The following is a 57,671-nucleotide window of genomic DNA, read 5'->3' as shown; positions in this document are numbered from 1 at the left end:
GACCGGCACACCCAACATCACCATCCTCGTCACCGCGAAGACCGGCGACGTCGACAGCTCGGCCGTCGCCGCGGACGGGTTACGTCTGACCGAGTTCGTCGACACCTTCCCCGGCATCGACGACACATGGTCCTACTGGACCGAAGAGGTTCCGACCCTCGCCGCCGGGGACGGCAGCTCGGCGCTGATCCAGGCGTGGGCACCGGGCGACGCCACCGAAATCCGGCAACAGGTCCTTCCCGCTCTCGACGAGGCACTCAGCCGGTCGGCTACCTCGAACATCGACATCGCTCTCGGCGGCAGCGACGAGGTGTTCCGCTCCGTCGCAGAACAATCCAGGACCGACTTTCTCCGAGCAGAGCTGATCATCGCCCCGCTGGTGATCGCACTGTTGTGGGCCGTCCTACGGCGGCTCCGTCTCGCCGCAGTGGTCTTCGCAACCGGACTGTTCTCCGTCGTCGGCACCCTGGCCATCATGCGCGTGGTGGCAGCCTTCACCGAAGTATCGACCTTCGCGGCGAACATCGCGCTGGTGATGGGCATTGCACTCGGCGTCGATTACGGACTGTTCCTGATCTACCGCTTCCGAGAGGAAGCCCGCCGCACCGCTGACCTGACGTTGGCCGTGCAGCGAGCAGCGCAGGCAGCCGGACGCACCATCATGTTCTCCGGCGCCACCGTCGCCGCGTCACTGGCCGTTCTGCTGGTCTTCCCGTTCCCGTTCCTGGCCTCGTTCGCCTACGCCGGGATAGCCGTCGTCGCCACCGCCGTGCTCGCCGCTACGGTCGTACTCCCGGCCGCATTGGTGCTGCTCGGGCACCGCGCCTTACGGCGCAAGGAACCGGACACCGACGGAAGTACCGTGTGGCGGCGGATCACCGTGGCCACGACCGGCCGACCTGCAGTGTTCGCGATCGCCGGTGTGGTGATCTTGATACTGCTCGGAGCGCCGGTACTAGGCGTTCGGTTCGGCGCACCGGACGATCGCATCCTGCCGCAGTCGGTTCCGGTCCGCGCCCTGTACGACACCATCCGCGACGACTACGCCAGCGAGGATGCAGACGCAATTCTGCTCGTCGCACCGACCATCGCACCGGACGGCCTCGCTCGGTACGCCTCCGATCTCGCAGCACTGCCCCAGGTGCTACGAGTGGACAGCGCACTGGGCACCGTCGAACCCGACAGGGCGCTCACTGCTCCACCGAACGGCGCCGTCCGTTTCACTCCCGACACCGCAGGCAGCTACCTCTCGGTGGTACCGACTCGCGAATCACTGGACGACAGAGCCGGATTCGTCTCCGCGGTACGGTCGGTGGAGCCTCCCGGCCAGGTACTCGTCGGCGGCTCACCCGCGATGCTCGACGACTACACCGACGGCGTCACCGCCCGGCTCCCGCTCGTGGCCGTGCTCATTGCACTGATCACCTTCGCCATTCTGTTCGTGATGACCGGATCGATCATCGCCCCCATCAAAGCCACCATTCTGAATCTGCTGTCACTGACGGTCATGTTCGGTGTCCTGGTGTGGGGTTTTCAGAACGGCAATCTTGCTGGGCTGCTGGGTTTCACCCCTACCGGTGCCATCGAGCCGAGCATCCCCATCCTGATGTTCTGCATCGCCTACGGCCTGTCGATGGACTACGAAGTCTTCCTGCTCTCGCGCATCAAAGAAGAATTCGACCGTACCGGAGACAATCGCCAATCCATCATCGATGGCATCTCACGCTCCGCACCCGTCGTCACCGCAGCAGCTCTCATCCTGGCCGCATCCTTCGCCACCTACGCCACTTCCGGGGTGACCTTCCTTCAGCAACTCGGAATCGGCATGGCACTGGCGGTCCTGATCGACGCCACCGTCATCCGAGCGATCCTCGTCCCCTCCATCATGGCCCTGACCGGCCGCTGGAACTGGTGGGCACCGCGCCCACTGGCACGCCTGCACCAGCTCATCGGCATCACCGATGCTCCACGCGTCGATACACCTGGTACCGAAGTCGACCCTGGAAGACCCAAAACCCCTGTATGAGCACTGCACTCGCACGCTCCCAGCCACCACATCCCCGCCCCGATCGGAGTACCCCATGCTCGACAGCCGCCATCACCCCCTCTCACGGCTCCTCGCCGCGATTGCGATAACCGTCGCGTCGACCGCCATCTTTCTCGGTGGAACGGCCATCGCCTCCGCGCAGCCGACCCGATCGGACGTGATCGACGTACCGGTGTCCTTCACAGTCCGCAACACCAACGACACAGCCGTCCCGTGCACCGCCGACGGCGGAACCTACACCATCCGTGGCCATCTCACCGCTCCCGCAGAGGGTTTCGGCAACGCCATCACCCTCTACGAACACGGCATCGCAGCCGGCGAATGGTACTGGCGTCTTCCAGTCGAGGGATACCACCACACCTACGAAATGGCCGCTCGCGGACAGACCTCACTGACGATCGACAGACTCGGATACGACACGAGCGACGCTCCGGCAGGCGGGGCCATGTGCGTGGGGTCCCAAGCAACGATGGCCCATCAGATCGTCCAAGCGCTGCGTACCGGCACCTATCAATGGGATGCATCCGGAACGGCCCCCACCTTCGGGCACATCACCCTCGCCGGCCAGTCGAACGGCGGGCAGATCGTCCAGATCGAGGCCTACACCTTCGACGACGTCGACGCTCTCGTCGTCATGGACTGGGCCGATCGCGGACTGACACCCGAGGCCTACGTCAGATTCTTCGCCGCCACACCACGCTGCCTCACCGGAGGCTCGGCATCGGAAAACAATCCCGCCGCCAAGGGCTACACCTTTTACGACCAAGGAACCACTGAATTCGTGACAGGAAACTATGCCGATACCGAACAACAAGTAATCGATACAGCAGCGCCCTATCAGAACCAACACCCGTGCGGCGACATGCTTTCACAAGGCCCCGGAATTCTTCTCGACCTGGCCAAAATGTCGAGCATAGACATTCCAGTTCTCGGCCTCTACGGACAGGACGACGCACGCGTGCAATTCGGTGACGAACATATTGCATCGTTCACCGGAACATCGGACAGAAAGGCGATCACGATTCCTCACGCAGGCCATTACATGGGCCACGCACGGAACGCCGCCATCGTCTTCGACTCGCTCGACCAGTGGCTCGACGCCCGACAACCCCACTGACCGCATCAGATCGGCATCAAATAGCTGAACGCACTATTGCGAGCCTGTGCACTTAACCGTGTGCACAGGCTCACAATAGTGCTCGAATTACTGGCGGTATATCTGCGCTCGAACTGAAATTATATTGTTACGGGAATCACTTTCCGAACATTTGGAATTAACGTGAAAAGAATTGACTTATCGAAAACGTGGCGCTGTACTTGAAACCACGTACCGATCGGTGCGTTTCGCACAAAGCAGAAAATCTGCGACCACCTTCCTGGGGGAAGAAATGACTGTCACCACACCACCGTTCGATATCGCCAGTGAACTGACATTCGATCGCACTGTGCCGCGAAGCCTCGTCCACCGCGCAGCTGTCAGCGAGGTCTTCCTCACCGACGCTGCTGCGACGGGCGAGAACCGATTCGTCGTCGCCGCGCAGCTACCGCGAGGGCATGCCCTCTACAGCGACCGACTCGACGACCGGTACGACCCCATGATCCTCGTGGAGGCATGCAGGCAGGCCTCGATCCTGATCAGTCACCAGTTCTACGGAGTACCCAAGGACTGGGCGTTCGTCTTCCGCAAGGCCTCGGTGTCGGTGACCGACCTCGCTGCCCTCCAGGTCGGGGAAACACCGGGCCGGTTGGTCATCCGAGTCGAATTCGAGAAGCGGTTCCACGTCGAGGGGTACCTGACCGGGGCAGTCGGTAGGTACCAGACCGTTCTCGACGGCGTGCCTGTCGGCGAATTCGTCGGATCCCTGAGCTTCATGCCCAAGCAGATGTTCGCCGAGATGCGCGCGGCCGGGCGGGCAGCGAAGAACACCCCCGATCAGCCGTATACCTCTGCCGCCGTTCCGCTTCCGCCTGCACGCGTTGCCCGGCGGGACTCGAAGAACGTCGTCATCGCCTCCACCGGCACCGAACACCCCGACACGACGTACGAGGTCGTCGTCGACAACAACCACCCGTCGCTCTCCGATCACAAGGTCGACCACGTCTCGGGGATGCTCTTGACCGAAGCGTGCAGGCAGGCATCGGTGTGCGCCGTCCTCGACACCCACTCACTGCCGGAATCGTCGGTCGGTTCCCCGGTGCGCTACGACATCCAGTTCCTCGACTTCGCCGAACACGAGCTTCCTGTCTACTGCCGCTTGATCGACACCGCACCCACCGAGTCCGGGACTGGGATCGTCGCATCTTTCGAACTCGTCCAGGGTGACGTCGTCATCGTCCGCTCGCAGGTCGAGGTGGGATGACGATGTCCGACAACAGTATCGACACCGGTCCCCTCGTTCTCGTCGTCGACTACGGCGGCGTCCTGACCAACCCCATCGCCGACACCATCGCGGCGTTCACCGAGTACATGTCCGTGCAACCGGAGGACCTGATGGGTGCCCTGTTCACCGCGCACGATGACCCGGACGAAACGATCATGGCCCCGCTCGAACGCGGCGAAATCACCGAAGCGGCCTTCCTCGACCGAGTCGGATCGGCACTGGAAACCATGACCGGACGCGCTATCGACCTGTCACAGTTCCGGCCGGCATGGTTCTCCGGCCGGGTCCCCAACTCGGAACTTCTCGACTACTTGCACACGCTGAAATCCGAAGGACGAACTCTGGGACTGTTGACCAACAACGTCCGAGAATGGGAACCCGAGTGGCGAGGAATCGTCCCCACAGGCCTGTTCAGCGTCGAGGTCGTCTCCGCGAACGAAGGTGTCCGCAAACCCGAACCCGAAATCTACCGCCGGACGACCGAACGACTCGGCGTCCCTGCCGCTCGATGCCTGTTCGTCGACGACGACCTACGCAATTGCCAAGCCGCCCGAGCGCACGGAATGCAGATACATCACTTCACCGACACCGCGGGAGCCATCGAGGCAATCGACGCCTGGTTCGGACGCCAGCAGCCGGCCGCGCAACCCACCGCGGACGCGCTCCTCGAGGAGTCCGCATGAGCACCCCCGAACCGCTGCAGTCGGCCCCCGAACGCTGGTGGACGCTGACAGCGGTCTGCCTCGGAACATTCATGCTGTTCTTGGACCTCACCGTCGTCAACGTCGCACTGCCCGCGATACAACGAGACCTCTCGGCCAGCTTCGAGCAGTTGCAATGGGTGATCGACGCCTACGCCCTGGCACTGGCCGCGTTTCTGCTCACCGCCGGCTCGATCGCGGACAGACTGGGCCGCACCCGGATCTTCGCCGTCGGCGCGCTGGCCTTCACCCTCGCGTCCGTGGCTTGCGGTCTCGCTGGGTCAGCAACTCTGCTCAACGCAGCACGTGGAGTTCAAGGCCTCGGCGCGGCCATCATGTACGCCGTCGGCCCAGCGATGATCGCAGCGACGTTCCACGGCCGCCAACGAGGAACCGCCTTCGGCATCTTCGGGGCCACCTCGGGCATCGCCATCGCTGCGGGACCGTTGATCGGAGGCATCCTCACCGAAGTGGACTGGCGATGGGTGTTCTACCTCAATATCCCTGTGGGACTGATCATTCTGGCCGTCGTCGCTCTGAAAGTCCGGGACCACCAGACATCGACCGCGCGCCGCGGTCTCGACCCCCTCGGTCTGGCACTGTTCTCCGCAGGTCTGTTCGCGTTGATCTTTGCAATCATCCGGGCACCCGTCGTGGGATGGACCGACCCACGTACCGCGGTAGCGTTGGCGGTCGGTGTGCTCGCCCTCCTCGGCTTCGCTGTGGTCGAGCGCCGCGTCCGCAATCCCATGCTCGACATGGTCCTGTTCGGAAACCGTTCCTTCAACGGCCTGTCCGCGGCAACGTTTGCGATCAACTTCGCCGTCACGGCCACCATCTTGTTCTCGGTGCTGTGGATGCAAGGCGTGCTGGGCTACTCGGCTATCGAGACCGGATTGAGGTTCCTGCCGCTTACCGGCGTCCTGCTGATATCCGGTGCCGTGGGCGGAATACTGAGCGCCCGGATCTCGACATCGATTCTGATCGGAATCTCGCTGTTGTGCACAGGAATCGGGTTTCTGTTGTTTCGATTCGCGGACGTCGGTGACAGCTGGACGGCGTTGTTACCGGGGTTTGTGATCGCGGGACTCGGTATGGGACTACACAATCCACCCCGTGCGAGCGCGGCAGTGGCTCTCGTTCGGGCCGAAGACTCAGGGATGGGAGCTGGGATCAACGAGACATTCCAGCAGGTCGGTGCGGCATTGGGCGTGGCGGTACTCGGAGCTTTGGCTCATCGCACCATCGAATCCGAACTCGACACCGCGTACGGATCCGCCCTGACTCCGGCCCAGCTCGACGCCACCGTCGACGCCGTGGCCTCCGGGGCCGTCGCGGCGCTGCAAGAGACCGGGCAGGACGTTGGGGTGGCAGCAGAAATCGCGTTCATCTCGGCGCTGCATCAGGTCACGACGATCGCGGGAATCGTCACCCTCATCGGTGCGATCGCGGCATTCACCCTCATCAGACGCAAGGACTTCCTCGTCGACCCCGCGGCAGCAGACCCGCACGCAGCGGCCTCTCCCCTACCCCGCGACGCGCCGTCCACCGGATACGAGGACGTGATCTCGGCCGAACAATCCAGCCTCGCCCCGCCTCGCCCGTCAGGAGTCCGGACATGACCGAGCACACCGTCCTCATCGTCGGCGCGGGCCCCACAGGTCTGACGCTTGCTTGCGAGCTCGCCCGCAGGAACGTCGACCACATGATTATCGACGGCAAGTCGGGGCCCTCGACCGAACCGAAAGCCCTCGTACTCTGGAGTGCCGCCCAGGAGAGCCTGCGCATCCTCGGTGTCGATCCCGCGGTATTCGATGCCGGCGTCACTCTCGACCGAGCGTCGTACTGGTCGAAAGGGTCACAGATCGGCCACGTCGACTTCACCGGCCTCGACCAGCCCGGCCTGCACAAACCCCTGTCCCTTCCGCAGCCCCTCGTCGAGGCAGCTCTCCTCGAGCTCTACCAGGCGCTGGGAGGTACGGTCCGCTGGCGGCACAAGTTCCTCGGTGCCCTCGATCCGGACCCTGCCGGGCCCAGCGACGGGGCGAGGGCGTCATTGGTCGGTCCGAGCGGAATCCGCTTCACCACAACAGCAGAGTGGATCGTGGGCACCGACGGTGCACACAGCACCGTGCGGAAAACAGCGGCCATCGACTTCGACGGCGACAGCTACGACGACGCTTTTCTGCTGGTGGACGGCACCCTAGAAACCGATGGGTCGGTCGGGGAGGCTCAGTACCATCTCCACCCGGACGGGGTGACGGTCGTCGTCCCGCTCCCAGGTGGTGGACACCGGGTATTTCTCGGACACCGTCAGTCCGCTTCCCCTGCGCTCATACCGCCGACTCAGATCACCGATCGCGCCAACATCATGCTCGGCCAACGCGGCCTCGGCCGCTTCCGGGTCAGTAATGTGCTTTGGCAGAGCGACTTTCGAGTACACCGGAGACTGTCCTCGCGCTACGTGTCGGGCCGATTCATCCTTGCCGGCGACGCTGCACATATTCACAGTCCTGCGGGAGGTCAAGGTATGAACACCGGAATACAGGACGCGGCGAATCTCGCGTGGAAACTTGCAGCAGTAGCGGTCGACGGAGCCGATGCAGCACTACTCGAAACATATGAACTCGAACGACGACCCGTCGCAGAATCGGTCGCCGCGATGACCGATCTTCAGACGAAACTGTGGACAACTCGTGCTGCCGTTTCGCGGTGGATCCGCGACCGAATCCTCGGAATCCTCTCGGCGACAGGGCTCCTCACCCGGCGTGTCGTTCCTCAACTGGCGCAGATCGATACGGCCTACGGCCCGTCAGTGGCCCGCGGGGGCGGGCGCGGTCGAACCATCTCGCCGGGCAAGTTCCTGCCCCCGCATCCCGTCCAGTTCGACGGAGAGGTCGACAAGTTGCTGCCCGACCTCCTCGATGACCGACGAGTCCTGGCGCTGGCCACCATCACCAGTATCGACGAACTCCGGGCCTTACATGCCATCCTCGACTCGTGGGGGTCGCGGCTGCACGTCGTGGTCGTGGTCCACTCCCCCACCACACTTCTGAGCGCAACTCCCACCGTGATCGACACCCACGAGATCGTTTCGAGCGAGCTCGGACAGGGCGGTGTCGCTGTCGTGCGTCCCGACCGCATAGTGGGCATGACCGGCTCGCTGCAGAACCCTGCAGCCATACGGACCTACCTCACCGCAGTGGCCGGACCCGCGGACACACAGGCAGTCGAACGCGGTCGACCCGAAACGAGCGCCTCCAAGGAGACAGCATCATGACCGACTTCCCACACGTGAACCTCGGAACAGGCCTCGAAGTATCCGCACTCGGATTCGGCGGCATGGCATTGACCTCGATGTACGGCGAATCCGACCCCGACCAAGCACTGAAGACCCTGCATCACGCCGTCAACCTCGGCATCGACTTCATCGACACCGCAGATGTGTACGGCCTCGGGACCAACGAGGAACTGATCGGCAGACTCCTCGCCGACCGTCGCGACGAGGTCACCGTCGCCACCAAATTCGGTATCGATACCTCCGTAACCGAACCCGGCCGCAGAAGCCGCGGAGACAGGGCTTACGTCCGCCAGTGCATCGACAACAGCCTGCGTCGCCTCGACGTGGACGTCGTCGACCTCTACTACCTTCACCGGGTCGACCCACACATCCCGATCGACGACACCATCGGAGCGATGGCCGAGCTCATCGCCGACGGAAAAGTCCGGCACATCGGAGTATCGGAAGTAACCGCCCCCGAACTAGAACGAGCGCACCGGACCCATCCGCTCGCCGCGGTCCAGTCCGAATGGAGCTTGTTCAGCCGCGACGTCGAGAACGCCATCGTCCCGACCGCAGCTCGACTCGGCATCGGATTCGTTCCCTACTCCCCACTGGGACGCGGAATGCTCACCGGAAAAGTGAAACAGGAACAGCTCGGCGACAACGACTTTCGGCGGTATCTACCCCGCTTTCAACTCGACGCATTCGAAACGAACACCGACGCCCTCGCCCCATTGACAGACATCGCGTCACAGCACGGATCCACGCCCGCCCAGATCGCATTGGCGTGGCTACGGGTGAAAGGTACACAGTTCGCGCTGCCCGTCGTTCCGATACCCGGCACTCGGAATGCGGATCGGGTCACCGAAAACGCGGGCTCGGTGCACATCGAACTCACCGCGGACCAGCTCGCCGTCCTCGACACCCTCGCCGACGCCGTCACCGGAACCCGAGCACCCGACATGAGTTGGGTATCAGCCGGCCGCGAATGACACGGGCACAACTGCACGGCACAGCCGCATTCCCGCCCCGTCGATCAGATCGACGGGCGGGAATTGTGCCGCCGGGAACCGGAGCGTCACTGCGCCGAAATGCCCGAATTGCGATGACTCCAACTACGGCCACGACGAAAGCGCCAGTGGCCCAGGGGATCCACGCGGGGTTGGCTCCCAACACGCTTCCCGTGGTCAACAGAAGAGTGACCCACACGGTTGCGGCGACGATATTCAACACCGCGAACCTCGAGAACGACAACGAGGAACCCGCAGCGAGACGTGGCCCCAAGGTCCTCGCGCCTCCGACGAAATGCGTGGTCACTGTCCCGACGCGCGCATCCCCCGAAAACAACTGACGTGCCCGAGCAAGCACCCTGTTGATCAGGCGCGCAAAGCGGCCTGCGCCGGCGATATCAGCGCGACACGATCCACGCCTGATGGACCGAAAGGCCAGCTGAGCCCCTGCTGTCGACGAAGCGATCAGGACGATCGCCGTCACGACGGGATCAAGTTCGCCCAGCCCCACGAGAGCACCGACCGCCAGAACCGTGCCAGTACCCGGGAGGAGAAACCCGACGAGCAAGCCGGATTCCACCAAGAGGATTGCGGCAGCCACGAGCAGAACCATCGGAGCACACCAGGAAGCGATTGAGGCTATGACATCGATGAACAGATCCATCAGATCCCCACGTCCAACGGTGACGGCCGCTGCCATCAAATACGAGTATTAACTCGTAGAATACCATTCGTCTGGATTCGCCGCCTGCGATAGCGTGACTACCGAGACAGAACTGCGGGGCTCAGGTGTGGCCCAGCGCAATAAGCGGCTGCTTCAACACCTACTCGCCTCTGAGCGTTGCCGACACCGATTCCCGTCCGCTTCTGCGGTCGAACGCCGCGAAGCAATCGGCGACAGCGTGCGCCCGATCCAGCGCCGAAGGAAATTCCGCGAGCTGCACATTCCACAATTCGCAGCACACCTCCAGCCGCGGAATGTTGGTTGCGGGGATCCCATGGGCACCGGCGGTCAACGCCGCGATATCTGCGGGCAGGTGGTGCCAACGCGACCGGACACCATGCCGGTGAAAGACCTTGCTCAAAAATGCCGCATGGATCTCCGGATCTGCGCCGCCGAGCGTGTTTCCAGCCAACACATCACTGAGCGCCGCGAGCTCCGTTCCAATGGTCAACGCGTCATGCTGCGCCTTTTCCACCAGCCGTCGACGGTGGTATCCGCTGAGCTGCAGGAATGTTGAATCCGCCCGTTCGAGCTGTGCCGATGTCAAAGGCAGCGCGAGATCCCACACCCTCCCGGATGCACCGTCGATCGCGGCGAGCTCGAAGGCCTCGTGAGCCTCGAACGACGGCCCCGTGGTGTGGACGTCAACAACGACGAGCTGCCGGCCCCTCATCCCCGCAACTCCCCCTGCCACACCGAATCGATACACGGCACACCCACGCCGGCAGTATCGACGTCGAATTCGGTCATCACCGCGGCGAACCTGTCCACGACGTGTCCTACGGCGTCCCCGCTTCCGTCGACGTTCACATCTCCACCGCTCTTGTCTCGCATGATCATTCACCCCCACCGATAGGCCAAGGCCCCTGTTGGCTGTCTCTGTCGATGCACACTAGCGTCAGGACCGGACACCACGAACAGCTCGAATTCTCATCCGCAGGCCAACGGGTCTGCCGTTCAAACGGTTGTCAGCCCTAACTACCAGTGACATCGCCCCCCAACACGAGGACCATCAGAAGCGGCCTGGCCGCAACGACCAGCTCAGCGGGTTCGCGGTTGCACCTCAGGTATCTCCACCCGTCGATTTGAGTCAAGGACGACGAGTTACAGCGGGGGCATGTGCCTGCTGCGACGAACACTCGTGGAGGTTCAGATGGGCGAAATAAAATGCCGACCGTTAATCCTGATCAGGGGGTTCGGCGGCGTCGATGTCGCTGATGATCAGCGTAGTGCGTATCAGGGATACAACGACGGCACGGTCTACCCCACCAAGCGTGGTGACAACTACATCTACGAGGGCTTCCTGCTCCGCGCACTGAAAGCGAAGAGGTACCGCTACACAGACGCGACCAACGTTGTGGGCTACTACGCGCAGAATGTCGAAGGACCCGCCGACACGGGCGAATACGACCCCTCTGATGTAGGCGGCAGCGTTGTCATCGATCCGCGCACGGCCGCGCGCGTTCTCAACGAGGCCACTTCCGGGACGATATGGGTGTACCGATTTTACGACCTCTCGCCGCGGACCCTGGCCCGATACGCGGAAGGGCTGGTCCGCCTCATTTCCCTGATCGAACGGTCGTCAGAACAGCACAACCAGACATTCGACGGCGTCGACGTCATCGCCCGACTAGTAACTTGGGCTTCATCGCCGACCACGAATGGAGCGCTGCCCATAATCGCACTCTCTCGATCCTGCATCCGAACCACGCGCGCCGCACCCACAGTTGTCACGACCACGCAGACCCGTTATACGCTCACTTAGCTGTCTTCCATACATTTTTGCGAGAGGGTTTCTTCACTGTGGCCAAGCTAGAAACGATTCAATTGGTCGACGACATCGACGGATCGGTCATCGACGACTCCGGTGAAACGATCGAGTTCGCGGTCCAGGGCGTCGAGTACGTGATCGACTTGAAAGCAAAGAACGCCAGCGAGTTTCACAGAAAGCTCGACTACTACATCAAGCACGCCGCGCGGGTTGGCGGACGCAAACGTAAACCCTTCCCCGCAACCGCGTCGACGCCTTCGACAGCCGGGACACCGGCCAAGCGTGACCCGGCGCAGACTCGCGCAATTCGGCAGTGGGCGGCGGACAACGGTCACGAGATCGGCGATCGAGGCCGCATCCCCACCGACATCGAAGAGGCGTACAACGCCGCACACTGACAGCCCAGGAAACTCACCTGGCACGTCATCGAACGCCGGATCACCGACGCGCTCCGAACGATGTTGGTCACCGGCTCGACTACCCGAAAGGGCGATTCGGATGTGCGCACGATCGGCTCTGCGATCAGCGGGTGCAGCGGCGATACCCAGTCTGCTGCCGACTGACGTAACAGGCCCAAGGCAAAGACCGCGTCCGGTGTCCGGGCGACCACCCCTGAAGGGCTCACACACATCTCTCGTACGCCGACACCGGTGCCCCACGACAACGTGAGCTGGCCCGGCTCGTCGCCCACTACCGGCCGCGGGTAACCGGCGGAGATCAAGGCTTCCCGGAGTCCCCGCCACCGCTGTTCATACCGCCACTGCACCGGCAGCCGCGATCACGGGCCCCGTCAACCGCAGGACGGTGTCGAGATCGCCGCCGTCACCGAAGCCCCCCGGCCCGGCGGTGGTCGTCACGCCGCACACGATGGCCATGACAGCATCGGCAGTGTCCACCGATATCGTCGGCAGCCTGCCGTTGCTGGTCAGAAGGGCCAGGACCGCGGCCCTGAGAGGGTGGTAGGTCGCGGCCCGTGCGACGTCCTCGTAGTGGAGGTCGGTCCACAACACCGCTGCTGCCCTCAGAGACCAATACCGTTTCGCATGAGTGAAGTAGCCGCCGAGCAAGTCCTGAACATCGGCCACAGTGTCTCCTGTAGACGGGCGATGCGCCCGGAGGAACTCGCATTGTCGAGCAGCCTGGTCGACCACTGCATGAACAACAGCGTCCTTCGATGGGAAGTGGAAGTACATGCCCCCTTTGGTCACCCCTGCAGCCTGTATCAGGTCGTTGACCGTGACGCCGCTTCCCCCACATGCGATGGTTCGAGCCGCACCGGTAATCAACGCGTCACGGGTCCGTTGCGCACGTTTCTGCGGAGGACGCGCGCGATGCTCGGCATTCTCCCGCTCCGAAACCTTCTGATCGGCAACCGTCATGTCACACTCTCTCCGGTCCATCGCCACATAGGACTGCCTTCTACTCCGATTCGCACGCGCGGATCCGACCATCTGTCGGCGACCGAAGCACTACCGTCCCTAGGCGAGGAATTTCGCCATTCCAAAGTCGATCGGCTCCAACAGTCCACGATTATGCCTGCGGAGGTGGACACTTCGAGCACCGGCAAATATTCGGGAGTCGGAACATCTGCTGCCGCGTGAGGCGCAATAGGTACGGAAAAATCTCTCCTTTTTCACCACTCACGTTGCGTCAACCGACCCCAAGTTCTGGATCCGAATACTGTTACGAAATGGATATCAGTGGTGTGGCCTCGATTATCGGAGCTCTCGGTATCGGATCCTTTGCGGGCCAGTACCTGATCGGCAGTCAGCAACGCCGTCAACTGCGTAGCGAGGTTCTCCGGCACTTGGCGAGCACCGAACGCACCCGATGGGCAGGGTCGTCGTCCACTGATCCGTCGTTTCAGCACTTCAAGGACAGTGTCCGCGAGCTTGAGACGGCCGCGATCATTGCACGGGTTCCGCGACGGCCACTGCGTTTGTACATCCAACTGGCCACTGTGGCGCGCCTGACGAGCGACGACGACGTAAAGCAGAAAGACGGTCAGGAAGAAGCCGGGGGAATCAACACTGCGCTGGGGCGATGTGTGCGCTTGTCAGCAGCGCAGCTCAGTCGACTGATGTGGTCGCCGTGGCTCGCCAGAGCAGGCATGAAGCGACGGGTAAACGCGATCGAACGAGAAGCTCAAGGCCTCGACGCTGAGGTCCTCGATGCGGTGGACAGGGCCAAGCAGTTTCACACCTACTACTGAAGCTGCAAAGGGGTTGGTAAACCCGAATTGCAGTTCAGGCGATGCATTTTGCGAACTACCTACGCCGGTAGTCGTGTCCTAGCCTGCAGCGATCGCAGCGACGACGTGAGCTGCGGCGATGGTCTCACTTACTGCAGAACACGCTCGTACCAACGCATCCTGCAATACGACCAGCTCCCGGCGGACACTGCGACCGGCCCCGTAGTGGTCGAAGAGATGCTGGAGGGCGTCAGCGTCGATGACGTCGACCGCGCCGAGATTCGGATTTCCCGCGGCCTGGCGGGCCCGCCTACCGATGATCGACCCCAGCGCGGCTGAATTAGCTAAGGCGGGCAGGGTGATTCGCGTGTTCAGGTATTCGCGAGCCTGTTTGTAGTGGGGGCTGTCGATGTAGTCGTTATGGACGGCGACGACACATGCTGCCGGAAGTCGCTCGGCGATCATCCTCAGAGTCAAGCCGAAGAACATTGCGATCCGCGGCTCCGGATCGACGCCGATACCTGGACGACGTATCCACTGGTCCGTGTCATCGAGCACGAGCGTCGGAATCAAGCCACTGCGCGAAATCAGTTCCAGGACCCTGATGGCCTGATCCACGACATCCTCACCTTGCGATGGTTCGTTCACCACGCTGCCGAGCTCGATCGCGAGATTGCCGGCCAACCATGGGAGACCAACCGAGAATTTGACCGGTCGATGTGGGGAACCTCCACGCATTTCCCGAGCAATCTTCTGGACTGCCCGGTTCTCGTCGAGCTGTTTGGCGATGGTGTTGACCAACAGACGCGGGAATTCAGCCGGATCGGAGACGAGGGAGTCGGTCTGAAATCCCATCCTGATCCTCAGTGCTGCAACGTTTTCGGAGTGAAGAGCGTCCATCACGTACTCGGTGATCGAGGACTTACCCGAGCCACTGGCACCGATCAGAGCCACACGCTCACGCCGCCGAACAGCGTCCATGAAGCGCTGCTCGTAGTCACCACTCACGGGGCCAGTGAGGACGTCGAACGGCACATGGACCTGCCACATACGATCCGGATCCGGCGACGGGTCGAAGGCCTTCGAGTCCCGCAATTGACGCAGTAGGGCGTCACTCATTTCTGGTCCTCCGGATCAGCGTGTTCGGTCCGCAGCCATTCCGCCGGCGGAGTCAACTCGTACACCCGCCGCGGCCGCCCGGGACCTGACGAGACTTCGCTGCTCCGGACCAGCCCCTTCTCGTAAAGTTGCTTGAAGACTTGTACAGCACGAGGACGCGTCCACCCCAACGCGGCCAGCAAGTCTTCATCCGATGCGCTGACCGGGCCCCGCACCTTCATTTCGGCCGCCAGCATCGACGCTGGGCGACCCAAAGCCCAGAGCGCATTGTCTCTATCGGCGAGGGCCAGGTAGTTGTCCTCGTACGACCCGGGGTCCTGCAGGAATCCCCGCAGAGCACTTACCAGATCTCGGGGGTTTCGCCCTACCGCATCAGCGAGGGTGCTGGCTTGCGGTTCCATGTCGATTCCCGCGCGGCGAGTGATCAACTTGATGCTTTCCGTTCTCGAGAGCGGGGGTACGTCGACGATCTTCTCGAAGAATGCATCTGCAGGCGGAGTCAGGAGACCTTGACGGTCACTTTCACGCACCGACACCGCCCACAGGTATCCCGTCGCCCACACCTCATCGCGGTACCGCCCGAACAGTGCGTGCCCGGCCGATGCGGTGACGTCGTCGACGATGATCACCGGATACAGCCGCGTCCCAAGCGGAGCAGTGCCGTCGTCGCTTTCTGCTGCCCACCTCCGAAGCGTGGCGTCGATGAACTGCAGGCGAAAGTCACTCAATCGCCGCAGCAAGACGTCGGGCCCGTCACTGTCGACTGCCGGTTCGCCGGTGACCTGTTCTACGACGCGGGCGAGCACGTCACGGCCGTCCGAGATCCCCTCGACCCGAACGAAGCTCATCGGGAAGTCGCCTTCGCGGCGGGCACCGGTGAACGGCTCTCGGCTGTCGAGCTGCAGCTGTCTAAGCAGCGACGTTCGGCCTGTGCCGCGGTCCCCCGTCACCAGAACGTTGAGCTCAGCGTTCAATCCGTCCCATATCGCGGCGAGTTCGTCTCGCCGGCCGACGAACAGTTCGGCGTCGACGGAATTGTCGAGCAGAGGACGTGCGCTGATCTTCATGAGACTTACAGTACTTACTGTAAGTTTCGTTAGCAATACCTTGCGGGCGGTTGACCACGATCGCTACAACAGATCTGGTACGTCCAAGATCGCGACACCAGTTTCTTCACGCCACCGCTCCAGCAGGTCCGCTCGCTCAGACAGGGTGACCGTGGCCTGGACGGTATGACGATGCTCCTCGCCTGCCACCCCCGCTTGCCCGAACAGTGCAATGCACCGCCGGGCATGTTCGAGGTCGTGGCGGGCCCAGTACCGCAGACCCTCGAACCCGGCCTCCCGTAACGCGGCCGCCCACCGCTGCGTCAGCGGATAGTCGGCGGTAGTAAAGATTTCTGCCGTGACTCCGAGCGCGACACCGGTGTTCGCAGTCAGATCAGCGAGCCTGATATCAGCATCCAACGTGATCGTCGACGCTGCACGCGCATCGACCTCGTATCTCGGCACGACCTGTTGGCCACCGAAAATCTCCAGGAGAGTGACCACTTCGTCTTCGGCCAGGTAGCAAGTCCCATCAGGGGCTTCGAGGTCGAACCTGCCGCCGCCATTCGATGAGTACCACCACGGTCCCAGACTGGCCTGATGCGATCGAAACAGCTCGGCCCCAGCCGGGTAGACGCACGACGGAAATCGCTCCGCCAATTCACCGACGGGCTTGGGCTCGAACAGATGAACGACGGCGCGTTCAGCGCTCACGCCGCAAGCCGACTGACCGCAGCCCGGGCAGCGCGAGCAGCCGTAGGAACGTCCCCGTCGAGAAGTGCTTGCCGAGGTGTACGGCCGTCGAGCTCTGGCTGTTCGGTAGTCAGCCACGCGACCGCCAACCATCCACGCGGGTCCTGCCCCGCCCACACACGCAGCACCTCTTGGATGCCGAGAATCGGCTTCGCCGGTTGGGCATCGGTGAAGCCTGCGGCGGCGTAGCCGTATTTGCCGTTGCTGCCGGTCAACCGAAGAACGCGGTTCTCTTTCACAGCCTTGCTCAAGGCAGCACGCGTCCAACCCGCAACGTCGAGGGCCTGACTGGGGGTCAAGATTTCCCCTACGTGCTCACTCCACGCGCGACGCGCCTTGAGGCCGTTGACGATGCCGCCGAGGCCCGCTATTGCATACGCCAGATCACGCTCGTCCGGCGCGCCACTGGCCTCGACCAGCCGGTGCGCCATGACCTCGAAATCCTTCTCGACAGTGGACATACCCTGATCATCCCCGGCTGTTCGCGTCATGTCAACCATGTCAACCTGAATACAGGGATGTGATCGTTAGCGTGCGGGAAGTGTCGTACCTGGCCGGTACGGTCGGGACGCGAAACTCCTGCGACGGGGCAGAGAGTCGAGGTGGGTTGGGAGCGTCTAAATGTCACCGGTGAGCAAGAAACGCAAGGGTGCAGGCAAGGGGTCAGGGCGATCGCGTAGCGGTCCGGGAGCCGCTGCATTGCCAGAATGGGCGCAGCGGGCCGGGTACGTCACACCACCGGTAGCGGGGATCCGTCCCCCTGCGAATCCTGGCGTGACTGCACCGGCAGAAGTGCAGATCATCGACCGGCATTGCCAGATTTGGCAGGCCTACACCGAGGGCGGTTTTTCCGGCACCTGCATTGCTGCGGTGCGTTGCCTGATTCCGGCATTGCGTGACTACGGGATCGAGGCTGAGCCGTTGGTCGTGTACGGGCAGGTGGCGTGGTCGGACGAGCAGTGGGTGGAGCTGGGAAGCCGCACACCGAAATGGGAGTCGGACACATGGTGGACAGGACACCTAGTGTTGTGGATTCCGGCAATGGGCCGGATTGTCGATCCGACCGTCTACCAAGCAAACCGGCGCGGAATGCCGACAACGATCACTCGGGCTCTGGTCTTCTCGATCGGTTCACTAGATCTGATGGAGACAGCGGGAGTGAACAAGGATGGTGCCCTGGTGCAGTACGAACGAGTCATCGGCGCGGACATGAGTTGGTTCGATCGCGATCACGCCGATCGCGAGGCGATCGAAGATGCCCTCCGAATTCTGCGAAGCGCAGTATCCGACTCACTCGGCAGCAAGGCGGACCGAAAATCTGGTTGGATGGAGACCGCGACCCACCCACCATTGGTGGAAGCCTTACGCCTACGAGGCTTGATCTCCGCAACATAATCCGGTAGCTACGCAATCTTCTCAGCGGTAGGCATCTGACCGGTGTGAGATCGCGGTGACCTGCACGATGCGCTGCCCGGCGTCGATCAGATAGAGAACCCGGTAGGTGCCTCTGCGGGCGCTGTAGGCGGGCGAAAGCGGCGGGGCCAGGGGCTTCCCGACCCGCTGCGGATTCTCCAGCAATGCTCCGGTGATGAACTCGTACACCGCAGCGGCGACCTTCTCGGGAAGAGTGTGACTGATAGCGCGAGACGCTGATCGAGCAATCACAAGCCGATACGGCGCTTCAGGCTCACTCACGCGCGGGTAGACCGGCCAGCGACCCGCATGACCTCGGCCAACTCCTTCGCATCGAGACTGTCACCCTCAGGCAGCTCCGCCACGCCCCGAAGATGAGATGTCAGCAGTTCCTGATCCGATAGCACTGCAATGGTCTCCTGCAGCGCATCGAAATCGTCGGCAGCGAGCAACACAGCAGCCCGGTGCCCATTACGGGTGATCTCATACCGGGCGTGGGTTTGTTCTGCATCGTCCACAATCTTGGACAGACGCGCACGCGCATCCGCGACCGGCAAAGTAGTCATGTACATAATTAGAGCGCAAATAGTGCGAGGGTGCAATTGCCGTTCGACGCGACACAGCACTAACTGGTGACCAAAACCCGAAGTTCGCCCATCCGACTTCAGTGCGCGCGGTCAGCGGCGTGGGAATTTCACCACCGCTCTCGGACTCGCTGCAGCCGCCCGAACATGCCGTAGGTCCTAAGATGCATCGTCGAACGGCCCGAATGCCGCTTCGTCCCAATGCCGTTCGAGCGCCGCGTTCCATTCGTCGATATCCGACGCGGAGAACAGATGCATGTTGTGTTCGGTGAGCAAGAACCCGGTGTCGCGCCATGCTTGGAAGTAGGCGGGGTTCTCCCCTGCTTCGCGGGCCTTGTCGATCAGGGAGTCCACGTCCGCCAACAAGTTCTCCTCACTGATCTCCTGCGGCGTGTCAGCAGCTGGGTCGAAGAACAATGGATCGTTCGGCCCGAGATCTCGGCCGAACTTGTCCCGAAACGCCTGTCGCTGCTCTTCGAGAGAGTCGTTGAGCTCCGCACCACCCACCATGTCCTTGCTCCACGACAGAGTGCGCCCACCGTCGGCGTTGGTGCGCCGTTGCACGAACGAGGGATCACCGCTGCGCTCGAGCACCAGCGCAGCGTGCTGCTCACGTGAGACCCCTTGCTGTGCAAGTCGCTTTCGACGTTGCTGGACCTTGCGGGCGCGTTTGTCGCCGGCGGAGGTACGTTTCGATGTCATACCTCCACCGTCTCAGAGATTCTCCAGAACATCCGGTATTCGGCCGATTGCTAACCTTCACGCTATGAGCGCAATCAATCCGAGGGTGGCGTTCGCTGTACCGATGTTTCTCGAAGCGCTGGCCTTGATCGAGTTGGGCCAGCCTCAGCCCGCTGAAGTCCTGGAACATCCGAAGATGATGGCTACCACGATGCTTACTCTGCTCAGTCATGGCGACGACGCGATCTTGGATCTGGGAGATCTTGCGCTCGCGTCGCTTGCCAGGGCTGCGATCGCGCTCTGCGATGCTCCGACTGAATCGGGTGCTGTGGCGACCTACCAACACGCGTTAGACGCGTGGGGTGAGATCAATGCGAACCCATGATCAGAGCGAGACTGGAACAAAATGACCGGCACCATCACACTTGCGGGGGCGTCCTTCGGAACAGCTCGGACAAGCCCTGCAGAGCCATCGTAACCCGATCTACGATTGTCTCGAATTGTTTGTCCGGCTGAAGAGAATTCAGTCCTGCGGCCGACAGCGCAGTCGTAAATTTCGTGCCCTTCATGTGGGCCGAGCCTGCCGATCGGATTCCCTGAAGCTGGCGTAGGGGTCCGACGAGACCATTCGGGTCGGCACCCAAGTTCTCGACGAGTAGCTGTAGGCAGGCAAGCGAAGGACTATTCGTGTCCGCGCCCGAGGACTCTCGAAGAGTCTTGACATCGAGTGCATCCACGATCCCTTTCGACAGAACCATGACACCGTTGTCGCTTTGGCCTTCGGTTGGATTGGTACACAATGCCAAGGCATCGAACGCACGGAGGTCAGCCGGGCCGAGTTGCTTGTACAACGACTCACCGAAGTAGCCAGTGAACGCCTCGATGAGTTCTGCCTTAGCTCGTCTCAGCCGAGCAGGGTCAGGGCGTTCGTCCTCTACCCACTGGCCCGCTAGGTCCCGCACGCTACGTGTGATGGTTATTCCACCGTTCGGCGGGACGTTGTGTGTGAGCCAGTGCTCTCGCTCGGTCTCGGGTAGCCGGATGAGGTGTCCCAGCCACACCTGGACGAGGTTGGCACCGTTGATGTCGACATCGATGGCCCACCGACCGTGGCACGAGACATCGGTCCGCAGCACCGTGTAGCGGTCTGGGTTGTCGCGGTATCGGGTCAGAACATCCGTGTCGAAGAAGACTGGGGTGAGGTAGTTCGCTTCATCGCGCTCGCAACTCAAACGAACCTCGTCGCCGGTCGAGGGGTCGATGTCAACGATGAACGATTGAAACCGCTCAGGCCTTTGCAGATCGTCGGGGTGCTCGCCAGCGGACGCGAACGGCAAAACTGCCTGTTTCCCAACCAACTGCGCTACGAAACCAGGCCCCCGATACGCGTCCCACGCCGTGTAGGCGAACGCTGCGTCTTTGGTGCGAATCTCAAGGTCGATCCGAGCTTCATGCACGCTGTCGTCAGCCCGAGAATGGGCGTGCTGGATCACCAGGCTCATGCTCCGGGCCGCGAGATACTTTCGGAGGTGCCGTGCATTGACTCGAACCTCGTATTCACCAGGATTCGGTCTGACGATCTCGACGACCTCCTCATCGCGGCCCGCGTGATTAGTTCGATACATTGTCTCGTTCGATCGCGTGATCAGGCCCAACCACCATACGAACGACGGCGTGAATTCGATAACGGGTTCTGTGGTTGCCGATGGCACCCAGGACACGTTGACGAACAGATGAAGGTCGTAGCCATCAGGGTTGGAGGTCAAGCCGTCGCGGAAGGCCGGGAGGCGATCAGAGCTGTAACTGGGCTCGCCGAGGTCGTTGATGGACCAATCGGTAGTGGCGAGGAATTTGCGCTGGTCCGATGTCGCCACCAGAAGAGGTTGAAGCGAGCTGTACTTGATTCCGCTCCCTCGATTCCGTAGAACCGAGATCCACTCGGTCGGCTCCGCCTGGATCTCCGAGAGGTAGCTCCTCAGCTGGAGAATCGTGGGCAAAGCCTCATAGCGCTCAAGTGAGCCGGAATTCGGCAGTGGATCGGTCAGCACCCCCTTGATCGTACGGAGGGCAGGCGACCGGGCTGAGAGTCGACTTAGAATGGGCCACCCGTGCTCGCCCGGATGACTAGGGCTGAGCTGCGACATCCAGTCTCGCCAGCGGGAAAATCATGGTCCGCGGCGACTCCGCCTACGGCAACAGCCGCGTCGTACGCGCCTGCATCAAGTTCTCGTTCGTACTGATCAAGAACCGAATCGTCCAACGAGCGATCGCCTCCATCCCTGACACCGCGTGGACGCCCGTGCGCTACCCGGGAGCGGTCCGCGACCCCGACACCGACGGCTGGATCTCCGACGCCGAGGTCGCCGAAACATCGTTCACCGCTTTCTCTTCCACCGCGTATCCTGTTTCTGCACGGTTGATCGTGCGGCGGGTCAAAGACGCCCGCTACCGCGATGCATTGTTTCCGGTGTGGCGGTATCACCCGTTTTTTACCAACAGCACCCTGCCGACGACGACCGCAGATGTCGTCCACCGTGCACACGCGGTCATCGAGACTGTGTTCTCGGATCTGATCGACGGACCGCTCGCGCACATGCCGTCAGGATCGTTTGGCGCGAGCTCTGCCTGGGTGCAGTGCGCAGCGATCGCCCACAACCTGCTGCGCGCCGCCGGAACCGTCTCCGGCGGGCGTCACGCGAAAGCTCGCGGAATAACGCTACGGCGCAAATCGTCAACATTGCCGCGCGTTTCGTGCGGCCACAACGCACACCCACACTGCACCTGCCGCGACACTGGCCGTGGCTCGATGCGTGGCTTCAATTATGGCGCAACATCATTGGCATCAGCCCACCCACACCCGCCTGATCCTCACCCGACCCGCCGACTCGGCCCGAGCAACGACAATCGTGGAAATGCTGGGTAGACCAGCGGACGAAACACGCCCAACCAGTCCCGACCCCACAATTCGGTCATCGACCACAGTGGGTCACCTCAGTCCGTGGATCGAGGGTAAGTAAATGTGATCCTTGCCACTTTCGGAAAATCATGCGACTGTATGAGGCAATCGCCGTTCCCCTGCAGACAGTGTGATGACGGGAAGTGTGCAGTGACCAGTACCGAGTTCGGACGCAGTTTGAACAAGGATTCCGGCCCCACCAACCAGCCACCTCCAGCCAGCGACGCATCCACGTTGAACGTCGCCTTGTACCCGTACACGCCCGAACCGAAATGGTTCGAGTCCACCATCAGAGCCGCGTGGCACAGCGTCCAACCGGATGTCGCTCTCAATTTCGTCTACACCTACGACTGTTACAAAGGCGATCCGCCGTCCACTGTGGACGTTTTTGCCTACGACTGCATCTTCGCTGATCACATGCGTCAGTTCTGTGTCGAGTTCGATATCGACGGCACCGCAGACTTTTACCCGTGGTCTCTCGCATCGCTGAAAACGGAATCCTCGGAGTATCAAGGAATACCGTATTTAGGGTGCATGCAAATTTTGATTCGCCGTCTCACTGACGCAGCACTGGGTGCGCCGGGGATGACTGTCGAAGAATTACACAAAATCCTCGGCGACGGGGATCCGAAAGCAGTCTGGCCCGCGCAGGGTCAAGGCATGCTGTTGGATTTTACTGGGGGAACGACCGTCGCGTGCATGTACGAGCAGGCCGTCATGGAGGAGTCGGGCCAGTTTCCGCTCACTCCCGCCCTTCCCCCCTGTCCAGGACTCGATCAGCAAGGCCTCGCCGACATGCAGGTGCTGCGAAACATCGCCGGGTACGCCCAGGCGACATATCCCGACTCGGGCTACGACCGAATCACGAAATGGAACCAGCGGATCGGTCGAGCCTTCGTAGGCTTGACCGAAATCTTCCACTTCATCGACAACGTCGACGCCTCGACCTATTCAGTCATGCCGCTGAGCTCCGAACCTATCGAAAAAGTGGGGATACCGCTTTATACCGACGCACTTTCCGTCAATGTGGCCATCGCCCAGGAAAAGCGAGCAACGGCTATCCAGCTCGTGAAGTTGATTGCATCGACCAACGTGATGCTCGAGTGCATGTCCCCAACAGGAAAGAAACCGCAATACCTGGTGCCCACCCGGCAATCGCTGATGAATCAGCTCCTGGCCCGGCAACCCAATTCGGCGGTGTACAACATCATGCGCAACATCATTTCCAACGACATGGCCCATCCATTTCGACTTGGGGCCGATTCCCGTACCTGGCTCGACTCGACCAAAGGCTGCATCAAAACTGAAATCCTCGGGCCACCCCCCGCTGGCGTTGCGGAGCATGTCGGCGAAGACAGCGCCGTGTTCAACGACCCCGCGTACGCTTCCACACCTGCAGGGCTACTTCGCCGCCCGTGACAGGAGTCCGTCGCAAAGTCGTAAGCAATGGCTGGTTGTGCCACGTTTGGTCCTCGCCGTTCGGACACGCGGCAATGGAGTATCGCTATGAGATCCATACATGCGGTCCGGTTGCCCACACCACCGCTGTCTGAGTGTCGCGGGGTTTGCGTCGAAATTCGTCGAACACCGTGCAAGCTTTTGGCTAAGGGATTACCCTGCCGAGTTTCACCCGATGCTCGACTACTACATCGAGCACTCGACGCGGGTCGGTGGCCGCATCGTAAGCCCTCCCCCGCTGCTGCATCGATCACCACAGCTGCCCAGGTAACGGCCAAGCGTGATCGGGAGCAGACACAGTCGACGCTGCAGATCGGCGACCTGGACGAACACGTTTGGCACCGTCTGCTAGCCCAATTTTGGATCATCTACGACACAGCGCAAAGGCGTGCGCGCGAAATTAGTGCTCGCGGCGGACAGCGGACCGCACATTTTGAGGTGCAGCCCCCGCAGTGATGCTGCGGATAGCTCTCTCGTTGGGTGCTGCCCGAACAATGGTGCGATCACCCGCAGCCGATGTCGGGACCACCACCACAGGGCGCGCGCTGGCACGTGGAGCCGACGACCCCGCCGGCGGATTCTGATCTTTCGAGGCCGTCACGCCGACGCCCCCTGCTGCTTCTCTATCTGGCGTCGCACTTCGTCGATCGTGCGGGAACTGCCCTCGTAGTTGCCCACCAGCCGAGGATTGGGACGCAAGGCCACCTTGCGACGCCGCGACGCCGTCGCCGGGCTCGCCGAGCCCACCGGTCGATCAGGTTTCTGCTGCTCGTTCACCGTAGCCATGATGTCCTCCTACATCCGAATGATAGCCGTCACGAGCAACACCAGCACAGATCCAGCCAACAGACCCGTCGTGATCCGCAACCGCATCAGCTTGCTCCGAAGCCGCATCTCTGTCACCTGATAAATCGACACCAGTGTCGACGCGATCTCGAACCGGCCCGTCGTCTCATCGACTGTCGAATACTCCTCCAACACCACTTCCGGATTGAGCCCCGACGCGGTATTGGGTGCAATCACGAATGCCGCCATGATTGCCGCCGCACCGGCCAGGGCAGCACCCGCAACCTCCCACACACCGATCCCCGCGGGATTGCGCAACACGATCCCCACCAGAATGCCCGCGAATCCCAGCAGCACACCCCCGCGCTGATCGATGCTCGTCACTCGGCGTTCCTGAGAATCCAGCGTCCGTTCGATGCTCGCGTGCACCATCTCGATTGCCGCCGGATTCAGCTCGACACTCACCGGGTTGAGCTCGGACGCCATCTCTTCGCCAGCAGCGGAGTCCGGTGAAGCATTTTCGCGCCCACCCCGGTCGTTCGATTCCACTGCTAGCGCCCCCTTTTCGACATCAATTTCGGCTGCGCCGAACCTCGTCGGCCACACCGCACCCATCAGCCGGCGCACCATGACACTCACCGCAATATTGTCTCAGCACACCACCGGCAACGTGTGTGAACACCTCTCACTGCGTCCTGCGTCTTCGAGCGGATCGACGGAGCAGACGACGTCTCAGGTCATCAGGATCGGACATGATGTACATCAAGTACAGCAGCGGCAGGTACATCAGTGTCGCCGGCAGCCGGCCGTTGTGTTGCGCGAAAAGTCGGTCACGGACGGGATCAGGTTTGTCGAACCCGTGTGTAGTGTTCCTGCGCAAACGCATGAACTGACTCACTGCGTCATCGAGTGACAGGGATTTGTCCGCTCCACCGGGCAGCTTCAGAATTACCTTCTCCGACCTACGGTAATTCTTGATGAAGAACCCGTCCCCCACTTCGGTCAACGCTTCCACACCAAAAGCCGCGTACGGAAGCAGGACGGACTGAACATCAGCAGGCATACGTTCTCGAACTTGCTGCAGCGCTTTCGCCGCAACCGAGGGCTTGCACAGTGCCGTGAGATCCCATGAAAGCCAGGTCGCCTCGATCAGGTCCATTGCTGACCACATCAGAACTCCGGCTGCGTAGTCGTCGTGCAGCGATAGCAGCGTCGAGGTAACTCGTTGCAGAAGATCCGCAAATTCCATCAACCGGTTCTGCTGCGCATAGGGGAGGTAGTCACCGTCAGCATCTGCGAACAGGCATGGGTTCAGGAGATGCCCGAGAACAGAGTTCATCTGAGCAACCCACCAAGCGACGGCCGCACCCCACGCCTCCGGTGCCGGCGGCTCCTGCCGCTGGGGAAGGCGACCCACTGGTGATCGGGGAAGTACCTGATGCGCTTCGTACGGAACAGGAGACCTCCCGACAATATCTGTGCCGAGAGTGAAAATCACCGCACCCGACACCCTGTTCGCTTGAAACGCCCATACCCATGGAGACCGTGCGGCCAACAACGGACCGAGATGGCTCGCGGGAATCAAGACACTGCTCAGGATCGACGATCCCGACGCGAAAATGGTCTCATCGACGTCGATCGGCCCGCGTCGTATGTCGTCGAGAAGTTCGGGGTCCTGATTCAGACGTAACACGAAACCAGGAAACCTGATCCGACGGTGCGTGGCGTTGCCATAGCGAACAACGTGGACAGCATGCCGGTCGAACGGATGCTCGTCATCGTCGTCCGAAGTTCCGGCCAACTCCCTACTCGCGTCCTGTACTGCCGCGGACAAGGCTCGATCGCTGGCGGTGATGACAGGTAGCTGGAGTCCGTACAGGAACGATCCCACCGCACCCGCGCTCATCTGTCTGATCGCGCGAAGGCGCTCCTCAACGACTCGCCCATGGTCCAGCCTGGAGACGTAAGGGTCTTGCGGGAGGTCGACGAGCTCGTCATCGACGTCCGCTTCCGAACCCGACAGGGTGCGAACGGTCATAAAATCGACACAGTCCATGCTGGCAGCCGGCTCGGTTAACGCCCACACATCGGGCGCGGACGTGTGGGCGACCTCGAACCCCAACTCTTCCAGGTAGGCCTGCACTTGCCCCCCAGCCAATTCCGGTGGCATCGTGACGTTGACAGTCAACCGTTCAGGCATTCCACCAGCCTACAAACCGGTAAGCCTGGAGTGACTCAATTTCGCACCCGAGGAGCGGGGGCGCACGGCTCTAATTTGTGACCAGGACCTGCAGTTCACCAATCCGAACTTCAGTACGCGAAGTCAGCGGCGTGGGTATGACTCCACCGACCGTCCCGTTGGGTGTCGTCGCTGTCCACGTGACGAGCCAATTCGATGTCGCGGAGACCTTGAATGTCCCACCGGGCTCGGTAGTGGACGTCTTGTGATAAACGATATTGCCGCACGTCGGACTTGGAAGCCCTTGTGCAACATCGGTATACGGCGTGAAGGGCAGTAACGCACCTGGGCACACCGACGGCACGGATCCGTCCCCCCAATTGACGACCACGGACGTATTGACCCCTGTAGCAGAAACTATGACACCCGGTCCTGCTGCAGTTCTGGTCACGGGGCCGACTGTCGATTCCCGTGGGTCAGCGACCCAGAACCAGCCGGGTAGACCAACCAGGCCGACAGCACCTGTGTTTGCGGGGTTCGGGGTGATGCCTATTCCGGGCGGATCCAACTGCATTGCCGTAACCGCTTGGCCGACAACGGTCATAACGTCGACCACCGGAGGCGTAGCCGGCACCCCAACGTCCGGAATTTGAACACACGGACCGGCCGCTTCGCAGGACCATGTTGTGCCGTCATCATTAACGACGTTCACTGCCATCGGGGCACCACTATCAGCATTTCGAACAAGCGTCATATTGGCGGCGTCAGTCGACGGAACGAACTCGAGCGGCGGTCCGGACGGCGCGGCGCTCCCACCACCTCCCCCGCCCACAGCAGCTGGCGCGGATCCAGTCGTTCCACCCCCTGACGGCACACTCGTGTACGTACCTTCGACCACAACTGTCGAACCACCCAAGCCTCCGCCGAAGGCACCGCCAGTTCCGGTGCCGATCCCCGGCTGCGCAAATACTGGGTTCGCGTTGAACACTCCAACTAGAAGCACTGATGCGATAACCCCAAGCGGCTTACGCATGACCCACCGCCCTTATGGATTCCAGTTGCCTACTTGCCAAACCGTCGATCATGGTGCGTCGCATGGGGTACCCGAAGAAGTCACTGCATCGGAAACAATGCGCCAGCCTGATGAATCTGGCCACGCCACGTTCTCCAGAGTCGGCTTGCCCAGCTCCCGCCGGACTCGGTCAGGAGGGAGCACACTCGTGCCGTCCGGACGGATCTGGTCATAGTTCGAGCTGTCGATGCAGACTCGCAATGTTGCCGACGCTTCTTCCTTAATTGGGTTCCCGTCAGCATCCTTTGGTGCCTGCAGTTCCGTCACGAATGCATCTGCGACAGTCGCAGCACCCGTGGAGACAATTCCTTGAGATCGGCGCAGGTTCACGTTTGCCTTCAACTGATCGAGGATCTTTCCACTCGCAACAGAGTCCAGCATGTTGATGTCTACAGCAGGATCGCTCTCGACCTTCGCGAGAACGGCGAAGAACTCATTCACCTTTGCTGTTGCCTGCTCGGTCGCCTGTTGTTCCGGGGACTTTTCGACGCCCTCTGGTCCCGTGAGGACCGGCTGCGTGGTGGTCGTTACGGGGGTCGCCTCAATGTCACCGCTCCCGCATGCGACGCTGATGCTTGCAGCGGCTGCTACTGCGAGGATTGCCGCGCCTGTGCGACGTCGTGTGCTGATCATCGTGGACCCCCTACGTTGTTCTGTGCGTTGTACTGCGATAACGATAATGGTGCGGCTGTTTGGACCGTAACGTGCTTACCGGACACTTCAGACACCTCGATTGACGCGACTGCTATCAACTGGCTATTGCTCCGATCCGGTAGAGGGCGTTGCCGCCATTGTGGAATTGCGCGAGGGCGCGCAAGAGTTCGTCGGTTTCGGGTTCTGGGTCGACATCGATGTCGGCGAGGTTCGCGAGCAGTTGGTCGATCAGCTCCTGGGTCTTGCTGATCTCGTCGCTCCCGTGGGTAGCGATGATCGCCAGTCTCCAGAGACCTTCTCGGAACGGTTCGACGGTGACGCCGCGGTTTGCGGTGGTGAGCGCGGCGGAAAGATCTCCGGTCTTTATTTGTCTGGTGGCGAGCTCTTCGAGGGCATCCGCGAGGGTCGAGATCATGTGCTGCTGTAGGTTTCGTGCCCACCCGTAACGGTCTGACCGTGTCCCGGCGAATGGTTGATCGTTTACCAGTTCTGCAGCCGTCCGCAATTCCGCATCGGTGGCGGCGGCCGGAGTGGTGTCGATCAGTTGTTGCCAGTAGTCCCAGTCCGATCGGACATCGGGGTGCAGTCGGTAGCCGGTGCGGCCGGTGCGGTCGCCGTGCTTCGGAAATGCCTGCTCACCGTTCTCTGTCTCTCCCAACCAATTTCGCAGTCTCGAGAGGTAGTTCTGGCGTCGTGTCGCCTTCTTTTTCGGCTGATCCTCCAGAGGGAGTTTGTCGAAATTGTCTGCAGGCCAGATCTTTTTGTCGATGGAGTCGTGTTTGATTCCCGGGTGGATGGAGAGAAGAGCGGCGATCTCGGTTAGGAGTACTTCACGGCCGTCCTTGGGTGGCTCCCCGGTCGGGGTGGTGACTGCTGGTTTCCCGAGAAGATGGAGCCAGAGATGTCCCGGGGCCGGTACGTCACCAGCGACAGGAGCGATGGGTGGGGCCTGGTCGTCGTACCTGATCGCTTCTGGGGATGTCCACTGCGCGGCGTCCGGGCTGTAGGTCGGAACGTTTGTGACGTCGGGGGCGGTCTCCGATGCGGTAGTTCCGTTCAGCAGCAGCTGGTCGGTGGGGTCGATCGTGGTGACGGAGTCGAGGAAGGTCTCAGCGCTTTCGGCGTCGGTGAGGTGTGCGTCGATTTCGGCTGCAGCCCAGGGGTCGTGCATGGACGACTCTGTGGGGATAGCTGGCTGTGTGGCGGTCGCGAGGTAGGCGGTAATGCCTTCATATTGGTCCGGCTCGAGAAATGCTGGCTGGAATGCGAAGCCGCCGTCGGTGTCTCGTTTGACAAGGCTTGCGGTGTTGCGGTCGACGATGTCGAGTGTCCACGCGGCCTGGGTGTTCTCGCTGGCGGTGCTGGCGGTGCTGGCGGCAGCGAACGCCACGCGCGGTGTGGCGGCCAGGATCTGATCGAGTGATTGCTGTTGGTCGGCCGTCAACTGACTCGCGATGAGAACTACTTCGGGGGCGGTCATTTCGCTTGTGTCGTAGATCGAACGGGCCGCTGCAATGCTGTCGATGTGTTGTTCGACGAGGGTGTCTTGGTCACGTTCGGCTTGTCGGGCGAGTCTGGCCAGCACTTCGCCTGGTTGGTCGGTGTGCTCGATTCGACCGTTGCCGAACAGTTCGGGGAGCTCCTGTCCGAAACCGATCAGCGTCAGGTGCAGATTGTCGGCGAGCGGGGATTCGACGAGTTCGAGGGCCAGGGCCTGGAGAGTGCCGCGGGCGTGCTCTGGTGAAGCTGAGACGCCGAGGTAGCCGAGTTCTTCCAGGTTGAGAAGAACTTGGGTTCGGTCGTCTGTGGAACCGAGTGTCACGAGCGTGGGGTACGGGCTGATTGTGGTGGGTGCTGGGGCGATCCGGACGTCGGCGGGGAGGGTCCAGGTGCCGGTCTCTGATCTGAGCCACTGGTCCGGCAGTACGGAGTCATCAAGGATTACTAGCTCCACCGCATCGGGACCGATGAATGCGCCGAGTAATGCCGGCAGTGCGTTGCCCTGTGTCCGAGCGTGTTCGGCGATAGTCCTCAGTGCTTCGTCGAGCCGCGTGAGGACGTTGTTGTCCGCTGCAGAATGAATCTGTTCTTCCACAACTGCTGCAGCGCCCCAGGTTTGAGGGAGGGTCTCGCCTCTGCGGCGATCGTGCTGTTGACGGTGCCGGCGCAGCCCGAAGGCCCCAGCCAGTCCGATGGCCGCTAGGGCTGAGATACCGAGCCACAATGTGCTGTTCTGATCCTCGGAGACATCGCTTGGCTGCGCAGTGGCGGCGATATATACCGGGTCTGTCGTCGATGTATTCAGTGGGATCTGGGTGGCTGGCTGAGTCGGGGCGGGAGCTGCAGCAGGACTGGGTGACGACGTCTGCGCTGGAGCAGGCATTTGAGCGGGTGCCGGCCCGGGTGCCACAACATCTGCGCCCGCGGACTCAGCAGCAGGTTCGGAAGCTGCCACCGGGGCGGGAGCCTCTGCTGGCTCAGGGGCGGCCACCGGAGCAGGCGCTGGCTCAGGAACCGCCGACGGGGCGGGGGCCTCTGCCTGCTCAGGGGCTGCTGGAGCAGGCGCTGGCTCAGGAGCCGCCGCTGTCGGAGCAGGTAGCTGTGACGAAGCGCTGTTGAGTTCGATGCCGAAAATCTTCGCAGCGGCGGCGGCAGCGGCCTGCGCTTCTGCCTGAGCCTGTTCGTCACCGCCCGGAACCATCTCCGCTTGTTCCGGAACGTCGGTGCCACCCAGGAGAGGTGCAGCGGAGGACAGTTCAGGCGCTGCTGCGGGGGCCGGTTCAGGAGCGGCAGCCGGAGCCGGTTCGGGAGCGGCAGCGACCGGGGCCGGTTCAGGAGCGACGGTCGGTTCGGGCACAGCAGCAGGTACAGGAGCGGCAGCAACCGGGGCCGGGTCGGGGGAAGCAACCGGACCCGGTTCGGGCGTGACGGTCTCGGCGGTTTGATCGTTGACGGTGAGCTGCTGGCCGACGTGGATGATTGTCGACGGTGCAGTTCCGTCGGCGTTGATGATTTCTTTGTAGCGGTGTCCGTCACCCAGATGTTGCTCGGCGATGCTCCAGAGACTGTCGCCTTCTCGAACTGTGTAGGCCCCGTCGACGGTTGTGGGTGCGGCGGCGGGGAGCTGAAGTTTCCATCCTGGTTGCAGCCATCCGTCGACGGTCAGGACGTCGGCGTTGAGTTGCTTGATCTCGGTGTATCGAAAGCCATCGCCAAGGTGGCGTTCTGCGAGTTTCCATAGGCTGTCGCCCTGCTGCACCGTGATGGTTTCCCCGTTGATGGGGCGGGCGGGGGCTTCTGCTGGATGCGGTTGGCTTTGTTGCGTTACTTGGATCGGTGCCGAGTGGGCAGGGGCGTCGAAGAGCGGTAGTGCTGTGGCGGTGAGGGGTTGGGCTGTGGCGGTGCCCGCTGTTACCAGCATGAGCGCTCCGCCTATGAGAACGGAGGCGCTTCGCTGCTGGAAGCCGAGGCCTCGGAGTTGAGGTGCTTTGATGCCGCGTAGTGCTGCGACGAGTTCGATGACGGTGCTGAAGGTGAAGGTGGCCCAGGCGAGCCAGCCGATCCAGGTCACGAATCCGAGGAAGAGTGATCCGTCGTCTTGGGTGGTCAGAGCTGTTTTGATCTGGTCGAGATCGGGCAGCGTCGTCGGTATTGGGTTGCCGCGGAATGTCCACAGTGCGAGCGGAATTCCGACGACGAGGACGAGTAGGACGATCAGGTAGAGCAAACCAGTCAAGCGCCGTCGGATGGTGGTCATGCGGGTGTCCTTTCCGATGGCTGCAGGGTGGCCGGGGTCGTGCAGCGTTGCGCCGCGAGCTGTCGAATCACGTCCTCCGTCTTCTCGTGGAGTTCTGCGACTCGTCTGCTCTGCGGTCGATTGGTCATGGTGTGCCGGGGATTCCGAGGTTGGTGCGGTTCAGGTTGACGGTGGCTGTTCCGATGATCTGCTGTGGCCCGACGCCGATCAAACCGAGGACACGGGGTTGGTAGGTCGTTGTGGTGGTGATCAGCAGTGTTGTCGGTCCGGTCTGCACGACGACGCCGGGGATTCCTGCTGCGGCAAGGTATTTGGTGGCTTTGGCTTGGGCTGTCAGCGGGTTGACGACGACGTTGGTACCGCGGACTGCGAGTGGTTCGATGATGGCTTGTCCTGCCCCGCGGGCTGCTTCTTCAGCGACTTGCTCGGCGCGCTGCTTGGCGTAAACTTTGCCGCCGCCGTCGACGACGAGACCCATCATGATCAGCAACGCCATGGCTGTGATGACGCTCCACATGGCGATGGTTCCGGCGTCGTTGTGCGCGTCTCGCCGTGTGCAGGCGGCCACCGCCCGGCGTAGTGCTTCGGTCATCAGGCGCGCTCCCGGTAGGTGTCGACGGGTGAAGTCGCGGTTGCTGTGATGGTCCGTGAGCCCATGACTTGCGGGAATCCGAGTGCGTCGAGGGAGATGACGCACGTGACGGTGGCCGAGACGGAAGCCGTGACGCCGGGGCGAGTTCTGAATCCGCCGAGGTCGGTGTTGACGTTGAGAGCGGAACAGGTGAGCCCTCGTGCTGCCAGGTCGTTTCGCGCGGCTGCTTGCGCATCGGGGGCTGCGGAGAACGCCGTTCGCGCGATGGAGGCGGTACGCGCGGCCTCGTTCGCGGCGTGGACTACTTTCTGGTGCGCTTGCGCGAGAACGCCGAAGGTGACGATCAGTGCGATCAGGAACAGTGTGGCGGGGGCGACGATGACAGTCTGCAGGGCCGATCCTCGGTCGTCGGCTCTGGCTGCGGCTGCCAGCTGGCGCAGTTTGTTCGCGGTGTTCATCTGGTTCCTGGGGCAGTGACTCGTTCAACGGGAAGCGTCTCGCTGACATTGATGTCGAGGGAGAAGAAGGGGATGAGGCGGATGGGTTGTCCGGTGATCTGGACAGTTGCTTCTCGCAAGCCTCGGTTGACGACAATGACGGGTGCTCGAAGGGTCGTCGGGCCGGCGGTGGATGCGAAGGCGTAGCCCGCCGCTGTTCCGGCCGCAGCGCTGCCGAATTGCGATCGCGCTTGTCGTAGAGCTTCTTCACCGGTCGAAATCGCTACGGTCCGTGCGTGAGCGTAGAGAGCTGCCTGGATTGCGATGAGGAAGAGCAGTAGGACGACGCCGAATACCACGACTGTTTCGAGGGCTGCGCCGCGGTCGTCTCGACGTATGCGGGTGAGCCATTCGCGTAGTGGTACATGTGTGTCGGTGAGCAACGCTGGTCCTCCCCTGTCTCGTTGGGCGAGTGGTGGGGTTACTGGATTCGGTTGAGGTAGCGCTGTGCAACCACGGTGATTCCGGCGACGATAGCGATGGCGAGGATGACGAGGCCGGCGGTGATGACGACGGTCTCCATGCTGTAGCCCTTGTCGCTTTTGCGTCCGCCGGCGCGCTCGGTCATCCGGGTATAGGAGAACAGTGCCAATGCGAACAGTGTTGCGGTGGTTGCTGCGATCCGGTTTGCGATTGTGCGCGATGCTGCCATGTGACGTTTCCCTTCGATATGTAAAAGCCCTGGTTATGACGGTTCTGGATGCCGGTCAGACTATCGCCAAGACCGGACACTTCGAGCAGGTGAAGTGCACGGATCGGTGTTTGCACAGCTCAAACTTGGTAGTTGATCGTTGAATGACAACGCATTCGGGTTGTTCGGTCTAGACGCCGCCCATGATGTTCACTCCGGCCGGCACGATCAGCATGATCATGAACAGCACGGCCAAGGTGCCGAGAGGTGCGTCCATCTTCTTCGTTTTGGCTCCTGCTTCGCCTTGTTCTTTCGAGAGCAGGGCACTGCGGAGCGCTCCGGCCCGCGCGGCAAGAGTGTCGGCCACGCTCGCTCCCTGGTCGCCGGTATAGGTCATGATGTCCGCGAGATCTCCCAACTCCGGCAGCGCCAGTTCGGCTGCAAGATTGGACAGAGCAGCCCATGGTGCCTGTCCGGCGAGGGACGCTTTCTGAAGCTCGGCATCCAGACGTAGAAACACCCAGCTATCGCCCACTGCGGCAGCGCGTTCGAGACTTTGGAATGCAGCGACGCCGCCACTTCGGTTCAACGAAACGAAGTCGATGAACGCCGCCAATGCTCGGGTGAATTCGAGTCGGGCACTAGCGGCGCGAGTCTTGACGTCGGCGTCGGGCGCGAAGAATCCCACCAGCGCCAGGACGAGGGAACCGGCTACGGGAAAAGTCAGGGGCACTGCCATGCCGAACAGCGCCAGGAGTGCGATCGAAATCGGCGCGATGATCAGACCTATTGCAGCGGAAAGGATTTTGTCTCCGATGAACTTTTGTGGAGTTTCTCGGAGGATCGCCAGGTCCGCGGTCGGGATCCTGAACCACGCCTGCGATCGCAGCCGCGGGTAGAAGCGGGCACCGACCTTGTAGGACAGGGCATCCGAACCGGTGAGGTCGTCACCGCCGCGGGTGTCGACGGTGTACGGGTCCGGGGCTGCACCGGACAGTCGTTCCATGGCATCGCCGAGTGCTGGGTCGGCCGGCAGTATGCGGAGAACGAGGAGGATCAAGCCGAGAGCGGCGAGAGCGGCAAGGGCGATCGCCCAGAGCTCGAAGTTGTTCATACTGCGCTCCTCTCACGTGCGGTGTTTGCTGCGTCGCGGTCCTTGGTGCCGATGAACCTGGGGTATTTCACTGGCAAGGTGTATCGCTTCATCCACCCGAGCACCAGGCCGAAACCGATGAATTCGAGGAACAGAACGGGCTGGAGGAGGGGCTGTTTGTACGGGTCCATGTAGTTGGTGAACAGGAACAACCCAACGATGACAACGACGGTGATGACGGTGACCCCGCGAGCGGTCGTGCGGGGCCCTTGCCGTTCCGCTTCGGCCGTTCTGCGGTTGCGCACGTTCTCTGCCACCGATTCTGAAAGTCGCTTCAAGGCTGCGGTGAGTCCGGAGCCGCGCAGGCGAGCTGCCTGCCGCAGTGCACCGACCACGTAGTCGCCGGTGGAATCGTCGAGATCGTCTGCGAACCGAAGCAACGCTTCGTCGATCGACACATTGCCACGCAGGCGCGTGATGAGGCTCGTAATTTCCGGACGCAATGCTTGAGGCATTCCCCTGTGCGTTGCGATGATGGCCTGTTCGAGGCCGGATCCTGCTGCGAGCACTCCAGTCAGGTTGCGCACCCATTCTTCGAGGGCATTGAGGCGTTCGATGTCGTCGGCGGCGGCTGACGATCCGAGTAGGTAGGGGACGCCTACTGCTGCGATCGGAATGATGGGGAAGAGTACGAACCATCCACTGAGGAGCCATGCAGCAAGGCCGACGGCAGTTCCGATGGCGAGGAGTAATTTTGTCCGCCGGGCAATCCGCGCACGTGAGGTGCGGTGGCGTGTCGGCGCAGTCGGGTCGCGGCGATCGCGAATTCCGTTGGCAAAAAACCACATCCCGGCGGCAAAGACAAGGACGATACCGACGGCCGTGAACGTGTACATCAGAGCCCACCACCTGTGATCGTGTTGATGGGGATTTGGTTCGGACTGAAACCGCCTGCGTAGAGCTTGCGGAGCAAAGCTGGGGGCAAAGTTCCGTATTCGCCGGTCCCGCCCGGCTTTCCTTCGTAAATTTTGGTTACTGCGGGCATGGCGTTTTCGCCGGCCTCGATATGGATGACCTCGCTGACGAATCGGACCTGACGCCTCTCGCCGGTGTCGGTAAATTCGTAGTCCGTCTGCAGCTGAATGATCAGATTGATGTGGTGTGCCACTTGGCGGTAGGCGTACTCGACCGGCACTCCTGCTTCGAGGGCGCAGGTGACGAGGCGGTCGATCGCGCCGGCGGCATGCTCGGCGTGCGTGGTACTCAGGGAGCCTTTGGCCATCTGCATTGCTTTGAACATGTCGATGATCTCGCCGCCGGCTACCTCTCCGACGATGACACGGTCGAGCTGCATTCGCACGAACTGGTAAAGGATGTCGGACAGCGTCGTCGCGCCGCGTAGCGCTCCGGTCAGCTCGTTTCGTTCGCCGCCGCCGGTGATTGCCTCGGCTGCAACAACATACGGTCTGCGACCGTCGAGTTTGTCGAGGAACAGTTCGTACTCTGTCTCTGCTGTGCCGATCCGTGTTTGCAGGGGAAGGCAGTTGGCGAGCGCACGAAGGTTGGTTGTTTTACCTGATCCCATGGGCCCGGAGATCACGATGGAGGCACCACCGATGACTGCGGCGCTGAGGATCTCGGACAACAGTTGGGGCATAACACCCATTTCGACCATCTTGTCGATGGTCACATCCTTGTGGCGGTGCATGCGGATGGCGATACTGGGATGGCGGACCGAGTAGCCCATCGCGGACAAGCGGATGTCGCCGGGCAGATTGAGGCGGAGGTTGGGGTTGACCTGCGAGAACGGTCGTCCACCACCGGGTGCGCGCTGCGCGAGGTTGGTGAGCCAGTCGTAGAGCTCTTCGTCGCTGTCCGCGATCGGCGGTCGTGCCTGCAGACTCCCGTCGGGGTACATCACAATGACGCTGTCGCCGTTGATGAGGATGTTCTCGACGTTCGGGTCGTCGACGAGCGGCTGAAGTGGGCCGAGTCCGAACAGCGTGTCGAAGACCGCTTTGACCAGCGTCTGTTCCTCTTGGACGCTCAGCTGTTCGTGACCGGTGTCGATCGCGGACTGCACTTCTTTGCTGACGAGATCTATGACGATCTGCCTGCCCGACTCACGCTCCTCGTCCGGGGTCATGGCAGTGACGCCCAGCTCAGGGTTGAGGGCCTGATCTGCTCGTTGGGTCTTACGGAGAGAGAGGATTTCGGATGCTTCTTTGGTCAGTTGCTTGACCAATTGGTGGTTGGTCCTCGCGACGTCCGACCGCTCAGCTGGAAATGGTGATGGCGATGTGAACGGGACCGTCTCGAGTCGCTCGGGTTCCGGGTGGGAGTGGCGACCGTCCTTGCCGGCTGCGGCGAGCAGACCTGCAGATGAGGAGCCGTATTGCCCGCTCCTGTAACGAGTTATCTCGTTGTCGCCATCGTCGAGGATGATCGGATCGGCGGCAAACATCGGTAGGTCGGGTAGGGCTGGTCGCTCGTCGTAGTCGAAGTCGGGGGCGTTGTTGGTCATGCGGGTGTTCTCCCTTTGGCCTTGTCGGCTCGTTACGCGGGCTGTGAGCTGTATGGCGAGTTGGCGATCCATACGGGCTGGTGCGTTTCGTGGAAGCGCTCGATCTTTTGCCAGGTTCCGTCGATTGCGCGTAGATAGCTTGATCGACGTCGCCGCCAATTACTGAGCGAGGCACCTTCGGAAAAAACTTGCGCGTGTACCGGTGATTCGGGAAGGACTGCGATGACGTCGAGGCCGGTCGCCGCGGCGGTCTCGGCTGCGCTGTAGGGCTCGGTACCCCTGACAATGAGGCCGATGCTGGCCGGCGACTTCGTATTCTCCAGATGCTGCTGTAGTGGGCCCAAGCCAGCACGAACCGCTGCCACTGCGGTCCTGGTCGGTCTGAGCATTATGGCGATAACGTCACTGTGACGGATCAGGTCTTGATGTCCGGACCGTAGATTGAGGCGACCGGCGTCGACGAGCAGGTCACCGCCGCCCTGTTTCGACAACAACGCCAGATGTGCCCCCAACGGGCCCCACGTCGACTTCATCGATTCCGTTTGAGCTGCATTGACCAGGCCGGGGACGAACCATCCTTGCGCCTTGGTCGGCTCCTCTGGATCGAACGGCCCGATTCTAACTATTTGGTGCTGGAAGGCTGGGCCTATTCGGCCGTGCCTGTTCGGCTCGACCAGTTGGATGATCGATCGGTCGTGCCGGCGGCGCGCGTGAAAGTACCCGGCCAGCGTCGGGGACGATCCGATCGGATCGGCCTCGATGTACAGCAGCTTGCGGGAGTCTGCGGTGAGAGCGATGCCCAGGCCGGTCGTCGAGACGCCTGGCGAGCCGGAGATCGAGGTCAGGGTGACGAGCATGGCTCAGCGCTCCCGGGAGTCGAGGACGATGGCGACGCGGTTGGTGGCGGCTCGGGCGGCGATCCAGCTGGCCTCGTCTTTCTTGACCAGAACGTCCACTGTCGTCTGTCCGGTCTCGGGGATGTCCTTCACGGCAACGACCTGTGCGTTCGCGGTGACCGGACCCTGCACCGGGGAATCGTCTTGATCTCGGGGAGTGTCGACGATCCGGACGTTGTCGCCTGCGAGCAGTGGCTCTGCGGGAAGTTTGCCGATTGCGACGGTGATGCCGACCAAAGTGTTGTCCCCGCTGGGGATTACGGCGTTGGTGAACGACGATGGGTTCAGTGCCGATCCGCTCAGGAGCGGAACTGCTGCGCTCTGGCCCACGACCGATGCTTTGTCTGTGGCAGGAACGGTCGCGATGGTCGCATCGCTGTTGACCTCTGCGGTTTTGAGGTCGTCGGTGGTGATCGTCTCCCCCTGTGGCACGTCGCGGGCGAGCACCAGAATTGTCGTGGTGGCGCGCATGGCGTTCACCAAAAAGACCGCTCCTACGATTGCGACGGTCATCAAGGCGACTCCCGCGATCCAGTACGACCGTCGACGGCGCACTTTGGTGGTGGATACGACTTCGGTGAAGTCATGGCCCGGCTTAGGAGATGCCTCTCTTGCGCTGCGCGGCTCCCCCACTGTGGCGGTCGATGTCTTTTCTTTGAGATTGCCGAACATGGGCATAGCTCAGTCACTTTCCGTTTGTGTCGTGGCGTCGAGGCCGAGATGTGCTTTGAGGGCAGTTCCGATGAGGTGGCTGCGGGAACGGGCCTTGAACTGGTCTTTCAGTTGATCGATGATCACCCAGTCATCGGCGTACAACCCGACCGTGACTCCCTTCTTCTCCGCCTTACCCTCAGACGGCTTCCCACCTACTCCCCTGGCGCGGAACAGACCTCCGCCGACCTTGCCTCCCGGAAACAGAAGGCTTTCGAGATCGCTGTGGACATCCTCGATAGCAGTGATGACCACCTCGCCGTGGGTTCTCCCTGTCCGTTTGCTCTCCTTCGCCAGACCGTGTGCAACCCCGACAGCAAGATGAACCGTCGACGGCACAATCGTGTCGTCGTGCCCCAATTCAGCTGCACCAGAGGATGTCTCCTCCTCGTTTGAACTCAACTGCACCACCTCCGCTGACATAGGCACTTATCGATCCGGCCGGCGGCGGTGGCATGAAGGCTGCCCCGAGCGACTGTCGCGCAGGCGGAGATGTCGGCACGTTCGCACTCTCAGCGCTGTCGGTCCTCACTCACGATCCTTCCGATGTCCCCGTGTACCTGAGTCGCAGGCTTGAGTGCGACGTACGAGATATACCGGGTCTCCCGGACACCGCGAACAGCGTCGATCCGAACCGAACCCTGCAAAACGAACCCCGTGTTCGTCCCGCAAGAGGACCCCATCCCCTCCCCACCAGGACAAAGGCTATCTCCACCTCAACAACAGTGGTGATCAACACGCGGTACATAACATTTCAGTAACAAGGTAGTCGATCGCGCACTCGTTCAGTTCCGAAGCAAACGCGGCGCGGCACCGACCCCTGACGGTCCGTGCCGCAAGCAATGTCCTCTGCAACTTCTACGGGCCGTTGACTGACTCTCAACCGAACTGCACTCGGCGCTGCCTCTTGACTCCAAGACAAGTTGGATTATGATCACTGCCACGTGATCACAACACGATTTTGTTATCGTTTGACACTCATGTCGGACTGATGTGGTTCTCGTGACTCAGTGCTATTTGATTTGATGGCTTTCATGTGTGTCCACAATCTGCCGCCAATGTTTCTTCAACGCAGCGTCGTTCACCGACGATCTTGAACCGATCGCCATGCAGAGCTCACCAGGAAAACCACCACATCTACCTCTTCGGCCGTGGGCACAGTCATAGAACTGATGCCAGAGGGGTGGTGACACACCACCATTTACCTGCAACCATTGAACGATGAGCTTCTCCGACACCGCCACCGCGCCAGGCAGCGGCGTCGCAGCCCGAACGCTCGACGACCTACGATGGCACCGCGAGTTCCATCGTCAGTCCCAGTTTCGCTGGTGGGACACCGAGGCCGCGCTCGTTGCCACCGAATTCACTCGTGGACAGGACCAGTTCCACACAGTGCACGACCTGGCACAACTGGAGCGATGTCGGCTAGCGCTCGCCGACTACACCACGACCTGCCAGCGAGCCCTGGGCCGCGCCCTCAAACAGTCACAACACGTTCTCGACACGCAGAGCTGGACTTTCGCGACTGATGCGCTCCTGCTGTTGCCGTGGACATGCGAGCAGAGCAGCTACCTTGCGACCTGGGCCGACCCGCACGATCCGACAGCTCTGAGCAACCCTCAAGTCCGGCGCATTCAACGTTCCTGTGAGCGCATGATGTTCGGAAATCCCCTCATTCTTAGTTGGGAATTGAGCCACCTGTGGAGCCTCTACCGAGCCGCCGAGACACTGCTCGAAGACACCCTTGTAGATCTCACCGTTGAACTCTCAGAATCAGTCCCTGACGCCACCCTGCTGTGGGCCACCCAAATGGCGTCGAAGATCGGTCTGGAACAACGGATAGCCGAACAGCGAACGACCCGCGGAGAGCCTGGCGATCCCCGCCGCCGACTGCGTCAGAGCTATTCGGATCTACGCTGATTGGAACGCGAACAGTCCCCCGTTGACCTGGCGTCTTATGTGAAATTCGTGCCAGGCTCGCGTCGAACTACGTAGCAATCCTCGCACTCCCCTACCGATACCTCTCCCCTCAACACTTCGCTTGAGCCTTCGCGAAGCCAGCAGAGCCTGCGGATTGGGAGTCGCGGCCATGATCGCAGCTCGAATCGCACGCTGATTCGCACATATCGACGCTTTGTTGATCCGACATAACTACCCACTCTCGATCCCGTTCATCATCCCAGTGCTCTGCTCCCCTACCTCCGTTACCGTCTACCGGGCAATCATCCCAACACAATGGGCGTAGCACTTCGTAGTACTCCTCGCACAGTAAAGCGTTGGTTTCATCGCGTACTAAACCGCGTGTTTGAGGGCGTACAAATACGCTTGTTACACCGTTGGTTAATACGCGTAATACTACGCATGCAATACCGGGTATAACTCCGCACGTCAACACGCGGGTTAATTACCGTTTTGGTCAGCACATCAATGCCCGTGTTTCTTCACGTGTTAACAAGGGTGTTGATATGCGACTTAACGTGCGTATTGGTACGCTGTTACTAGGGCGCAGCACTACATGTTTTATTGCGCGTGTTTTGCCGCGTAAGAGTGCGAGCATTGATACGCATGGTGTTACGCGACTTAGACCGTGTTGACTGACGTGCGTGACTGGGCGTACTCTCGCGCACACAACCACGCACGACAACCTGCGCATCCGCCCGCACAAGAGCGTGCGGGACAAGTCGAGCCGCTCGCACGTACCGATTCGGCACCGTGAACGCCTCCCGGTCACGCTTCTCCACGGCAGCGCTCGAATAGATGCACGCGGATCCAGGACTCTGGAAGGAAGGTTCTATCGATGGCAATATCAAATTCCCTCGCAGTCACCCAAGGTAAAGGGGGAGTGGGCAAGACGACGGTTGTTGCCAACCTCGCAGGCCTGTTCGCCGCTGCCGGCTACCGTGTTCTCGTCGGGGAGTTCGACCCTCAGGGCAACCTGGCCCGCGATTTCGGTTACGAAAAGCAGTCCGGTGAAGAACTTCTGATGTCGTTGATGTCAGGCGGACAACCCCCGATCATCAAAGACGTCCGACCCGGTCTAGACGTCATTCCCGCTGGTCCTGCGCTCGTCGACGTTGCTGGCATGATGCTCTCCAGGCTCAGCCGCGGGGGCGAATCGCTGGGGCAGATCCTCCACAAAGTCCTTGCCCCGATCGTTCCCGACTACGACATTGTTCTCTTCGATACCCCGCCAGGCGACGTGATCATCGGTGATGCGGTGCTGTACTGCACGTCGTCCGTTCTCATCCCTACTCGCGCCGACGATGGCAGCCTCGACGGCCTCGACCGCGTCGCCGAGCGCTTCGCGCGTGCCCGGGAGCACAATCCGCAACTGAGATTGGCTGGCATGCTTCTGTTTGCGGTCGGCAGTAGGTCACAACGGCTCCAGGACCAGGTGAGGGAAAGTATTACGCAAGCCATTCCTGACACCATTGCCCCCATCTTCGGCACGACAATCCGCTACATGGAGAGCGCCGCTGCCGACGCGCGGCGGCATGGGCTCCTAGCTCACGAACTCGAAGGCGCTACTGCTAGCGCAAAGAAGGCTCGGTTGAAAGCGCTGAGGGACAAGGTGAAACCACCCAGCCTTCTGCTCTCTCGGGATGCAACCGGGTTGGCGGATGACTACGAGGCCCTAGCAGCTGAGGTCTTGCAACGCTTGGCCGAGCTTGCTGCCGAAGCCGATCACGCAGAAGAGGTAGCACCCGCATGAGCACCACTGATCGCAAGAAGCGACCCAGCCTGGCGGACCAATTCGACAAGCCCGCTCCCCGTGGATCTGGCCTCGCCAACATTTTCCCTCGCAATGGAACGGGTTCCCTCGCCAGGCCTGCCGCAGTGGAACCACGCTCGACCGACGTGGCTGCCGAAAGAGCCGTCGACGAGCCGCACGTACAGGCTCCGGACGTGACATCTGCACCGGATGCTCCTGTAGCACCTGCACCAGAGCCTCCGACCGAGGTTGCTACATCTGCCTCGCCCTCCGGGGGCAGCACTGCCGCAACCGAGGACGTAGCCACCACACCCGAAACCGGGGCCGACACCGCTACAGCGGAGCCGTTGGCTGCGATTGTCGGTGATGAAGATGTGCGCCCGATCGCGGTCTACGTTCCCGCGACGGTCAAAGAGGCCTGGAAGACGCGATCTCAGCGGGAGAAGAAGTCCTACGGCGAGATCGTCGAGGATGCCTTCGCCGCGCACACCCCGGAAACCTTGGTTCGCCTCTTCGCCCCTCGCGCCGTCGAATCGCCACGCGGTGGCATGCCGCGTCTGGCCCGCCCGAAGGTCGCGAGCGGGGGAGTGGAGGTGCGTCCACATCTGTGGGTAGCCCAGACCCGATGGATAGACGAGCAGGTAGAAGCAAGTCCGCTCATCCCCTCACGAAGCGCGCTGATTGCTGCGGTCGTTGAGGACTATCTGATCTCTTGATCCGCCGGGCCAGAGCGTCTTGCTCCTGGCTCCCCACCGTGCTCCCCACCATGCTCCCCACTCCGGTGGGGAGCGTTTTTTTGCCTTTGAGCTGCCCTTATCTCCATGCTCCCCATGCTCCCCACATAAAAGAGCCAAGGTCACGCGTATATCGATGAAGGGGCTTGCGCAGCGGGTCGGTTCGACGAGCTGGGGTGTTCGTCGTGTCCGGTGCCGCAGAGACAATGTCGAGAGATTTCGCCACTTCTGTCACAGAGGTAGATCGAGACGGATCTACCTGTCATGTGTGGTGCGAGGGCGGGTACGGACGAGGTGCGGAGGAACATGTGAACGTGGCACGACAGGCAGGCGACACACCGGATGTCGCGGCCTCCCTGTTTCTGTTACCGAATCCGTTTAATGTGATCGCATGGCTGGAAGCAAACCTGGGAGAGAGTCGAAGGGCCCTCGCATACCCGCAATGGTGCGCACGCCCGACACGCAGTATGCGCATTACAAAAACGAGGCCGACGCCCTTGGCCTCGACCTCAGCGACTACTACGTCTATGTCATGGCGCTGCACCATGATCTACCCATGCCGCATTACATCCAAGATCGAATCGATCCCGCACAGTACAAGCTGGGCGCGTGATGACCTACCCCTAGACAGTGAAAAACCCCCCTCGTGCTTGGCGGCGAGAAGGGGGGTCTTCCGGATTCACAAGTGAGCGAATCGCTCCGCTCCAACCACCCACCGGGAACAACCACGAACACGACAGGAGGTGTATTGACATCATAGCTCAGTACCCCTGCCTCGCCGTGATTTGCGCTCCGAACCCAGCGCGCGTCGTACATCTACGTGTCGGCGGTGAGTCGTGACGTCACCGACTCCCAACCGCGGCCACATGTGGTCGATGGACAACATCCGTCCACGCCTCGAGCAGCTCGGCGGCTTCAAAGCCACATCGAGTACCCAGTTTCAGGCGAGATGCCCCGTTCACGACGACCGTCACGCTTCGCTGTCTGTCACCTGGACTCCGGGCCACCACGGTTCTGGAATGGTGCTGCTGCGGTGCCATGGCTGCTCAGCGACGGCCGCAGAAATCGCCGAGCGTCTCGATATCGGTGTGTCCGATCTGTTCGACGAACCCTTGCCGAGTCGGGATCCGAGCGCACCGCGTGTCGGTAGATCCCCGCAGCAACGGGCAGCGGGCAAACGACGTGGGCGTCTGGGGCGTCTGCCTGCTCGGATTGCCGGTCCGATGCCGGAGCCCGAGGTCGAGCACTCTTGGTCGGAAGTTGCGCGCTATCCCTACACCGATGCCGACAGCGTATTGGTGCAGGAGGTCATCCGCGAGGAGTGCACCTCGTGCGGCGTCAAACACAAACGATTCCGGCAGTTGTTCGTCGGTCCGAATCGCACGTACGTCAAACGTAAGCCTGCGGTGTTCACTCCGGTCCTGTTCGCGATGCCGCAGCTGCAAGCGGCGCTGTCGGCCGGCCAGCCGGTGTGGCTGCTCGAGGGCGAAAAGGATGTCGAGACCGCGATGCGTCTCGGTCTGTGCGCGACCACGAATGCCCAGGGTGGCCTGAACTTTCCGCCACAGCTCGCCGAGGTGTTCGCCGGTGCCGCAGTGCGCGTTGTGCTCGATCGTGACGCCGCAGGATACGAGCGCGGCATCGAACTGGCGTCGCTGCTCGGCGCAGTTGATGCCGAGGTACAACTGCTGCTACCCGGCACAACAGATGACAAATCAGACTTCACAGATCACGTCGAGGCCCAGCTGTGGGATCCGGACGATATGTGGAACGGGTTGATTCCCGTCCATGTCGGTGAGGTTGCGGCACATGCTGCGCTGGCCAAGCTGCGCGGCAAGGCCGCCGAGGTCGAAAAGGCGGCTCAGGAAGCGGCTGCGCGTGCCGAGCGCGGGCGAGTATCAGGTCACCAGGATGAGTGCGCAGACGAGATCCGCCTCGCTGGGCGCTGGGCCGTCGAGGCGGAGCGCCTGTTCGAGCCGTTGAGCGAAGCCGTCGATGCGGTGCGTAGTTTCGCTGCCGCTGAGGGCACGAAGTGGTCGCAAGAAGCGGTCGATGCCGCTACCGCTGTGTGGCGTACTGCCCGCACGGCTGCCCGTGCCGCACACGATATTTCGCGCACTCCGATTCCACCGCTGCTGCACGACGAGGACGAGCACGACGCGGTGCCGCCGGCGACCGGATCCAGCCACATCGACGCCGGTGAATCGACACATCCGCTCCCTGACGGACCCCGACTGCACCTGGTCGGGGCGGCCACCCGCGGCGCTCAGATATCTGCACCGACGTATCGGGTCGTAGAGGGAAGCCTCGTCGAAATCGTCACCAACCGAGATGGCGAGCAGACCGCCAAAATGGTGCTCAGCATCGATGCTCGGATCGTGGAGATGGAATACCTCGAATCGCAGGACGACGGCCTCGACGTCGACGCACCGACCCTGCTCGGACGCGAAGATATCGTCGGGCAGCGGGAAGCCAATCCGCCGTCGCCCGAACAGCTTTCCGCTGTCGTCATCGGGTACACCCATCCCGATACGGGCGAGTTCATGCGTATGCGGGTGGACGCACAGGACTATCGGGACTGCACCTGGGCGGATTCTCTTCCCGGGCCGCCGACGTACGACTCCAAACCCTCTGGAATCGCCAAACTTCGCGACGCCCTGAAAGTGGCGGGTGGAGTGACGATTGCCCGGACGGTTCGATTCCGTTCCACCGGTTGGCGTAAGGACCGAAACGACGAGTGGTTCTACGTGCACGCGGGTGGCGCTATCAGTGCTGCCGGTGCCCGTGTTGCGCCGGTTCTGCTCAGTGGACCGCTCTCGCGTTACGACCTGCCGTGCCCGATCGCCGATGCACCTCGATTGCGTGATGCCTTCATGGTCGATTCGGGATCGATGCTGACGCGTCTGCCGGTGCGAATCGCTGCTCCGTTGCTCGGGCACGTCTTTCGCGCGGCCTTGGGACCCAACCCCTGGGTTCTTTCGCTCATTGGTTCGCCCGGTTCGTACAAGACCTCGATCGCGTCGATCGCGATGCATCACTTCGGTGAGCTGTGGGATCGTCGGCGGCCGGCATCGTCGATGTCAGGTAACGGTGACACTCTCAATGCGCTTCGCATCAAACTGAATTCGTCGAAAGATGCGCTGTACTGGGCCGATGATGTCGCTCCCACACGAGACTGGGGGGCTGCACAGAAAGCGCTCGAAGAGTTCGCGCGCATGGTCCACAACGGCGAACAACGGAGCCGTTCCAGTCGCGACGGGTTGAGCATCCTCGACGGCACCGCCCCCCGATCGTCCGCGATGGTGACCTCCGAGGTCATGCCTCGACCAGGGTCCGGCGCTCAGCGCATGTTGGTGGTGCCGTTGCAGTCCGACGAGATCGAACTCGACGAGCTGATTCGACTCGACAGTGAGCAGTCTCGACATGGACGCGCCCTGCTGATGGCCTCGTTCCTGCAGTGGTTGTGCCCCCGCCTCGAGGAACTGCGGGAAAAGGTCTTCAACGAGGGCGCGCACTACGCCGAGGGCTTACGTGAGCAGGGTGAGACCGTGCGCCAGGCCGAAGCGGTCGGTGCAGTGTGGGCAGGGTGGCAGGCGTTCACCGCTTTTCTGCTCGATGTCGGCGCGCTCGATGCCGATGAGGTCGAGCAAGTTCTCGACGTCGTCGACGGCGGATTGCACGACGCGGTCGTCGCTGCGGCCGATCCCGATCTGCCTTCACGTACCGGGGCGCGGGTGCGCGAGCTCCTTGCGCACGCACTGCGTACCGGGTTGGCCTACGTCGACGACGTTCGTACCGGTGAAGCACCCGACCGCCCGCTCGCCGGCCGGTTGGGGTGGCGACGGACGTTGGTCTCGGACTATCAGGACGTCAAGAAGTACCGCGAAGACGCACGCGGGATCCGGTTGGGGTACGTGCTCACCGACCCCGGACCACGCGACGGTGAAGCGCAGCTGTTGATCGAATCGACTGCCCTCGAACAGGTTCTGAAAGCCGCGGCATCGACGATGTCCGATGCTCCACAGATCGATCGAGGCACGGCGCTGCGGGCCCTCTACGACGAGGGAGTTCTGATCGCCGAGGAACGCGCAGGCAAGACACCCCGTTACACCGTCCAACGCACCATCCATTGTGAGGAACGGCGGCAGCGGATGACCGCTCTCCGTCTGTGGGCGATCCTCGGCGACGGCCCCGACGACGGTCAGATCGGCATCTTCGACGCTGATGGCGGACCCGACGATGCACCGGACGGTACGACACCGAGCGACGTTCCGGGTTCGACCTCCGCAGTGGCCGACCTCGCGACGTTGTTCTCGGTATCGAACAGCGACACCTCATCGACGACGGGCAGCTCTCGTGCCAACGACGCGGAAGCTACGTCTGACAACTCCGAACAGGAGGACATTCCAGTGGGAAGCTACCCCGATGCCGAGGGCCATATCGCTGTGGCAGAACATATTTCGCCGAGCGTCCCGTGCGTGAAGTGCGGAGTGGGCTCGGGCCTTCGCTTCGATGGCCACGTTCTGCACGCGCAGTGCTGGTTCGGAAGCACAGCTGCCTCCCGCGCTGCACTGGTTGCCGATACCGCAGCCGCAGCGAAGCCGCCTGCACCCGCCTCCACTGGCCCGCGGCCGTCGAACGAACCTGCTCGTCGAGCTGCTTCCGAGGCCGCCGAGTCGAGTGCTCCTACGGTTGCGCAACCCAGTGCGCCGCTCGAGACCACGCAGCCTCGGCGTTCAGCTCCCGCGAAGACCGCGGCCAACCCGTTCGCTGCCCCTGCCGCCGTCCTGGACGTCGATGGCATTTGGATGCCCGACGGAAGTCGAATCAATTTGCCACAGAACATCTCTCACGTCGGTCATGTCGCCGCGCTGGTGCAGGAGCTGCGTCTGGGCACTCAGACTTCGTCGTGGCAGAGCGAACCGGGACAGATCTGGGTGACCGCGGCGATGACCGAGAAGTTCGGGGTGGATCTGAGCACGCTGAGCGACGATCCGTCGCAGCGACGCAAAGACGTCGGCGAGGCCACTGCCGGCACAGCGTTCGTCACAGATGCAATCGCCGACGGTTGGACCCTGGGCAAGCCCGGTGACCGGCTCGGTGCGTGGACCCGTGTGTGGCGCACCCAGGGCGAGCACCGCGGTGTGTGGGTCGTCCTGGCTGCCGGCATGAACGCCGATCCACGCGATATCCCTATTCTCGGAGACCGACCGTCCCCGAGCAAACTCGCGCGTCGATTGTCGCTGTTCGCCAGCGCGTTGAAGATGCCGTGGGTGATCACCCCGCAGTCCACAGGTTTCGACCTGATGATCTCGACTCGATTCAAGGACCGCGAGCGGATGTTCGGGGCACAGACTCCCGTCGGCCCGGCCACCATCAGCTCCCTCGAGGACGATTACGCATGGTCCCGCAAACCGACCAGCGACGAGACATCGATGATCTACGTCCACGCGTACGACCGAGGAGGCTCGCATGCTGCGGGAATCGCCGGTTTGGAGATGCCGATCGGATCGGCCACTCATCATCCAGACGGGCGAGCGTTCGACAAGAAGCTGCCGGGCTATTGGCGGGTAGAGGTTCCCGAGGCAGGGGACTGGCGCATCCCACATCCATTGATGCCTCTCGGCGGCCGGCCGGGCCTGCTGTGGGTGACCACACCGAGTCTGCAGGTCGCCGGAGAACTCGGCTACGAGCTCGAACCTGTCGAGGCCTACGTGTGGAACGAACATGGCCGAGTACTCGATCCGTGGTACGAGCGAATCCGGGACGCACGAACAGCTTTGGACGTCGACGACGTCGACGCTCAGTTGGCCAGAGATCTGCTCAAGGGCGTCTACACGCGCACGATCGGCCAGATGGGGTCCTCGGTTCATATGACCGGACGAGCAGGTTTCTCGCCTGAGCGACGCCATCACATCATCGCCAAAGCGCGGGCGAACATCACTCGTCGCATCGTCAAGATCGGCACCGTCTCCGACCGGTGGCCGGTGGCCATCACGAACGACACGGTTCTCTACACCAGCAACGATCCGGATCCGATCGCGTCCTGGCCTGGGGAGGACAAGCAGCTCGGTCGAGGGTTCGGCCAATACAAGTGGGAGGGCTCCGCTCGACTCGGCGATCATCTCGAGTTCCTCGTCGGTGGCCGCTACAAGGGCAAGGAAGCGCTGACGATGAACTGGGATGCCACGACAGGCAAGGGGGAATAGCCAATGGCCGGGCGCAAGCATGCTGGCTTCAAAGAGAACCTGGAAGCAGACGAACGCCGACGCAGCTCACTGTTCCAGGGCTTGACGGGCAGGCGTGGTGCCGATGTCTCCGGCAAGGCCGGCACCACCCCTGACATGCGTGGGATGCTCCTCGCCGCGTACGGCCCGGGCACTCGGGGCGGGGTGAACACTGCCGCAGCTGCGCGCGATCTCGGAGTCTCACGTCGTACGGTGGAACGCTGGGTTGCCGCCGAGGGACGCCAGCGAATCTCGAAGCCGAAGGCCGAGACTCTGAGCAAGCTCACCACCAAGTCGCGGCAGGCAGCGACGACGCAACAGGGCCGGCGCGCCGCCATCAAAGCTGTCCGAGAGAGCAAACAGGGCAAGTCGATCGCCAAATACGGTGCGCGCGTACAGATCAAGGGCCGACAAGGCGTCGCCGGTGGGGGAGGGTTCTACATTCGCAATCGTTCCATCCAGATCCCCCCGGATCAGAGTGGTATGTCGCCATCCGATGTCGAGTCGATGTGGTCGGCGTACGAACGCGGCGGCGACAAAGCGCTCTCGAAGTGGCTCAGCGGCTACGCCAGCGATCGGTACGTCGACGGATGGACCTTCGAGAGCATCGACAACATCTCCATCGACCCGGTCTGACCATAAGAGTCTGCGAGTTCAGGTGTTCGGAGTGTCCGGTGCAACCGCTACGGTATCGGTGGAATCGCGCACGGCAGCGCTCTGCAGGAGGGATCAGAAAGACATGTTCGAGACCAAGTCTCAGCAGTGGAAGACCCGCGTCGTTTCTGCGTTGGCGGGTCTGATCCTCGTCAGCATGGCTGTGCAGGCCAAAATGGGATACGGCGTCTTTCTCGGACCACTCCATTAGAGCGACATGAACCCGAAGCGGCCGCGGTGGACCAAACGACAGCTCGAGGTCGCATTCACCGCGTGCTACGGCCCCTTGGTCAACGGTGGTGTCGATATCGACTATGTCGCAGCGGCATTCGGGGTGACTCGCCGTACCGTTCAGCGTTGGCTGCAGGGCTCACCTCGCGCTCGAGCGGCCATTCCCGTCCGCCGGTTGCAGCAACTTCAATTTCCCCTTCCTGAAATCCGACGTGTCGAACAGCAGACCCTCGACAATGCACGAACTGTCTTGACCGGGCTCGATCTTCCCCGTGGCCGCGGTGTCCGCAAGGAATGGCGAGAGCGACGATGGCTGGACCCCCATGTCGTGGCGATCCTCCGTCCCCACGGCTCTCCGGACCTGCGGCAGGTAGCGATCGCCAGAGGCGCACCACGCCCCGTCGCGGCACTACATAAGCGGGGCCCGCTCGATGACTTCGTCACCGTTCCCACCCGTTTCCACGCCGACGCCCTCGTCGGTGAACTGCTCGACCGCGTCGGCCCATGGCGGCTCTATCCGGACGACCGTGTCGTCGAGCTCGGCCGAACCCGCGTGTGGGCCGCATGGGCACCACCGATCGACCTACCCGCTATTGCCCGCGGTGCGGGCCTACTCGACAACTGATCAGCCTCGACCGCCGTACCCACGCTCAGTACTCGTATCCGCACCCATGACTGTCCTGTGTCGCCGCGACGAGAGAATGTCAAAGAAAGAGTGAATCGCGATGAATCGCAACAACAACTGGAACTCAAGCCTGTATATCGCTGCTGTTCCGCTCGGGCTTGCTGCCGCCTACCTAGTCGTGTGTTGGCCTTTCGAGGCATTAGTCTCGGTTCAGAGGCATCTCGGTACCGGATCCGAGGTAGTCACCGAGTCGACCCCGCCGACGATGCCCGGCGCTCAAATTGGCTTCCTAATTCTCTTCTTCGCCGCAGTTGCCGGTCTCGCTCTCGTCGCGGCGGTGCGCCGGTTCATCGAACCGAACGAGACCGAACCGAACAGCTTCCCTGGGACGTGGCGAGCGCGGACGCTGATGAGTGCAGGATTGTTCCCCATCGGCCTGTGCATGGCCTCGTTGCTGTCCCCCGAGGATGCCGAAAACCTTTCGCGCACCAGTGACTACGGCAACCCGGCACAATGGTGGAACAGTGCGCACCTTCTCGTCGCCGGCTTGGCCGAGGAACCGTTCTTCAGTGCGCTTCCGGTCTTGTTGCTCTTCGGGGTCGTCGGACTGGTCTGGCGCGTCCAGCCGTGGATGCTCGGCATCGTCATCGCGAGCTCAGCTCTGTTTCGAGCCTCCATCCATCTGTACCAGGGAACAGGGCAAGCGTTGTCGGCGTTCGTATGGGGCGCTGTGGCCGTCTACGTCTACTATCGACTCCGCAGTCTCACGGGACTCGTTCTGGCCCATACAGCTTGGAATGCATTCGTCATTGCGAACAATGGTGACTACACCGCGGCTCAGATAGTGATCGGCGGGTGTATCGCATTCACCGCCCTGTGGTCGATTTACCGACTGTCGAACACACCCACCCTCAAGCACGCCGATCTAGCACGCCCGACGGCAGCGGCCGGCCACTTTTCGATCACCACCAGCGAAGGACATTGATGAGGAATCTGACAACCATCAAACGTTGCGCGGTGATCGGCAATGCGGTGATCGGTATCAGCGCCTTCACAAAGAGCGGAATATCGTTGTGGCAGCTCGCTACTGCCAGCGGATACCCGGCAACACTGGGATGGGTTCTGCCACTGGTGCTCGACGGAATGGTAATCCTCGCAACACTCATGCTCGTCGTCGACGCCTCACACCGCTGGTTCGCGTGGGCCTTGCTGATTCTCGGGTCGATCGCATCGACGGCCGGCAACATCGTGCACGTCTCGATGGTGGACTACAGCTCGACCTTCACCGTGGCCGCGCTGGCCGCTGCTGCGCCGCCGCTGGTGCTGCTGGTCACCACGCACCTGATGATCCAGCTGGTCCGACTCGAAGCATCAGCTGTAGACGACAGCACCGACCAGCGTCACTCGGCCCCGAACAGCTCCACAGAGGCCGAAACAGCCGTTCTGTGTGTCCACGTCCTGAAACTGGCCAGCGAAGGCCACGAGCACGCTGCAGTGGCCACCAAGACCGGGCTACCCATTGAGGTCGTCGACGCAGTCATCGCAGCCGCCGAGGACGAACTCCAGATCGGCTCTGAGGAGGATCGATACCTCGCCCCGGCATGAGTTCCCCGTCGGTCTACTTCATTCGCGAGCTCAGTTCGTCGAAGAATGCTGCGAGCATCGACGGCGCGTCGGGGCTCTCGAACTCTTTGCCCCCGAACCGATAGACCTCGTATCCCGCTAGCCGGAGACGTCGGTCTTCGGTGACCATCTCGGCGTACAGCTGCGTGCTGGCGCGGCCGTCTTCGTTGGCGTAGTGCTGACGACCGTCGACCTCGATGACGACGCGTTTTCTTGCACTGAAGAGCAGCAAGAAGTCCATGCGTTGGCGTTCGAGGGGACTGCTGCCCTTGCGTTGATACTTGGTGTACGGGTCGTAGTGGAGGTAGACCTGCGGGATCAGAGCGGGAATACCGAAGCCGTGCTCTCCGTATCGACGTGAGTAGACGTCCAAGACCATCCGCTCGGGTTCGTTCTTACCGAGGCTCTCTCGCAGCCGTTTGTACAGTGACCGCCCGACATCGCGATCGTCCGTGTCTGCCATTGCTTGGTGCTCACGCCACCACTGAATCAGCTCCTGAAAGGACAGGCCGGCCTCGGTTATCGGTCTGTCGTAGACCAGGCAGAACTCAGCATTCTTGGTGATCAGGATGTCGTTGCTGACCGCGTCGCGGAGCACCATCTCCGGTTTGGGACCATTGGCCGCGAAAATGAGGTTCTTTGCGGGAGAATCGACACCGCTGGAGCCCTTTTCGTACTCTGCGATCAGCACCGCGAGCCCGTGGTCCGCGACGTCGCATTCTGCAAGCACGCGACGCGCCAGTGCGACGAGCTGGGGGATCTCGAATCCTACGAGGTAACCATCGATCAGCGACCGCTTGGTGTCGGCCTCAACCGGGGTACCTGTACCTGCCCACGTCAGGTCGAGTTCGTCGGGTAGGACCACTTCGAGGGCGGCTCGCGAGAACCCATAGATCAAGGTGTCCTCGATCGCCGACCTGAGCGTTCTGGTCGACACGATCACCCGTCGCGGCGGCTCCTCCGAGAGGCCGGCCGCAAGTGAATCCCAGAAGCTCATCGGTCAGAGGCTCCGCGGGCGGCCATGTTGAGCGGAGCGCTTACCGGCGTCGATGGCCTGGATCCAAACGAACTTCGGCGAGAATCGCCCAGAGCTTGGCGTCGTCGCCGTCGTCTCGGTGATCGGCGATGGCCTGCACGAGGGTGTTGATGACCTCACGAGAGCGTGGATTGAATCCGGCAGCTCGCGCACCAGCCCAGGCCAGGGGGTCGTCGACCACCTTGTCGAGCCTGTCGAGGGCGTGGATACACAGGTCGTGGAACTTGCCGGCACGTTTGTATTGGGCGTCGTCGAGTTCGCCGGTATCGAGCGCTGCTGCTGCTTGCTCGACGTAGACATCGATGATCGCGTTTGCGCGATCGTTGAGCTGCGGATCGAAAGTGAGGGTGTTCCAGAATGCACGCCAATTGGCTGTATCGCCGGCGGTGTTCGAGCGCGGCAGGAGGTTGTCACGAATGATCGCAGCCAGTTCCGGGTCCGTCAGTTCGCTGATCGCTCGGGCGTCGGCGGAATTCGAGGGGAGCGGGGCCGGCGTCTTGCTTCGACGCCATGGCTCGGGCTCGGTCATGTGTGCAGCTTCCCTCTCGAACGTCGCGGTTGGTGCGTTTTTCGTCGGCGGCCCGTGAGATCTGCTCCGGTATTTGTATCACTCGAACAGGACACTTCGGTCTGCTCTTTTGGCCGCTTCGTGAACTTACCGCCCGGCGCACCCGCTGTCCCCGGCACCGGGTGCGCCGGGGACATTTTCGCTTGTCAGGTGCTGTTTTTGTCGGTGTGTCGGGGTAGGTTCGAGTTGTTCTGTTGATCGGGCGGACTGACCATCTGCCCTTGTGTTAGCCCTGGGAGGGTTTCGTCGTGAGCGGTGTGTCGAGCGAGAACGCGGTGTCGGGTAGCGAGATGGTGTGGCGTGAGCGTGTTGCGTGGGCGTATCTCGCTCACGTGGCGCGGGGGCAGGGCTCGTTGGTGCATCTGGCGGTGTCCTTATCGGGCGTGGAGGCTGCAGCCGAGGCTGTGCGGCATCGGGAGGTGTCGGAGGACTTGTTGCGTGCGACGGCTCGCTCGTGGGACTACTCAGGTGCCGAGGCAGACCTCGAGACGGCGGCAACGCTGGGAGCACGATTGGTCACTCCTGCGGACGCTGAGTGGCCGCAGCGGCTGCGGATGGCCGGATGGCTGGAGGGATCGACTCCGGTCGCTCTGTGGGTTCGTGGACAGGGCGCGCTGCCCGGTGCTGATGTGTCGGCGGTGGCGCTCACCGGCACCCGGGCTGCGACCGCTTACGGCGAGCATGTCGCGTCGGAATTTGCCGGGGATCTGGCGATGCGTGGGGTGGCGGTCCTGTCGGGCAGCGGGTTCGGGATCGAGGGAGCGGTGTTGCGGGCAGCGTTGGGGGTCGGTGCAGGACCGGTAGCGGTAATGCCGTGCGGCTTGGATCGGGCGTATCCGTCCGGTCACGCTCGGTTGCTCGAGCGCGTCGCGGAACAGGGTGTGGTGGTGAGCGAGTACTCGTTCGGTGCAGAGCCTCGACGAGAACGATTCAACGGGAGTGGCGCGCTGCTGGCGGCTCTCTCCGATGCGGTAGTGGTGCCCGAGGCCGGGTCACGCGGACGTGCACTGTCTGTGGCCAGGGAAGTGCACAGGCTCGGGCGGGCGGTGTACGCGGTACCAGGGCCGGTCACCTCCGCAGCGTCGAACGGATGCCATACGTTGATCATCGACGGTGTGGCGCGTCTTGCAATGTCGGCTGCTGGCGTGTGTGCTGATCCGAACGTCTCCTGATCGGCTCGACACCGATCCGAAAGTGTGGTCGGGTATGGACGTGAGCCCTAGATGGGCCTCGGAAGCCGACTCCGCTCCCGAGGAGTTAGAGCGAGAGCCTTTGTCGCTCTGATCCTTTCGCTTCTCCCTAGACGTTCGACAACAGGCTCGCCCAGCGAAACACATGGGCGGGCCTGTTGTCTTTCCCCACCGAGCCCCGGCGCACTCGGTGCGGTCCCCGGCACCGAGTGCGCCGGGGACCAAATGTGTTGCGCGTGAGCCGTTCTTGTCGGTGGTCTCGGCTAGATTGTGGGTGTTCTGTTGATCGGGCGGACTGACCATCTGCCCCTGTGCCCTGAAAGGGGTTTGTCCGATGTCCTCTGTTTTTCGTATCTCCTCACCCGCTGATGCTGTTGCCGTGGCCGTGATGCTGGTCCGCTACGTTCCCGAGAACGAAATGGTGGTGTTCACCCCAAACTCGACAGGCGGGGCCGTCATGGCCTGCCCGCTGGGGGAGGAAGCGCCGATCGGTGGTGCCCCGTTGCTGGTGCCCAGCGGTCACCCCGTGCGTGATCTATCCGGACCGCGCGTGGTGGTCGTGTTCGGCAGTGACACACACGCCGATGCGGCATCGATGGCCGTTCTCCACGAGTTCTCGGGCGATGACGTTGCTGTGTTCCAGTTCCACGAGGGACGTGCGCGCCGCTACTTGATGAACGGGGTACTGGCGGGACCGCACGAGGTCGGCGAGGCGGTCGACCTGACGGCTCACCCCTACGTGGTCGGAGCGTTGCTCGAGGGGCAGGTACGTCTGGCCTCTCGCGCCCAAATCCGCGCGGGCTTCGTTGCCGAACAGTTCGGTGCCGAACGCGCCGCGAGTGTGGTGGACATGATGCGGGCTGCACGCGGGGCGTTCCCGGCAGTAGGGCCGATCTCGGCCGCAGAGACCATCCACCGCGAGGTACTCGCCGGGTATCTCGATTCAGGCAACCGCGGAATCGAGATATCGGATTACCACGCTGCGATGCTCGCAGCCGCCGCCTCTGACGTGCGCGTGCGCGATGTGCTGTTCGTTCACTTCACCGAAGCCAACGCCGCAGTCCTCGGCGAACTGTGGCGGCAGGTTGGCGCGGTGTTGCCCGCCAGCGAGGCAGGCCCCGCCTTCGTCCTCGCTTCGCTGAGTTACTGGATCGGACGGGAGGCGGTGCCGGCGCGGGAGGCAATGAACGTTGCCCGTGGGCTCGCCCCCGATCATTCCTTGGGGCAGCTGCTCGAACGCGCATACAACGCGGGAATCAACCCGGCGCTGTGGGAGCAGATTCGGCCCGCTGCGCTCGATGCAGAATCCGAGCGATCCCGTAACGAATGACTTGAATGCGATTGATCCGAAACCGGTTTCGCTGAATACACCATGCATCGGCGAGCCGGTTTCGGTTCGACCGCCCTCGAAAAATTCTCGATTGCAAATTGCAAATTGAGCGCGATCGAATAACAGATGCAACCGCGAAGGCGCGCAGCGCTTCGACCGAGTCCGCGAGTTCTTCGGAACGGCTTGCCGTTTCGCCTGCAGCGGCGGGCGCGCAGCGCCCAGCCCCAGCCC

53 protein-coding genes and 2 pseudogenes (1 of these 55 running past the window's edge) are annotated in these 57,671 nt (G+C 62.1%); 26 read left to right on the top strand and 29 right to left on the bottom strand.

Translation table 11 applies throughout. From position 1 onward, the window contains the following. The 7 genes from CH273_RS22245 to CH273_RS22215 form a co-directional block, all read left to right on the top strand. Positions 1–2,026 carry the 3' portion of an MMPL family transporter gene (locus CH273_RS22245; protein ID WP_052069823.1) on the top strand. It extends 176 nt beyond the left edge of the window, so only the last 2,026 of its 2,202 coding nucleotides appear in the window; the start codon falls outside the window, past its left edge; the stop codon is at positions 2,024–2,026. A gap of 55 nt (positions 2,027–2,081) precedes the next feature. Beyond that, positions 2,082–3,164: an alpha/beta fold hydrolase gene (locus tag CH273_RS22240; protein WP_015586115.1), complete on the top strand. Its 1,083-nt coding sequence runs from the start codon at positions 2,082–2,084 to the stop codon at positions 3,162–3,164. 271 nt (positions 3,165–3,435) lie between these two features. Next, a complete protein-coding gene (locus CH273_RS22235) occupies positions 3,436–4,407 on the top strand; it encodes a ScbA/BarX family gamma-butyrolactone biosynthesis protein (RefSeq protein WP_015586114.1) in 972 nt (323 codons plus the stop codon). A gap of 2 nt (positions 4,408–4,409) precedes the next feature. Then, a complete protein-coding gene (locus CH273_RS22230; protein WP_052047793.1) occupies positions 4,410–5,111 on the top strand; it encodes an HAD family hydrolase in 702 nt (233 codons plus the stop codon). Next, positions 5,108–6,751 carry an MFS transporter gene (locus tag CH273_RS22225; RefSeq protein ID WP_015586112.1) on the top strand — a complete coding sequence of 548 codons (1,644 nt, stop codon included), beginning with the start codon at positions 5,108–5,110 and terminating at the stop codon, positions 6,749–6,751. Before CH273_RS22230 ends, CH273_RS22225 begins: the two co-directional genes overlap by 4 nt. Then, on the top strand, positions 6,748–8,409 hold the full coding sequence (locus CH273_RS22220; RefSeq protein WP_015586111.1) for an FAD-dependent monooxygenase: 1,662 nt from the start codon (positions 6,748–6,750) through the stop codon (positions 8,407–8,409). The genes CH273_RS22225 and CH273_RS22220 overlap by 4 nt, the downstream gene beginning before the upstream one ends. Next, positions 8,406–9,404 carry an aldo/keto reductase gene (locus CH273_RS22215; protein WP_015586110.1) on the top strand — a complete coding sequence of 333 codons (999 nt, stop codon included), beginning with the start codon at positions 8,406–8,408 and terminating at the stop codon, positions 9,402–9,404. The genes CH273_RS22220 and CH273_RS22215 overlap by 4 nt, the downstream gene beginning before the upstream one ends. Positions 9,405–10,246: 842 nt before the next feature. On the opposite strand, the gene CH273_RS22205 is transcribed toward CH273_RS22215, so the two are convergent. Then, a complete protein-coding gene (locus tag CH273_RS22205) occupies positions 10,247–10,840 on the bottom strand; it encodes a hypothetical protein (protein WP_141214635.1) in 594 nt (197 codons plus the stop codon). Beyond that, positions 10,816–10,980 (bottom strand): hypothetical protein, encoded by a 165-nt coding sequence (locus CH273_RS27815; RefSeq protein WP_155289035.1) that lies wholly within the window; start codon positions 10,978–10,980, stop codon positions 10,816–10,818. Before CH273_RS27815 ends, CH273_RS22205 begins: the two co-directional genes overlap by 25 nt. 307 nt (positions 10,981–11,287) lie before the next feature. Between CH273_RS27815 and CH273_RS28280 the strand changes: the two genes are divergently transcribed. Both CH273_RS28280 and CH273_RS28275 read left to right on the top strand, forming a co-directional pair. Beyond that, positions 11,288–11,911 (top strand): hypothetical protein, encoded by a 624-nt coding sequence (locus tag CH273_RS28280; protein WP_230591901.1) that lies wholly within the window; start codon positions 11,288–11,290, stop codon positions 11,909–11,911. Between the two features lie 38 nt (positions 11,912–11,949). Next, a complete protein-coding gene (locus tag CH273_RS28275; RefSeq protein ID WP_015586104.1) occupies positions 11,950–12,315 on the top strand; it encodes a histone-like nucleoid-structuring protein Lsr2 in 366 nt (121 codons plus the stop codon). 351 nt (positions 12,316–12,666) lie between these two features. Here CH273_RS28275 and CH273_RS28270 read toward each other — a convergent pair whose 3' ends face one another. Beyond that, positions 12,667–13,002 carry a hypothetical protein gene (locus CH273_RS28270; RefSeq protein WP_230596322.1) on the bottom strand — a complete coding sequence of 112 codons (336 nt, stop codon included), beginning with the start codon at positions 13,000–13,002 and terminating at the stop codon, positions 12,667–12,669. Positions 13,003–13,077: 75 nt separating this feature from the next. Continuing rightward, positions 13,078–13,296, bottom strand: a pseudogene (locus CH273_RS28505) (TetR family transcriptional regulator); the annotation flags it as partial. A 311-nt stretch (positions 13,297–13,607) separates the two neighbouring features. Between CH273_RS28505 and CH273_RS22190 the strand changes: the two are divergent. Beyond that, positions 13,608–14,129 carry a hypothetical protein gene (locus CH273_RS22190; protein WP_015586102.1) on the top strand — a complete coding sequence of 174 codons (522 nt, stop codon included), beginning with the start codon at positions 13,608–13,610 and terminating at the stop codon, positions 14,127–14,129. A gap of 78 nt (positions 14,130–14,207) precedes the next feature. Here CH273_RS22190 and CH273_RS22185 read toward each other — a convergent pair whose 3' ends face one another. The 4 genes from CH273_RS22185 to CH273_RS22170 form a co-directional block, all read right to left on the bottom strand. Next, positions 14,208–15,227, bottom strand: a complete 1,020-nt coding sequence (locus tag CH273_RS22185) for a P-loop NTPase family protein (protein ID WP_032364995.1) — start codon at positions 15,225–15,227, stop codon at positions 14,208–14,210. Next, positions 15,224–16,294, bottom strand: coding sequence for an ATPase AAA (locus tag CH273_RS22180; RefSeq protein WP_015586100.1), 1,071 nt, complete (start codon positions 16,292–16,294; stop codon positions 15,224–15,226). Before CH273_RS22180 ends, CH273_RS22185 begins: the two co-directional genes overlap by 4 nt. Before the next feature lie 63 nt (positions 16,295–16,357). Next, positions 16,358–16,987, bottom strand: a complete 630-nt coding sequence (locus tag CH273_RS22175; RefSeq protein ID WP_015586099.1) for an RES family NAD+ phosphorylase — start codon at positions 16,985–16,987, stop codon at positions 16,358–16,360. After that, positions 16,984–17,487 (bottom strand): hypothetical protein, encoded by a 504-nt coding sequence (locus tag CH273_RS22170; protein ID WP_015586098.1) that lies wholly within the window; start codon positions 17,485–17,487, stop codon positions 16,984–16,986. The genes CH273_RS22175 and CH273_RS22170 overlap by 4 nt, the downstream gene beginning before the upstream one ends. Positions 17,488–17,800: 313 nt before the next feature. Between CH273_RS22170 and CH273_RS22165 the strand changes: the two genes are divergently transcribed. Next, positions 17,801–18,421, top strand: coding sequence for a hypothetical protein (locus CH273_RS22165; RefSeq protein WP_032364994.1), 621 nt, complete (start codon positions 17,801–17,803; stop codon positions 18,419–18,421). Positions 18,422–18,442: 21 nt separating this feature from the next. Here CH273_RS22165 and CH273_RS22160 read toward each other — a convergent pair whose 3' ends face one another. The 3 genes from CH273_RS22160 to CH273_RS22150 all read right to left on the bottom strand — a co-directional run bounded on the left by CH273_RS22160 (position 18,443) and on the right by CH273_RS22150 (position 19,725). Next, entirely contained in the window at positions 18,443–18,691 is a 249-nt protein-coding gene (locus CH273_RS22160; protein ID WP_371828030.1) for a type II toxin-antitoxin system RelE family toxin, read from the bottom strand. A gap of 26 nt (positions 18,692–18,717) precedes the next feature. Beyond that, a complete protein-coding gene (locus tag CH273_RS22155) occupies positions 18,718–19,005 on the bottom strand; it encodes a type II toxin-antitoxin system Phd/YefM family antitoxin (RefSeq protein ID WP_230591632.1) in 288 nt (95 codons plus the stop codon). A gap of 177 nt (positions 19,006–19,182) precedes the next feature. Beyond that, positions 19,183–19,725, bottom strand: coding sequence for a hypothetical protein (locus CH273_RS22150; protein ID WP_015586094.1), 543 nt, complete (start codon positions 19,723–19,725; stop codon positions 19,183–19,185). 64 nt (positions 19,726–19,789) lie between these two features. On the opposite strand from CH273_RS22150, the gene CH273_RS22145 reads away from it, so the two are divergent. Then, positions 19,790–20,089 (top strand): hypothetical protein, encoded by a 300-nt coding sequence (locus tag CH273_RS22145; RefSeq protein WP_015586093.1) that lies wholly within the window; start codon positions 19,790–19,792, stop codon positions 20,087–20,089. 34 nt (positions 20,090–20,123) lie between these two features. On the opposite strand, the gene CH273_RS22140 is transcribed toward CH273_RS22145, so the two are convergent. Continuing rightward, on the bottom strand, positions 20,124–21,752 hold the full coding sequence (locus CH273_RS22140) for a hypothetical protein (protein WP_052049375.1): 1,629 nt from the start codon (positions 21,750–21,752) through the stop codon (positions 20,124–20,126). Between the two features lie 110 nt (positions 21,753–21,862). Between CH273_RS22140 and CH273_RS22135 the strand changes: the two are divergent. Together CH273_RS22135 and bcmE are read left to right on the top strand one after the other, a co-directional pair. Further along, a pseudogene (locus CH273_RS22135) lies at positions 21,863–22,569 on the top strand (transposase); the annotation flags it as partial. 241 nt (positions 22,570–22,810) lie between these two features. Beyond that, positions 22,811–24,079, top strand: a complete 1,269-nt coding sequence (gene bcmE / locus CH273_RS22130; RefSeq protein ID WP_032364993.1) for a thiamine pyridinylase — start codon at positions 22,811–22,813, stop codon at positions 24,077–24,079. 636 nt (positions 24,080–24,715) lie between these two features. On the opposite strand, the gene CH273_RS22125 is transcribed toward bcmE, so the two are convergent. The 15 genes from CH273_RS22125 to CH273_RS22060 form a co-directional block, all read right to left on the bottom strand. Then, positions 24,716–24,904, bottom strand: coding sequence for a hypothetical protein (locus tag CH273_RS22125; protein ID WP_015586087.1), 189 nt, complete (start codon positions 24,902–24,904; stop codon positions 24,716–24,718). A gap of 9 nt (positions 24,905–24,913) precedes the next feature. Beyond that, entirely contained in the window at positions 24,914–25,534 is a 621-nt protein-coding gene (locus CH273_RS22120) for a hypothetical protein (RefSeq protein ID WP_015586086.1), read from the bottom strand. Between the two features lie 55 nt (positions 25,535–25,589). After that, complete coding sequence (locus CH273_RS22115) at positions 25,590–27,104, bottom strand: hypothetical protein (RefSeq protein ID WP_015586085.1); 1,515 nt, start codon at positions 27,102–27,104, stop codon at positions 25,590–25,592. A 1,060-nt stretch (positions 27,105–28,164) separates the two neighbouring features. Beyond that, entirely contained in the window at positions 28,165–28,788 is a 624-nt protein-coding gene (locus CH273_RS27440; RefSeq protein ID WP_015586083.1) for a hypothetical protein, read from the bottom strand. 115 nt (positions 28,789–28,903) lie between these two features. Continuing rightward, positions 28,904–32,566 (bottom strand): LysM peptidoglycan-binding domain-containing protein, encoded by a 3,663-nt coding sequence (locus tag CH273_RS28395; protein WP_015586082.1) that lies wholly within the window; start codon positions 32,564–32,566, stop codon positions 28,904–28,906. Between the two features lie 124 nt (positions 32,567–32,690). Beyond that, positions 32,691–33,158, bottom strand: a complete 468-nt coding sequence (locus CH273_RS22105) for a pilus assembly protein TadG-related protein (protein ID WP_015586080.1) — start codon at positions 33,156–33,158, stop codon at positions 32,691–32,693. Then, the gene (locus tag CH273_RS22100) at positions 33,158–33,616 is read right to left on the bottom strand and encodes a TadE family protein (protein ID WP_015586079.1); all 459 of its coding nucleotides are present in this window, start codon (positions 33,614–33,616) and stop codon (positions 33,158–33,160) included. The genes CH273_RS22105 and CH273_RS22100 overlap by 1 nt, the downstream gene beginning before the upstream one ends. Then, on the bottom strand, positions 33,613–34,038 hold the full coding sequence (locus CH273_RS22095) for a type II secretion system protein (protein WP_015586078.1): 426 nt from the start codon (positions 34,036–34,038) through the stop codon (positions 33,613–33,615). The genes CH273_RS22100 and CH273_RS22095 overlap by 4 nt, the downstream gene beginning before the upstream one ends. Before the next feature lie 38 nt (positions 34,039–34,076). Further along, a complete protein-coding gene (locus tag CH273_RS22090; protein WP_015586077.1) occupies positions 34,077–34,307 on the bottom strand; it encodes a hypothetical protein in 231 nt (76 codons plus the stop codon). Positions 34,308–34,476: 169 nt separating this feature from the next. Further along, the gene (locus CH273_RS22085) at positions 34,477–35,400 is read right to left on the bottom strand and encodes a type II secretion system F family protein (RefSeq protein WP_032364991.1); all 924 of its coding nucleotides are present in this window, start codon (positions 35,398–35,400) and stop codon (positions 34,477–34,479) included. Further along, positions 35,397–36,275 carry a type II secretion system F family protein gene (locus CH273_RS22080; protein ID WP_052047795.1) on the bottom strand — a complete coding sequence of 293 codons (879 nt, stop codon included), beginning with the start codon at positions 36,273–36,275 and terminating at the stop codon, positions 35,397–35,399. The genes CH273_RS22085 and CH273_RS22080 overlap by 4 nt, the downstream gene beginning before the upstream one ends. Next, positions 36,275–37,297 (bottom strand): CpaF/VirB11 family protein, encoded by a 1,023-nt coding sequence (locus tag CH273_RS28250; RefSeq protein WP_254924256.1) that lies wholly within the window; start codon positions 37,295–37,297, stop codon positions 36,275–36,277. The genes CH273_RS22080 and CH273_RS28250 overlap by 1 nt, the downstream gene beginning before the upstream one ends. Positions 37,298–37,935: 638 nt before the next feature. Then, the gene (locus CH273_RS28245; RefSeq protein WP_015586073.1) at positions 37,936–38,760 is read right to left on the bottom strand and encodes a hypothetical protein; all 825 of its coding nucleotides are present in this window, start codon (positions 38,758–38,760) and stop codon (positions 37,936–37,938) included. A 3-nt stretch (positions 38,761–38,763) separates the two neighbouring features. Then, positions 38,764–39,312: an SAF domain-containing protein gene (locus CH273_RS22065; RefSeq protein WP_230591630.1), complete on the bottom strand. Its 549-nt coding sequence runs from the start codon at positions 39,310–39,312 to the stop codon at positions 38,764–38,766. Positions 39,313–39,480: 168 nt separating this feature from the next. Further along, positions 39,481–39,912 (bottom strand): hypothetical protein, encoded by a 432-nt coding sequence (locus CH273_RS22060; RefSeq protein ID WP_143546256.1) that lies wholly within the window; start codon positions 39,910–39,912, stop codon positions 39,481–39,483. 819 nt (positions 39,913–40,731) lie between these two features. Here CH273_RS22060 and CH273_RS22055 point away from each other — a divergent pair. The 10 genes from CH273_RS22055 to CH273_RS22015 all read left to right on the top strand — a co-directional run bounded on the left by CH273_RS22055 (position 40,732) and on the right by CH273_RS22015 (position 53,298). Beyond that, on the top strand, positions 40,732–41,430 hold the full coding sequence (locus CH273_RS22055; protein ID WP_015586069.1) for a hypothetical protein: 699 nt from the start codon (positions 40,732–40,734) through the stop codon (positions 41,428–41,430). Positions 41,431–42,307: 877 nt separating this feature from the next. Further along, positions 42,308–43,222, top strand: a complete 915-nt coding sequence (locus CH273_RS22050; protein WP_015586067.1) for a ParA family protein — start codon at positions 42,308–42,310, stop codon at positions 43,220–43,222. Further along, a complete protein-coding gene (locus CH273_RS22045) occupies positions 43,219–43,938 on the top strand; it encodes a hypothetical protein (protein WP_032364990.1) in 720 nt (239 codons plus the stop codon). Before CH273_RS22050 ends, CH273_RS22045 begins: the two co-directional genes overlap by 4 nt. 460 nt (positions 43,939–44,398) lie before the next feature. Then, positions 44,399–44,569 carry a hypothetical protein gene (locus CH273_RS27810; RefSeq protein WP_015586065.1) on the top strand — a complete coding sequence of 57 codons (171 nt, stop codon included), beginning with the start codon at positions 44,399–44,401 and terminating at the stop codon, positions 44,567–44,569. Between the two features lie 223 nt (positions 44,570–44,792). After that, entirely contained in the window at positions 44,793–50,165 is a 5,373-nt protein-coding gene (locus tag CH273_RS22040) for a telomere-binding protein (RefSeq protein ID WP_032364989.1), read from the top strand. A 3-nt stretch (positions 50,166–50,168) separates the two neighbouring features. After that, a complete protein-coding gene (locus CH273_RS22035; protein ID WP_015586063.1) occupies positions 50,169–50,819 on the top strand; it encodes a helix-turn-helix domain-containing protein in 651 nt (216 codons plus the stop codon). A gap of 103 nt (positions 50,820–50,922) precedes the next feature. Further along, positions 50,923–51,048, top strand: a complete 126-nt coding sequence (locus CH273_RS28240) for a hypothetical protein (RefSeq protein ID WP_254924250.1) — start codon at positions 50,923–50,925, stop codon at positions 51,046–51,048. 6 nt (positions 51,049–51,054) lie between these two features. Further along, positions 51,055–51,693 carry a hypothetical protein gene (locus CH273_RS22025; protein WP_015586061.1) on the top strand — a complete coding sequence of 213 codons (639 nt, stop codon included), beginning with the start codon at positions 51,055–51,057 and terminating at the stop codon, positions 51,691–51,693. 100 nt (positions 51,694–51,793) lie between these two features. After that, positions 51,794–52,678: a CPBP family intramembrane glutamic endopeptidase gene (locus CH273_RS22020; protein WP_015586060.1), complete on the top strand. Its 885-nt coding sequence runs from the start codon at positions 51,794–51,796 to the stop codon at positions 52,676–52,678. Next, positions 52,678–53,298 (top strand): DUF2637 domain-containing protein, encoded by a 621-nt coding sequence (locus CH273_RS22015; RefSeq protein WP_015586059.1) that lies wholly within the window; start codon positions 52,678–52,680, stop codon positions 53,296–53,298. The genes CH273_RS22020 and CH273_RS22015 overlap by 1 nt, the downstream gene beginning before the upstream one ends. A 13-nt stretch (positions 53,299–53,311) precedes the next feature. On the opposite strand, the gene CH273_RS22010 is transcribed toward CH273_RS22015, so the two are convergent. After that, the gene (locus CH273_RS22010) at positions 53,312–54,313 is read right to left on the bottom strand and encodes a hypothetical protein (protein ID WP_072692241.1); all 1,002 of its coding nucleotides are present in this window, start codon (positions 54,311–54,313) and stop codon (positions 53,312–53,314) included. Between the two features lie 40 nt (positions 54,314–54,353). Further along, complete coding sequence (locus CH273_RS22005; RefSeq protein ID WP_015586057.1) at positions 54,354–54,881, bottom strand: hypothetical protein; 528 nt, start codon at positions 54,879–54,881, stop codon at positions 54,354–54,356. Positions 54,882–55,168: 287 nt separating this feature from the next. Between CH273_RS22005 and CH273_RS22000 the strand changes: the two genes are divergently transcribed. Together CH273_RS22000 and CH273_RS21995 are read left to right on the top strand one after the other, a co-directional pair. After that, positions 55,169–56,092: a DNA processing protein DprA gene (locus CH273_RS22000; RefSeq protein WP_052047799.1), complete on the top strand. Its 924-nt coding sequence runs from the start codon at positions 55,169–55,171 to the stop codon at positions 56,090–56,092. Positions 56,093–56,444: 352 nt separating this feature from the next. After that, positions 56,445–57,440, top strand: coding sequence for a DUF4192 family protein (locus tag CH273_RS21995; protein ID WP_015586055.1), 996 nt, complete (start codon positions 56,445–56,447; stop codon positions 57,438–57,440). The last annotated feature ends 231 nt before the right edge of the window (positions 57,441–57,671 follow it).

The sequence above is a fragment of the Rhodococcus sp. 05-339-2 genome (assembly GCF_002258965.1).
Lineage (GTDB): Bacteria > Actinomycetota > Actinomycetes > Mycobacteriales > Mycobacteriaceae > Rhodococcoides.
The sequence above is the reverse complement of the archived record's forward strand: the minus strand, read 5'-3'. Positions and strand labels throughout refer to the sequence as shown.

What these genes read in the sequence shown, in the direction of transcription:
- CH273_RS22240 (WP_015586115.1), top strand. Translation starts at nt 2,082, where the DNA reads ATGCTCGACAGCCGCCATCACCCCCTCTCACGGCTCCTCGCCGCGATT.
- CH273_RS22235 (WP_015586114.1), top strand. Translation starts at nt 3,436, where the DNA reads ATGACTGTCACCACACCACCGTTCGATATCGCCAGTGAACTGACATTC.
- CH273_RS22230 (WP_052047793.1), top strand. Translation starts at nt 4,410, where the DNA reads ATGTCCGACAACAGTATCGACACCGGTCCCCTCGTTCTCGTCGTCGAC.
- CH273_RS22225 (WP_015586112.1), top strand. Translation starts at nt 5,108, where the DNA reads ATGAGCACCCCCGAACCGCTGCAGTCGGCCCCCGAACGCTGGTGGACG.
- CH273_RS22220 (WP_015586111.1), top strand. Translation starts at nt 6,748, where the DNA reads ATGACCGAGCACACCGTCCTCATCGTCGGCGCGGGCCCCACAGGTCTG.
- CH273_RS22215 (WP_015586110.1), top strand. Translation starts at nt 8,406, where the DNA reads ATGACCGACTTCCCACACGTGAACCTCGGAACAGGCCTCGAAGTATCC.
- CH273_RS27815 (WP_155289035.1), bottom strand. Translation starts at nt 10,980, where the DNA reads ATGCGAGACAAGAGCGGTGGAGATGTGAACGTCGACGGAAGCGGGGAC.
- CH273_RS22190 (WP_015586102.1), top strand. Translation starts at nt 13,608, where the DNA reads ATGGATATCAGTGGTGTGGCCTCGATTATCGGAGCTCTCGGTATCGGA.
- CH273_RS22185 (WP_032364995.1), bottom strand. Translation starts at nt 15,227, where the DNA reads ATGAGTGACGCCCTACTGCGTCAATTGCGGGACTCGAAGGCCTTCGAC.
- CH273_RS22180 (WP_015586100.1), bottom strand. Translation starts at nt 16,294, where the DNA reads ATGAAGATCAGCGCACGTCCTCTGCTCGACAATTCCGTCGACGCCGAA.
- CH273_RS22170 (WP_015586098.1), bottom strand. Translation starts at nt 17,487, where the DNA reads ATGTCCACTGTCGAGAAGGATTTCGAGGTCATGGCGCACCGGCTGGTC.
- CH273_RS22155 (WP_230591632.1), bottom strand. Translation starts at nt 19,005, where the DNA reads ATGACTACTTTGCCGGTCGCGGATGCGCGTGCGCGTCTGTCCAAGATT.
- CH273_RS22150 (WP_015586094.1), bottom strand. Translation starts at nt 19,725, where the DNA reads ATGACATCGAAACGTACCTCCGCCGGCGACAAACGCGCCCGCAAGGTC.
- CH273_RS22145 (WP_015586093.1), top strand. Translation starts at nt 19,790, where the DNA reads ATGAGCGCAATCAATCCGAGGGTGGCGTTCGCTGTACCGATGTTTCTC.
- CH273_RS22125 (WP_015586087.1), bottom strand. Translation starts at nt 24,904, where the DNA reads ATGGCTACGGTGAACGAGCAGCAGAAACCTGATCGACCGGTGGGCTCG.
- CH273_RS22120 (WP_015586086.1), bottom strand. Translation starts at nt 25,534, where the DNA reads ATGGTGCGCCGGCTGATGGGTGCGGTGTGGCCGACGAGGTTCGGCGCA.
- CH273_RS22115 (WP_015586085.1), bottom strand. Translation starts at nt 27,104, where the DNA reads ATGCCTGAACGGTTGACTGTCAACGTCACGATGCCACCGGAATTGGCT.
- CH273_RS27440 (WP_015586083.1), bottom strand. Translation starts at nt 28,788, where the DNA reads ATGATCAGCACACGACGTCGCACAGGCGCGGCAATCCTCGCAGTAGCA.
- CH273_RS28395 (WP_015586082.1), bottom strand. Translation starts at nt 32,566, where the DNA reads ATGACCACCATCCGACGGCGCTTGACTGGTTTGCTCTACCTGATCGTC.
- CH273_RS22105 (WP_015586080.1), bottom strand. Translation starts at nt 33,158, where the DNA reads ATGACCGAAGCACTACGCCGGGCGGTGGCCGCCTGCACACGGCGAGAC.
- CH273_RS22100 (WP_015586079.1), bottom strand. Translation starts at nt 33,616, where the DNA reads ATGAACACCGCGAACAAACTGCGCCAGCTGGCAGCCGCAGCCAGAGCC.
- CH273_RS22090 (WP_015586077.1), bottom strand. Translation starts at nt 34,307, where the DNA reads ATGGCAGCATCGCGCACAATCGCAAACCGGATCGCAGCAACCACCGCA.
- CH273_RS22085 (WP_032364991.1), bottom strand. Translation starts at nt 35,400, where the DNA reads ATGAACAACTTCGAGCTCTGGGCGATCGCCCTTGCCGCTCTCGCCGCT.
- CH273_RS22080 (WP_052047795.1), bottom strand. Translation starts at nt 36,275, where the DNA reads ATGTACACGTTCACGGCCGTCGGTATCGTCCTTGTCTTTGCCGCCGGG.
- CH273_RS28250 (WP_254924256.1), bottom strand. Translation starts at nt 37,297, where the DNA reads ATGTACCCCGACGGGAGTCTGCAGGCACGACCGCCGATCGCGGACAGC.
- CH273_RS28245 (WP_015586073.1), bottom strand. Translation starts at nt 38,760, where the DNA reads ATGCTCGTCACCCTGACCTCGATCTCCGGCTCGCCAGGCGTCTCGACG.
- CH273_RS22065 (WP_230591630.1), bottom strand. Translation starts at nt 39,312, where the DNA reads ATGACCGTCGCAATCGTAGGAGCGGTCTTTTTGGTGAACGCCATGCGC.
- CH273_RS22055 (WP_015586069.1), top strand. Translation starts at nt 40,732, where the DNA reads ATGAGCTTCTCCGACACCGCCACCGCGCCAGGCAGCGGCGTCGCAGCC.
- CH273_RS22050 (WP_015586067.1), top strand. Translation starts at nt 42,308, where the DNA reads ATGGCAATATCAAATTCCCTCGCAGTCACCCAAGGTAAAGGGGGAGTG.
- CH273_RS22045 (WP_032364990.1), top strand. Translation starts at nt 43,219, where the DNA reads ATGAGCACCACTGATCGCAAGAAGCGACCCAGCCTGGCGGACCAATTC.
- CH273_RS27810 (WP_015586065.1), top strand. Translation starts at nt 44,399, where the DNA reads ATGGTGCGCACGCCCGACACGCAGTATGCGCATTACAAAAACGAGGCC.
- CH273_RS22035 (WP_015586063.1), top strand. Translation starts at nt 50,169, where the DNA reads ATGGCCGGGCGCAAGCATGCTGGCTTCAAAGAGAACCTGGAAGCAGAC.
- CH273_RS28240 (WP_254924250.1), top strand. Translation starts at nt 50,923, where the DNA reads ATGTTCGAGACCAAGTCTCAGCAGTGGAAGACCCGCGTCGTTTCTGCG.
- CH273_RS22025 (WP_015586061.1), top strand. Translation starts at nt 51,055, where the DNA reads ATGAACCCGAAGCGGCCGCGGTGGACCAAACGACAGCTCGAGGTCGCA.
- CH273_RS22020 (WP_015586060.1), top strand. Translation starts at nt 51,794, where the DNA reads ATGAATCGCAACAACAACTGGAACTCAAGCCTGTATATCGCTGCTGTT.
- CH273_RS22015 (WP_015586059.1), top strand. Translation starts at nt 52,678, where the DNA reads ATGAGGAATCTGACAACCATCAAACGTTGCGCGGTGATCGGCAATGCG.
- CH273_RS22010 (WP_072692241.1), bottom strand. Translation starts at nt 54,313, where the DNA reads ATGAGCTTCTGGGATTCACTTGCGGCCGGCCTCTCGGAGGAGCCGCCG.
- CH273_RS22005 (WP_015586057.1), bottom strand. Translation starts at nt 54,881, where the DNA reads ATGACCGAGCCCGAGCCATGGCGTCGAAGCAAGACGCCGGCCCCGCTC.
- CH273_RS21995 (WP_015586055.1), top strand. Translation starts at nt 56,445, where the DNA reads ATGTCCTCTGTTTTTCGTATCTCCTCACCCGCTGATGCTGTTGCCGTG.